Source organism: Lysinibacillus sp. 54212 (assembly GCF_036662795.1).
Taxonomy (GTDB): Bacteria; Bacillota; Bacilli; order Bacillales_A; family Planococcaceae; genus Lysinibacillus_B.
The window spans coordinates 1-46,632 of record NZ_JBAFWZ010000026.1; the positions used below are offsets into that span (position 1 = coordinate 1).

General features: G+C 37.3%; 44 protein-coding genes and 1 pseudogene. 35 read left to right on the top strand and 10 right to left on the bottom strand.

Annotated features, from left to right (window positions below; translation table 11 throughout):
• Nucleotides 1-509: 509 nt before the first annotated feature.
• The 7 genes from V4T18_RS15100 to dnaA all read right to left on the bottom strand — a co-directional run bounded on the left by V4T18_RS15100 (nt 510) and on the right by dnaA (nt 10,398).
• A complete protein-coding gene (locus V4T18_RS15100) occupies nt 510-1,604 on the bottom strand; it encodes an HD-GYP domain-containing protein (protein WP_332650737.1) in 1,095 nt (364 codons plus the stop codon).
• 130 nt (nt 1,605-1,734) lie between these two features.
• Nucleotides 1,735-4,209 carry a DNA gyrase subunit A gene (gene gyrA / locus V4T18_RS15105; protein ID WP_332650740.1) on the bottom strand — a complete coding sequence of 825 codons (2,475 nt, stop codon included), beginning with the start codon at nt 4,207-4,209 and terminating at the stop codon, nt 1,735-1,737.
• Between the two features lie 24 nt (nt 4,210-4,233).
• Nucleotides 4,234-6,171 (bottom strand): DNA topoisomerase (ATP-hydrolyzing) subunit B, encoded by a 1,938-nt coding sequence (gene gyrB, locus V4T18_RS15110; protein WP_442916949.1) that lies wholly within the window; start codon nt 6,169-6,171, stop codon nt 4,234-4,236.
• 73 nt (nt 6,172-6,244) lie between these two features.
• Nucleotides 6,245-7,360 carry a DNA replication/repair protein RecF gene (recF, locus tag V4T18_RS15115; RefSeq protein ID WP_332650745.1) on the bottom strand — a complete coding sequence of 372 codons (1,116 nt, stop codon included), beginning with the start codon at nt 7,358-7,360 and terminating at the stop codon, nt 6,245-6,247.
• Nucleotides 7,360-7,587, bottom strand: a complete 228-nt coding sequence (gene yaaA / locus V4T18_RS15120) for a S4 domain-containing protein YaaA (RefSeq protein WP_332650748.1) — start codon at nt 7,585-7,587, stop codon at nt 7,360-7,362. The genes recF and yaaA overlap by 1 nt, the downstream gene beginning before the upstream one ends.
• Before the next feature lie 143 nt (nt 7,588-7,730).
• Nucleotides 7,731-8,867, bottom strand: a complete 1,137-nt coding sequence (dnaN, locus tag V4T18_RS15125) for a DNA polymerase III subunit beta (RefSeq protein WP_332650751.1) — start codon at nt 8,865-8,867, stop codon at nt 7,731-7,733.
• Nucleotides 8,868-9,036: 169 nt separating this feature from the next.
• Nucleotides 9,037-10,398 (bottom strand): chromosomal replication initiator protein DnaA, encoded by a 1,362-nt coding sequence (gene dnaA, locus V4T18_RS15130; RefSeq protein ID WP_442916950.1) that lies wholly within the window; start codon nt 10,396-10,398, stop codon nt 9,037-9,039.
• 614 nt (nt 10,399-11,012) lie between these two features.
• On the opposite strand from dnaA, the gene rpmH reads away from it, so the two are divergent.
• From rpmH to V4T18_RS15185, 11 genes are all read left to right on the top strand, one after another.
• The gene (rpmH, locus tag V4T18_RS15135; protein ID WP_004233310.1) at nt 11,013-11,147 is read left to right on the top strand and encodes a 50S ribosomal protein L34; all 135 of its coding nucleotides are present in this window, start codon (nt 11,013-11,015) and stop codon (nt 11,145-11,147) included.
• A 74-nt stretch (nt 11,148-11,221) separates the two neighbouring features.
• On the top strand, nt 11,222-11,572 hold the full coding sequence (gene rnpA, locus V4T18_RS15140) for a ribonuclease P protein component (RefSeq protein ID WP_332650834.1): 351 nt from the start codon (nt 11,222-11,224) through the stop codon (nt 11,570-11,572).
• A 154-nt stretch (nt 11,573-11,726) separates the two neighbouring features.
• Complete coding sequence (gene yidC, locus V4T18_RS15145; RefSeq protein ID WP_332650755.1) at nt 11,727-12,497, top strand: membrane protein insertase YidC; 771 nt, start codon at nt 11,727-11,729, stop codon at nt 12,495-12,497.
• Entirely contained in the window at nt 12,497-13,312 is an 816-nt protein-coding gene (gene jag / locus V4T18_RS15150; RefSeq protein WP_332650758.1) for an RNA-binding cell elongation regulator Jag/EloR, read from the top strand. Before yidC ends, jag begins: the two co-directional genes overlap by 1 nt.
• A gap of 291 nt (nt 13,313-13,603) precedes the next feature.
• Nucleotides 13,604-14,989 (top strand): tRNA uridine-5-carboxymethylaminomethyl(34) synthesis GTPase MnmE, encoded by a 1,386-nt coding sequence (gene mnmE, locus V4T18_RS15155; protein ID WP_332650759.1) that lies wholly within the window; start codon nt 13,604-13,606, stop codon nt 14,987-14,989.
• Nucleotides 14,990-15,077: 88 nt separating this feature from the next.
• Nucleotides 15,078-16,976 (top strand): tRNA uridine-5-carboxymethylaminomethyl(34) synthesis enzyme MnmG, encoded by a 1,899-nt coding sequence (mnmG, locus tag V4T18_RS15160; protein ID WP_332650761.1) that lies wholly within the window; start codon nt 15,078-15,080, stop codon nt 16,974-16,976.
• A gap of 60 nt (nt 16,977-17,036) precedes the next feature.
• A complete protein-coding gene (rsmG, locus tag V4T18_RS15165) occupies nt 17,037-17,753 on the top strand; it encodes a 16S rRNA (guanine(527)-N(7))-methyltransferase RsmG (RefSeq protein WP_332650763.1) in 717 nt (238 codons plus the stop codon).
• Nucleotides 17,754-17,904: 151 nt separating this feature from the next.
• Nucleotides 17,905-18,789 carry a nucleoid occlusion protein gene (noc, locus tag V4T18_RS15170; protein ID WP_332650765.1) on the top strand — a complete coding sequence of 295 codons (885 nt, stop codon included), beginning with the start codon at nt 17,905-17,907 and terminating at the stop codon, nt 18,787-18,789.
• A gap of 217 nt (nt 18,790-19,006) precedes the next feature.
• Entirely contained in the window at nt 19,007-19,768 is a 762-nt protein-coding gene (locus V4T18_RS15175; protein ID WP_332650836.1) for a ParA family protein, read from the top strand.
• Nucleotides 19,761-20,609: a ParB/RepB/Spo0J family partition protein gene (locus tag V4T18_RS15180; protein WP_332650767.1), complete on the top strand. Its 849-nt coding sequence runs from the start codon at nt 19,761-19,763 to the stop codon at nt 20,607-20,609. Before V4T18_RS15175 ends, V4T18_RS15180 begins: the two co-directional genes overlap by 8 nt.
• A gap of 253 nt (nt 20,610-20,862) precedes the next feature.
• Complete coding sequence (locus V4T18_RS15185; protein ID WP_332650770.1) at nt 20,863-21,579, top strand: DUF554 domain-containing protein; 717 nt, start codon at nt 20,863-20,865, stop codon at nt 21,577-21,579.
• Here V4T18_RS15185 and yyaC read toward each other — a convergent pair.
• Nucleotides 21,499-22,125, bottom strand: a complete 627-nt coding sequence (gene yyaC / locus V4T18_RS15190; protein ID WP_332650773.1) for a spore protease YyaC — start codon at nt 22,123-22,125, stop codon at nt 21,499-21,501. The genes V4T18_RS15185 and yyaC overlap by 81 nt on opposite strands.
• A 165-nt stretch (nt 22,126-22,290) precedes the next feature.
• Between yyaC and V4T18_RS15195 the strand changes: the two genes are divergently transcribed.
• From V4T18_RS15195 to ychF, 3 genes are all read left to right on the top strand, one after another.
• Entirely contained in the window at nt 22,291-23,157 is an 867-nt protein-coding gene (locus tag V4T18_RS15195) for a mechanosensitive ion channel family protein (protein ID WP_332650839.1), read from the top strand.
• A 1-nt stretch (nt 23,158) separates the two neighbouring features.
• Complete coding sequence (locus tag V4T18_RS15200) at nt 23,159-23,359, top strand: DUF951 domain-containing protein (protein ID WP_332650775.1); 201 nt, start codon at nt 23,159-23,161, stop codon at nt 23,357-23,359.
• A gap of 99 nt (nt 23,360-23,458) precedes the next feature.
• Nucleotides 23,459-24,559, top strand: a complete 1,101-nt coding sequence (ychF, locus tag V4T18_RS15205; RefSeq protein ID WP_332650778.1) for a redox-regulated ATPase YchF — start codon at nt 23,459-23,461, stop codon at nt 24,557-24,559.
• A 68-nt stretch (nt 24,560-24,627) separates the two neighbouring features.
• Here ychF and V4T18_RS15210 read toward each other — a convergent pair whose 3' ends face one another.
• Nucleotides 24,628-25,164, bottom strand: a complete 537-nt coding sequence (locus tag V4T18_RS15210; RefSeq protein WP_332650781.1) for a DUF3267 domain-containing protein — start codon at nt 25,162-25,164, stop codon at nt 24,628-24,630.
• 323 nt (nt 25,165-25,487) lie between these two features.
• Between V4T18_RS15210 and rpsF the strand changes: the two genes are divergently transcribed.
• From rpsF to V4T18_RS15305, 19 genes are all read left to right on the top strand, one after another.
• Complete coding sequence (gene rpsF, locus V4T18_RS15215) at nt 25,488-25,778, top strand: 30S ribosomal protein S6 (protein WP_332650784.1); 291 nt, start codon at nt 25,488-25,490, stop codon at nt 25,776-25,778.
• A gap of 37 nt (nt 25,779-25,815) precedes the next feature.
• Entirely contained in the window at nt 25,816-26,388 is a 573-nt protein-coding gene (ssb, locus tag V4T18_RS15220; protein WP_332650787.1) for a single-stranded DNA-binding protein, read from the top strand.
• Nucleotides 26,389-26,425: 37 nt separating this feature from the next.
• The gene (rpsR, locus tag V4T18_RS15225; protein ID WP_172954456.1) at nt 26,426-26,665 is read left to right on the top strand and encodes a 30S ribosomal protein S18; all 240 of its coding nucleotides are present in this window, start codon (nt 26,426-26,428) and stop codon (nt 26,663-26,665) included.
• 160 nt (nt 26,666-26,825) lie between these two features.
• A complete protein-coding gene (locus tag V4T18_RS15230; protein WP_332650790.1) occupies nt 26,826-27,764 on the top strand; it encodes a YybS family protein in 939 nt (312 codons plus the stop codon).
• 14 nt (nt 27,765-27,778) lie between these two features.
• Nucleotides 27,779-29,752 carry a DHH family phosphoesterase gene (locus V4T18_RS15235; protein WP_332650793.1) on the top strand — a complete coding sequence of 658 codons (1,974 nt, stop codon included), beginning with the start codon at nt 27,779-27,781 and terminating at the stop codon, nt 29,750-29,752.
• Complete coding sequence (gene rplI, locus V4T18_RS15240) at nt 29,749-30,195, top strand: 50S ribosomal protein L9 (RefSeq protein ID WP_332650796.1); 447 nt, start codon at nt 29,749-29,751, stop codon at nt 30,193-30,195. Before V4T18_RS15235 ends, rplI begins: the two co-directional genes overlap by 4 nt.
• Before the next feature lie 12 nt (nt 30,196-30,207).
• Nucleotides 30,208-31,569, top strand: a complete 1,362-nt coding sequence (dnaB, locus tag V4T18_RS15245; protein ID WP_332650798.1) for a replicative DNA helicase — start codon at nt 30,208-30,210, stop codon at nt 31,567-31,569.
• Between the two features lie 143 nt (nt 31,570-31,712).
• On the top strand, nt 31,713-32,999 hold the full coding sequence (locus V4T18_RS15250; protein ID WP_332650801.1) for an adenylosuccinate synthase: 1,287 nt from the start codon (nt 31,713-31,715) through the stop codon (nt 32,997-32,999).
• Between the two features lie 564 nt (nt 33,000-33,563).
• Nucleotides 33,564-35,030 (top strand): M23 family metallopeptidase, encoded by a 1,467-nt coding sequence (locus tag V4T18_RS15255; protein WP_332650804.1) that lies wholly within the window; start codon nt 33,564-33,566, stop codon nt 35,028-35,030.
• A gap of 230 nt (nt 35,031-35,260) precedes the next feature.
• Nucleotides 35,261-35,971 (top strand): response regulator YycF, encoded by a 711-nt coding sequence (gene yycF / locus V4T18_RS15260; protein WP_332650807.1) that lies wholly within the window; start codon nt 35,261-35,263, stop codon nt 35,969-35,971.
• A 6-nt stretch (nt 35,972-35,977) separates the two neighbouring features.
• On the top strand, nt 35,978-37,813 hold the full coding sequence (gene walK, locus V4T18_RS15265; protein ID WP_332650810.1) for a cell wall metabolism sensor histidine kinase WalK: 1,836 nt from the start codon (nt 35,978-35,980) through the stop codon (nt 37,811-37,813).
• Nucleotides 37,810-39,147, top strand: a complete 1,338-nt coding sequence (locus V4T18_RS15270) for a YycH family regulatory protein (RefSeq protein ID WP_332650813.1) — start codon at nt 37,810-37,812, stop codon at nt 39,145-39,147. Before walK ends, V4T18_RS15270 begins: the two co-directional genes overlap by 4 nt.
• A complete protein-coding gene (locus V4T18_RS15275) occupies nt 39,134-40,012 on the top strand; it encodes a two-component system regulatory protein YycI (protein ID WP_332650816.1) in 879 nt (292 codons plus the stop codon). The genes V4T18_RS15270 and V4T18_RS15275 overlap by 14 nt, the downstream gene beginning before the upstream one ends.
• A 12-nt stretch (nt 40,013-40,024) precedes the next feature.
• Entirely contained in the window at nt 40,025-40,813 is a 789-nt protein-coding gene (locus tag V4T18_RS15280) for an MBL fold metallo-hydrolase (RefSeq protein ID WP_332650819.1), read from the top strand.
• A 122-nt stretch (nt 40,814-40,935) separates the two neighbouring features.
• Nucleotides 40,936-42,258 (top strand): S1C family serine protease, encoded by a 1,323-nt coding sequence (locus tag V4T18_RS15285; RefSeq protein ID WP_332650822.1) that lies wholly within the window; start codon nt 40,936-40,938, stop codon nt 42,256-42,258.
• Between the two features lie 165 nt (nt 42,259-42,423).
• On the top strand, nt 42,424-42,588 hold the full coding sequence (locus tag V4T18_RS15290; protein ID WP_332650824.1) for a CxxH/CxxC protein: 165 nt from the start codon (nt 42,424-42,426) through the stop codon (nt 42,586-42,588).
• A gap of 90 nt (nt 42,589-42,678) precedes the next feature.
• Entirely contained in the window at nt 42,679-43,158 is a 480-nt protein-coding gene (gene rlmH, locus V4T18_RS15295; RefSeq protein ID WP_332650826.1) for a 23S rRNA (pseudouridine(1915)-N(3))-methyltransferase RlmH, read from the top strand.
• Between the two features lie 147 nt (nt 43,159-43,305).
• On the top strand, nt 43,306-44,082 hold the full coding sequence (locus tag V4T18_RS15300; protein ID WP_332650828.1) for a MerR family transcriptional regulator: 777 nt from the start codon (nt 43,306-43,308) through the stop codon (nt 44,080-44,082).
• Between the two features lie 9 nt (nt 44,083-44,091).
• Nucleotides 44,092-45,108 carry a C45 family peptidase gene (locus tag V4T18_RS15305; RefSeq protein WP_332650842.1) on the top strand — a complete coding sequence of 339 codons (1,017 nt, stop codon included), beginning with the start codon at nt 44,092-44,094 and terminating at the stop codon, nt 45,106-45,108.
• 201 nt (nt 45,109-45,309) lie between these two features.
• Here V4T18_RS15305 and V4T18_RS15310 read toward each other — a convergent pair whose 3' ends face one another.
• On the bottom strand, nt 45,310-45,624 hold the full coding sequence (locus tag V4T18_RS15310; protein WP_332650830.1) for a MazG-like family protein: 315 nt from the start codon (nt 45,622-45,624) through the stop codon (nt 45,310-45,312).
• A gap of 52 nt (nt 45,625-45,676) precedes the next feature.
• Between V4T18_RS15310 and V4T18_RS15315 the strand changes: the two genes are divergently transcribed.
• Both V4T18_RS15315 and V4T18_RS15320 read left to right on the top strand, forming a co-directional pair.
• Entirely contained in the window at nt 45,677-46,237 is a 561-nt protein-coding gene (locus V4T18_RS15315; RefSeq protein WP_332650832.1) for a TIGR00730 family Rossman fold protein, read from the top strand.
• A 289-nt stretch (nt 46,238-46,526) separates the two neighbouring features.
• Nucleotides 46,527-46,632 (top strand): annotated as a pseudogene (locus V4T18_RS15320) (hypothetical protein); the annotation flags it as partial.

Below are 46,632 nucleotides of genomic sequence, written 5' to 3' on the forward strand. Positions count from 1 at the left end.
AAAAACATTTGCTGGCATCAATTTTGATGTCCAAAATTTTTGTTTCATGGTTTAACATGAAACTTTATTGTTAACGTTTTGCTTGTTCAGTTTTCAAGGTTCATTTTGTCGCCGCTTCAAGCAGCAACTTTTATATCTTAACACTTACCGAAGTTCGTGTCAACAACTATTTTAAAAAAGTATTGAATCTTTTCATTTTTCGCGTCACATCTAAGCGACTTACTTATAATATCAATTATTCTATTAGCCGTCAATATATTTTATTAAAAAAATATTACCTTCTATTTTAAATTACTATTTTCTATTACAACGTAGATTTAAACTTAAAGGAAACCTAACCTTTCTAGATGAAATCAACTAGTAACTAATGATTCCTACTCTATCACAACCAACCATTCCATGTTGAAATTATGATAGCAATAAATACTGGAATACTAATCGTTTACATGTTTTTGCTCTACAAATAAAAAGTAGAGCTATCGTTTCATCCGATAGCCCCTTCACTTAATTTAATATTCTTTTGTTATAACGCGGGCAATGTGGAAGCTACGAATAGTCGCTAAATCTATTATCTCACCCGTATTTAATAACTTTATCAATGGTCTTGTTGGTGCATATTGATTAATAAACATCACTTCACCTTGTTCCAAGTTTGATAATTCAACCTTCGTACCAATTGGAAGGTCAGCTACAATATCTATTAATGCTTGTACCACTTTAATATCAAATTTTCCAAACTCTGATTCCTTAATCATTTCAATGACTTTAAATGGTGATTGCTTTGTTCTATATAAACGTTCACTTGTCATTGCATGGAATACATCAGCAACTGCAATGATTTGAGAGTAAAAGGAAACATTTGATCCGCGATCTCCTTTTGGATATCCACTGCCATCTAAGCGCTCGTGGTGCTGGAAAATAGCTACTTTCATATCCGATTTTAAAGCTGTTAAATCTTTTACCATTTGATAGCTATAAATAGGATGTTTACGAATTTCTAAAAATTCATCTTGTGTTAATGTCGTTTTTTTATCTCTTATTCGAATTGGTATTTTCGCCATGCCACAGTCTGCTAACATACCTGCAAGGGCCATTTGAATAGCAATTCCTCGTTCATATCCAAGTTTTTGCGTAATAACACCTGAGATTAACCCTGTCGCGATACAATGATGATATAAATAATCTCTCGGATTAGAATAACTATTCAGATCAAAAATGTATGAACGATCCTCTAATACTCCTTCAATTAACGGAAGCATCATCCCACGTACTTTAGTAATATCTATTTTTGCACCAGCCTGCCAATTCGTAAATTCTTTTTTCACCTGTGCAATTGCATCCTCATAATGACGTTCGAAAGGGGTAACCTCTGGAATAGGTACCTCTACAGTAACTTCATTCTTTTCTTTTTCTGAAGAAGCAGGAGCACTTGCTTCTTTAAATACAAGCACATTTGAAATATTAAATGCATTAAAAATATGTAAATGCTCATGCGATACTTTTGTGTTCCTGAAAATGATTGGATATTGTGTATTTGCAAAAATATCTTCAGCTACAACTCTACCTAATCTAAGCTCAGAAACATTAATATACGTAGCTTCCAACTTCGTAACCACCTTTAAACGAAACTTTTCTTCCATTGTAACGGAGTATGTAAGTAAATGTAAGAATTATTTTAAATTTTAATAATATTAAAAAAGAAGTAGCTGATTGAAAATCAACTACTTCATATAATTATTCAGACTCTACTTCAGCAGATTCATTTAGTTCCTCATCTGCTTCTTCTTTTTCAACCTTAGCAACAGTAGCAACTAGCTCATCATCAGCTAACCGAATTAAACGAACCCCTTGCGTGCTACGGCCAATTACAGATATATCATTAACATCCATACGAATCAACATACCGTTAATAGTGATTAGCATAATATCTTCTGTACTATCAACTGTTTTGACAGCACACATTGGTCCGTTTTTGTCAGTAATGTGGATTGTTTTAATCCCGACACCACCACGACTTTGGAGACGGTATTCAGCTTCAGCTGTTCGCTTACCATACCCTTTCTCCGTTACGACTAAAATCTCTTGACCTTCTTCTAAAATTTCCATTCCGACAACAAAGTCACCGTCACGTAATTTAATACCACGTACACCGGCAGCTGTTCTACCCATTGAACGAATATCATCTTCTTTGAAACGAACAAGCATACCATCACGTGTGCCGATAATGACTTGTTTCTTACCATCAGTTAGGCGTACTGATATTAATTCATCATCTTCCCTTAAACCTATAGCTATTAAGCCGTTCGTACGAATATTAGCAAAATGATTCACTGGTGTACGTTTTGTTACCCCTGTTTTTGTTGTAAAGATAAAATATGCATCCTCATCAAATGATTCTACTCGAATCATTGCTGTAACATTTTCATCTTTTTCAATATTTAATAGATTAACGATCGGTAAACCTTTCGCTGTACGGCCGTATTCTGGAATTTCATATCCTTTTGCACGGAATACTTTGCCTTTCGACGTAAAGAATAGAATCGTATCATGCGTAGAAGTGGAAAGAAGGTGCTCTACGAAATCATCTTCATTCGTGCCCATTCCTTGAACGCCACGGCCTCCACGTTTTTGACTACGATAGGTATTCGCAGCTAAACGTTTAATATAACCATTATGTGTTAAAGTCACAACAGAATTTTCACGTGGAATTAAATCTTCATCTTCAATCATCTCTAAACCACCTGAAACAATTTCTGTTCGGCGATTATCATTGAAGCGCTCTTTAATTTCTGTCATTTCACGACGAATAATATCAAGTATTTTGCCTTCATCAGCTAGGATCGCTTTTAACTCAGCAATTAGCGTTTGAAGCTCCTGATACTCATTTTCAATCTTCTCTCGTTCCAGACCACTTAATCGAACTAAACGCATATCTAAAATCGCCTGTGCTTGGCGTTCTGATAAGGTAAAGCGTTCCATTAAAATCGGTCTCGCTTCATCCCCGCTACGTGAACCTCGAATGATAGCTATAATTTCATCGATATGGTCTAGTGCAATACGTAAACCTTCTAAAATATGTGCACGGTCTTCAGCCTTACGTAATTCGAATTTTGTACGACGGGTAATAACAACCTTTTGATGCTCTAAATAATAGTGGAGCATCTCCTTTAGCGATAATACTTTAGGTTGACCGTCAACAAGTGCAAGCATATTTACACCAAACGTAGATTGCATAGCTGTTTGTTTATATAAGTTATTTAAAACCACATTGGCATTCGCATCACGACGAATTTCAATAACTACGCGCATTCCACGACGATCTGATTCATCGCGTAAATTTGAAATACCATCAATTTTTTTGTCGCGTACAAGCTCGGCAATCTTTTCAATAAGCTTTGCCTTATTTACTTGATACGGTAGTTCATGAATTAAAATCGTCTCTTTCCCATTTGATTTTTGTTCAATCTCTACTTTGGCACGAATCGTAATCGAACCACGCCCCGTTTCATATGCACGGCGAATACCCGAGCGTCCTAAAATTAGCCCTCCTGTAGGGAAATCTGGACCTGGAATAACTTCCATCAGCTCTTCAGTCGTAATCGCTGGATTTTCCGAAAGAGCTAATACAGCGTCAATTGTTTCACCTAATTGATGTGGCGGAATGTTTGTTGCCATTCCTACTGCAATCCCTGCTTGTCCGTTTACAAGTAAATTCGGATAGCGGGCCGGTAAAACAACCGGCTCTTTTTCACTACCGTCATAGTTATCTATAAAATCGATTGTATCTTTGTTAATATCGCGGAGCATTTCCATTGCAATTTTAGACATACGAGATTCTGTATAACGCATTGCCGCTGCACCGTCACCATCGACAGAACCGAAGTTCCCGTGCCCATCCACTAGCATATAACGATAACTAAAATCTTGCGCCATACGTACCATCGCTTCATAAATTGAAGAGTCACCATGCGGGTGGAATTTCCCCATTACATCCCCTACAATACGCGCGCTTTTTTTATAGGGCTTGTCTGCTGTATTTCCAAGCTCTTGCATCCCATATAAAATACGACGATGTACTGGTTTTAAACCATCACGAACATCAGGTAAGGCACGTGAAACAATTACACTCATCGCGTAACTTAAAAATGAAGATTTGATTTCGGTAGTAATATTTCTTGATTCAATTTTCCCATTTTGAATATCAGACAATGTTTAAACCTCCTTCCGACCATTTTAAATATCTAAGTCTTCTACATAGACTGCATTATCTTCGATGAAATCACGACGTGGACCTACTTCATCTCCCATTAGCTGGTCGAAAATTCTATCTGCTTCAATGGCATCATCTAATTCTACTCGAACTAATGTACGTTTTTCAGGATCCATTGTTGTATCCCAAAGCTGTTCTGCATTCATTTCTCCAAGTCCTTTGTAACGTTGTACATTAGGCTTTGGTAATTTTGGTAAACGATCTAGAATTTCTTGTAATTCCTCATTTGAATAACAATATTCTAAATACTTCCCTTGTTTTACTTGATACAGTGGTGGCTTAGCTGCATAGACATAACCCGCTTCGATTAATGGACGCATAAAACGGAAAAAGAATGTTAACAGTAATACACGTATATGTGCTCCATCAACATCGGCATCTGTCATAATAACAATTTTATGGTAACGAGCTTTTTCTAAATTAAATTCTTCACCAATACCTGTACCAAACGCCGTAATCATCGCTCGAATCTCAGCGTTTGATAAAATCTTGTCTAAACGAGCCTTTTCAACGTTTAAAATTTTCCCGCGCAGTGGCAAAATCGCTTGGAAATGACGATCACGACCAGATTTAGCAGATCCACCTGCCGAGTCACCCTCTACAATGTAAATTTCACATTCTGAAGGATTTGTTGAGGAACAGTCTGCTAATTTACCTGGTAGGCTCGACACCTCTAAAGCTGATTTACGTCGAGTAAATTCACGGGCTTTTTTTGCTGCTACACGAGCGCGCGCAGCCATCGTTCCTTTTTCAACAACTTGACGTGCTACAGATGGGTTTTCAAGCATAAATCGCTCAAAACCTTCTGAGAATAAAGCATTCGTAATTTGGCTGACTTCAGAGTTTCCTAGCTTTGTTTTTGTTTGTCCCTCAAATTGAGGATCTGGGTGCTTAATAGAAACAATGGCAGTTAGTCCTTCACGAACATCTTCTCCAGTTAAATTTGCATCTGCGTCTTTAATTAAATTATTTTTTCGTGCGTAATCGTTGATAACACGTGTTAAAGCTGTTTTAAAGCCAGACTCGTGTGTACCCCCTTCATACGTATTAATGTTGTTAGCAAATGACATAATTGTAGAAGCGAATCCTGCATTATATTGCATGGCAATTTCCACTGCGATGCCATCACGCTCACCGTTCACATCAATTGGCTCATGAATCGGCTCTTTATTGCTATTTAAATGCTCAACATAAGAACGAATACCGCCCTCGTAATGGAACGTATTTGAACGAATTTCTTCTTCTCGTTCATCCTGAATTGTAATGCGAATGCCGCGATTCAAATAAGCTAACTCACGACAGCGTGTTGCTAGAATATCGTATTCGTAAACTGTTGTTTCACGGAAAATTTCACTATCAGCTTTAAAACGAGTCGTTGTTCCGCTATCATTTGATTCGCCAATTACTGTTAATGGTTGTACAGTTTGACCACGCTCAAATTTAATAGAGTGAATGTGACCATCTCGCTTTACATACACTTCTGTAGAAATCGATAGCGCATTTACTACGGATGCCCCTACACCATGGAGACCGCCTGATACTTTATAACCGCCACCGCCGAATTTACCACCTGCGTGTAGAACTGTCATAATAACTTCTACAGCTGGTAAACCCATTTTTTCTTGCGTGCTTACCGGAATACCACGACCGTTATCTTCTACACGAATCCAGTTATCCTTTTCAATCGCAACAGTAATATCCGTACAAAAGCCAGCTAAAGCTTCATCAATACTATTATCAACGATTTCCCATACAAGATGGTGCAACCCTTTTGAACTAGTTGACCCGATGTACATCCCCGGGCGTTTACGTACTGCTTCTAAGCCTTCTAATACTTGTATTTGATTTGCATCATATTCCTGCTGCTGAATCTCTTTTTCTTCTAAAGCCACCTTGTTCACCTACTCTTTCGTAACCTCAGTATGTGTCTTTATTAAGACGAACTTTCATTCATAAAAGGAGCTCTCTCCTTCATTATCCTTCAATTGTCCCTTGTTTCACGTGGAACATTTTCGCGTTCTCAATTGTTTCATGGTGAATACCGTCTACACTTGTTGTTGTTACAAATGTTTGGACTTCACCTTGAATTGTATTTAATAAATGTGATTGTCGGTAGTCATCTAACTCCGAAAGCACATCGTCTAATAATAAAATAGGTGCTTCCTTCGTTTCTTGCTTAATCAATTCAATTTCAGCAAGCTTCAATGATAGCGCCGTTGTTCGTTGCTGCCCTTGCGACCCATATGTCTGTACATCATAATCATTGACAAAGAGTTGCAAATCATCACGATGAGGCCCAATAAGTGTCACTCCTCGTTCAATTTCACGTTGCTTTATTTCTGACAGCTTTTGTTCTAAGAAAGTAGCCATTTCATCAACAGACCAGTTAGGAGATATGCCTGAAACCGGTCGGTATTTAATAACTAGCTTTTCTTTTCCTTGTGAAATCCCTGAGTGAATTGGCTCTGCCCATTCTTGCAATAACTCCATAAACTCAAAGCGTTTACGAATAATTTTAATCGCAGCCTGAATATATTGCTCTGTATATACATCAAACATGACATCATTTTGTAATGATGCACGGCCTTGATTGCTTTTTAACAAATGATTTCGTTGTTTTAAAATTTTTTGGAAGGTCAATAAATCATGTAAATAAACAGGTGAAATTTGCCCTATTTCCATATCGATAAAGCGACGCCTAATTTGTGGACTCCCCTTTACAACATTCAAATCTTCAGGTGCAAACATAACGACATTCATTTGTCCTATATAGTTACTCAACCTCGTTTGTTCTAAATGATTTATTTTCCCCTTTTTCCCTTTTTTCGATACCATCAACTCTATTGGAAGACTACCGTAACGTTTTTGTACAACACCCTCTATTTTACCATAGTCTGCTTCCCAACGTATTAATTCTTTATCGTTCGCTGTACGATGAGATTTGGCCATCGCTAAAACGTAAATGGATTCCATCACATTCGTTTTCCCTTGAGCATTCTCTCCGATAAACACGTTAATTTTAGGTGAAAAATCAAGGGTTAGCGATTCATAGTTTCGGTAATTAGTTAGCTGCAAACGTTCAATATTCATTACTCCGCTCCGATCCTACTGACAATACGGAAGCGTCCAACACCTGGAATATTAATAACATCTCCATCTCGTAATTTTCGCCCGCGACGGTCATCTATTTCTCCGTTCACATACACATCATTTTCATGTAAAAACCATTTGGCCATTCCACCAGAACTAATTGCATCTGTCATTTTTAGTAATTGTCCTAGGGTTACAAATTCTGCATCAATTACAATGTCATTCAAAATACTTCATCCTCCGATAATTAAAGATCTATCCTTCTATCATACCAAAAAAACGCAGTAGAAGTAAAAAAGGAGTTGCTTCAAAAATAAATTTGAAACAACTCTCCTTAATAACCTTGTTTAACACTGTTTTTGGGGACTAATTAATATGTGCGTACTGGTAAAATTAATTGCAAAATAGAGTCGTCCAAAACAGAACGTAAAATGAATGGACGCATTGCTCCTGTAAATTGGATTATGACATCCTGGCCATCAATTGCCTTTAATGCTTCCATCATGTATTTAGCACTAAAAGAAATTTTCAATGCTTCCCCATCCAATGCTTCTACTTGAATTTGCTCTTGTACTTTTCCGATTTCCGGAGAATTTGAGGAAATTTCAACTGCGTTCTCTTCTAATGTTTCAAATCGTACAACATTATTACGATCTTCACGAGCTAATAGAGATGCACGATCAATTGCTTGTAATAAAGCTTTACCGTTAATTGTTACGTTTGTTTTGAAATCTTCTGGAATTAAACGGGAAGTATCAGGATAGTTCCCTTCTAATAAACGAGAAAAGAATAGTACATCCTCTGTTTTAAACAATACTTGTTGATTTGTCATAACGATTTGTACTGGATTTGTTGAGTCTTCTAAAATTTTATTTAACTCATTTAAGCTTTTTCCCGGTATTACTACGCTCGATACCCCTATAGGTAAATGCTCTAATTTCGTTTTTCGACTTGCTAAACGATGACTATCGGTTGCAACGCATATTAATTCATCCTCTTGTATTTTCCAATTAACCCCTGTTAGCACAGGGCGACTTTCAGAAGCTGATACAGCAAAAACCGTTTCCCGAATAATTGATTTTAATAAATCCGTTGGAATAGAAAATTGCTGCTCGGCAGATACTTCAGGTAACAGTGGATATTCACTTGCATCTAAGCCGATTAAATGGAATTCTGACTTACCAGAACGAATGTCTGTAGCAAAGCCATTTGTTACTTCAATTTCTACATCATTTGTTGGCAGCTTTCGAACGATTTCATTGAACATACGTGCTTGTAACACAATTGATCCAGTCGTTGTAATGTTCATAATTTGTTCGCCATTTTCTTCTGCTGGTATAAATTTTTGGATTGTTATATCAGCATCACTACCAGTTAAATTTAAACCTTCATTTGTTACATCAAGCTTAATACCCGTTAAAATCGGGATTGTCGTTTTGGAGCTTACTGCCTTCATGACATCATTTAACCCTGCAAGTAAATGGTCTCGCATAATATCAAATTTCATAGGATTACCTCACTTATATAATTATTTATTATTAAAAGATATTAATAGATATAGTAATAGGGGCTGTGGATTTGTGGATAACTATAGTTTATCCGCATAAAAGCAGTCTATCCACATGTAGATAGACTGTGCATAACTTTGTACAAAAAAGGCTCTCTTATCCACAACATTATTTACCTAGCATGCTACGAATATGTTTGATATCTTGTTGCAGTTGTTGATCTTGTTTTAGTAAAGATGAAATTTTTTCGTGTGCATGAATAACGGTTGTATGGTCTCGTCCACCAAATTCTTCCCCTATTTTAGGTAAAGAGTGATCAGTTAGTTCGCGAGATAAATACATGGCAACTTGACGTGGAAAAGCGATTGATTTTGTACGCTTTTTAGCCGAGAAATCTTCAAGTCGAATGTGAAAATGCTCTCCGACTGCATTTTGAATATCTAAAATAGATATCATACGTGGTTTCGAATTAGGCATAATATCCTTTAATGCTGTAGCTGCTAATTCAGGCGTTACATCTTCATTTACTAGTGAAGAATAGGCTACTACACGAATTAATGCACCTTCTAGCTCACGAATATTTGTATCTACTTGATTGGCAATGTATAGCATCACTTCATTTGGAATATCTAGGCCATCTGCTTTCGCCTTTTTTCGTAGAATTGCGATACGTGTTTCTAAATCCGGTGGCGCAATATCCGTAATTAGCCCCCATTCAAAGCGTGAACGTAAACGATCCTCCAGTGTTGGAATTTCTTTTGGTGGCCGGTCACTTGAGATAACAATTTGCTTTGATTCCTCATGTAATGTGTTAAAAGTATGGAAAAATTCCTCTTGCGTCGATTCCTTACCTGCTAAAAACTGAATATCATCAATAAGTAGGACATCTACATTTCGATATTTATTACGAAAATCGATGGCTTTATTGTCACGAATTGAATTAATAAATTCATTTGTAAATTTTTCAGAGGATAAATAGACAACCTTAGCATTTGGATTATGCTCAAGCACATAGTGACCAATTGCATGCATTAAATGGGTTTTTCCTAGTCCTACTCCTCCATAAATAAAGAATGGATTATATGCCTTTGCAGGTGCTTCAGCGACAGCTAATGATGCAGCGTGTGCAAAACGATTCCCAGACCCAATAACAAACGTATCGAATGTATATTTAGGGTTTAACATACCTGGTGAAATCTCATGATGATCCTGATTTTTCGCCTGAATTTTTGGCGCTGGTAAATCAAAGTCGTCTGCATCCTGATCTTTTTGAACAACAAATTTAATAAGTAAGTCTTCTCCAGTTAACTCAGTTAAAATGCCAGTAATTAAATGAACATAGTGGTTTTCTAGCCAATCACGTGCAAAAGAGTTTGGTGCAGCTATCGTTACGTTTGTCCCCTTATAGGACAATAACTTTGTCGATTTTAGCCATGTTTCGAAGCTTGGTTTTGAAATTTTTTGTTCAACTTGTGCAAGGACGTTATTCCATAATTCTTCTAAATGTTCCAAGCTTTTTCGTCCCTTCATGTGTTTTCTTTTTATAAGGCCCTGCTAAAATCATACTGATGAATTTTGCACTAGTTGTACCTTCCCCTACTAGTTGATTTTCTGCAAATTAGTAACAATATGATTAGGCATAGCCTTATTAAAAAATGAATTGATTGTATTTATTTTTTATAAATTATAACATGCATTCACATAATCACAGCTTGTGGATAAATAATATCCCAAAACAGTGTAAAATTCTGTCCACAGATTATTAACAACTGTGGATAATATATTTCCCAAGAAACTAGTCCACAAAAGAAAACATAGTTATCGTATCAAAAAAAACAAGTAATTTCAATACTTTAAGTAACTTATCCACATAGTAATCCGATATCCACTTTTTAGTTGTCCACAGGCTATTAGTTTGTGAAAAAGTTGTCAGTAAGGGGTGTGGATAATTTTTGATTCGGAAAAATATATCCACATTCAAATAAAAAGAAATTCGTTATAATTGTGGATAAATAAAAAAGGCTGTAGGATTCATAAAAACATAGTTGTTATAAAGCATTGACAAATAGACGGATTTTTATATATAATGTTCAGGTCTGTATGCAAAGGATATAAGAACTCTTATTATAGGAGGTGTAATATACATGAAACGCACATACCAACCAAAAAAACGTAAGCACAGCAAAGTACACGGTTTCCGCGCACGCATGAGCACAAAAAACGGTCGTAAAGTTTTAGCAGCTCGTCGTCGTAAAGGTCGTAAAGTTTTATCAGCATAAGTCCACTGAGCCACATCAGTGGTCTTTTTTTTCGTTAATTTTCATTTATATTGAAAAGATGGAGCTGGTGAATGGTGAATAAACGCCAACGTATAAAAAAAAATGAGGATTTTCAAAAGGTGTTTAAAAAAGGTAAGTCATTTGCGAATCGCCAGTTTGTCGTATACTGTATGCGGAAGGAAGATCAGCAGGCGTTTCGTATTGGCTTATCGGTGAGCAAGAAAATAGGGAATGCAGTGACTCGAAATCAAATAAAACGATACATTCGCCAAACTTTTCTTGAGTTGAAGGATGAAGTAAGGCAGGATATGGATTATGTTATTATCGCCCGACATCAGGCGGCCACATTAGATTTCCACGAAACAAAGAAAAGTTTGGAACATGTTTTGAAGATAGCAAAGATAATAAAGAAAAAAGAGAAGTAATATTATCTGATATAGAAGGATAACTGTTTCTAGTTTGACGAAATTAAAGGAGAAACGGTTAGAATATCGAAACAATTAGTAGAGTGAAAGCAACCTTGCATGGTAAAATAATTTTTATAAATAAAATTGAATAGTTGCTCTAGGAGGAAGAAGGTTGAAGAAAAGACTTTGGGTTATTCTGTCACTTGTTTCAGTAGCACTACTGTTATCAGGATGTACAGAGTTCGACAAACCAATTTCATCTGAAAGTAAAGGCTTTTGGAATGAATTTATTGTTTGGCCACTAGTATCGTTCATTAAGTATTTTGCAGATCTTTTAGGGACTTATGCGTTGGGGATTATTGTTGTAACGATTATTATTCGTTTAGCAATTTTACCGTTAACAATTAAGCAAATTAAAAGCTCAAAGAAAATGCAAGAAATCCAACCGAAGATGAAGGAGCTGCAAGCAAAGTATAGCTCTAAAGATGCGGTTACTCAGCAAAAGTATCAACAAGAAATGATGGCATTAATGCAATCTTCAGGCGTTAATCCGCTGGCAGGTTGTTTACCAATCTTAGTTCAAATGCCGATTTTAATTGGTTTCTACCATGCAATCAGCCGTATGAATGCAACACCAGAATTATTCCCTTTAGGAACATTCCTTTCAATCCCATTAGCAGAACCAAGTATTTTACTTGCAGTGGTTGCGGGGTTAATTCAGTTTGTTGTATTAATGACAGGTCCAGCAATTGATAATCCGCAAATGAAAATTATGATGTATATCATGCCGTTGATGATTATCGGTTTCGGTATTATATTACCGGCTGCATTATCTCTATACTGGGTAGTCGGAAATATTGTTTCTGTATTACAAAACCTTGCAATTTATAAACCTTGGAACAAAAAGAAAACGGAAGCTACTACTACAGGAGGAGCGAAATAGTGAAACCAATTACGCAAATAGGCGCAACAGTCGATGAAGCGATCTCATTAGCGTTACAAAAGCTTGGCAAAACCCGTGAACAAGTAGATGTAGAAGTTTTACAAAAAGGTAAAAAAGGATTTTTAGGTTTTGGTGCGCGTGCTGCTGAAGTACGTGTCACAGTAAAAGAAGTTGTTCTTGCAGTTGAGGCTGAGGAAGAAGCAAAATCGGCACCACAGCAGGAAGAAGTTGCTCAAGGAAATGATACAGTGCCAAATCAGGACATTCCTAATGAGGTAGAAGATTCAGGACCACGCAATGAACGTTACGGGGAAGAACAAGTTCAAGTAATGAATGAAGATCAACCTGTTCAACAACAAGAACAAAATCCTATTGAAGAAGCAAAGGCTTATTTACTAAGCATAGCGAATGAAATGGGTGTTACAGATTTACAAATTCACACGATTACTGAAGGAAAGTACACATCATTTAAGCTAGAAAGTGAAAAGGCGGCGCTGCTAATAGGAAAGCGCGGTCAAACGTTGAATGCCTTACAGCAGTTAACTCAGCTTGTACTAAATAAAAGTGCTAAATCATTTATGCTGGTGAAATTAGATGTGGAAGATTACCGTGAGCGTCGTCAGGCATCTCTTGAGCAGTTAGCAGAGCGTATGGCGGATAAAGCCATACGAACAGGCAAGAAGGTAGAATTTGAGCCTATGCCATCGTACGAACGTAAAATTATTCATAACGCACTTGCGAATCGTTTAGATATTGAAACGTATTCCGAGGGTGTAGAGCCAAATCGTTATTTAGTAATCGAATCAATAAAATAAATACGCTCATACAGACAAATAGAAACGGTCTATTGCATTATGCGAATAGGCCGTTTTGTTGTTAGAAACGACGAGTGAATAACTGAATATTTGCATATGAAAAACACATCTTTGCCTTAAATTGGGCTCGGATGTGTTTTTCTAGCTGTTAATAGTCGAAATTACCAATGTAAATGGAAACGGCAATACTTTAGATTTTATTAAAAATATGTTAGTCTAAATTGTTAGTAATAATTGTTCGGTTTAAAAAGTTATCCACATGTGGATAAAGCTAAATCAGGAGGATGCAACATGGAATTTGATACTATCGCTGCGATATCCACACCAATGGGCGAAGGAGCTATTGCGATCGTTCGATTAAGTGGGGATGAAGCGATTCCCATTGCAGATAAAATATTTAAAGCACCAAATGGCAAACGCCTAACAGAGGTAGCAACACATACAATTCATTATGGACATTTAATCGATCCAAAAACGAATGAAGTAGTAGAGGAAGTTATGCTTTCGTTAATGCGTGGACCAAAAACATTTACACGTGAGGATGTAATCGAAATTAACTGTCACGGCGGACTTGTGTCAGTTAACCGCGTTTTGCAACTCGTTTTACGAAGTGGAGCAAGACTAGCAGAGCCTGGTGAATTTACAAAACGTGCATTTTTAAATGGACGAATCGATTTATCGCAGGCAGAGGCAGTAATGGATTTAATCCGAGCTAAAACAGACCGTGCAATGAACGTGGCGTTAGGTCAAATGGATGGGAAACTGTCTCGACTCATTCATTCACTTCGTCAGGCACTGCTGGAAACATTGGCGCAAGTCGAAGTAAATATTGATTACCCTGAGTATGATGACGTTGAAGAAATGACTGTACCTGTGTTAATTGAAAAGTGTACGTGGGTACGTGACGAAATTATGAAGCTATTGCAAACGTCATCGCAAGGGAAAATTTTACGTGAAGGACTGTCAACCGTTATTTTAGGTCGTCCAAACGTTGGGAAATCATCATTATTAAATAGCTTAGTTCATGAGAATAAAGCAATTGTTACTGATATTGCAGGGACAACTCGTGATATTATAGAGGAATACGTCAATGTGCGCGGGGTACCGCTTCGTCTTGTGGACACAGCGGGCATTCGCGAAACAGAGGATATTGTTGAACGAATTGGAGTAGAGCGTTCTCGTGAGGCACTAAAAGGAGCAGATTTAATACTTCTCGTGCTAAATTACGGTGAAGCGTTAACGCCAGAAGATGAACGTCTATTCCAAACGATTCAGAGTATGGACTTTATCGTTGTCGTAAATAAAACAGATATCCCTCAAAAAATTGATTTAAACCGTGTGAAGGAGCTTGCAGGTACTCGTCGTATCGTAACTACTTCTCTTTTAAAAGAGGAAGGAGTCATCGAGCTAGAGGAGGCTATTGCAGCATTATTCTTTGAGGGACAAATCGAAACGGGCGATTTAACATACGTATCAAATGCACGCCATATCGCCTTGTTGCACCAAGCTCATGCTACAGTGGAAGATGCACTGGCAGCAGCCCAGGCAGGAGTGCCGGTAGATATGGTTCAAATTGATGTAACGCGTACGTGGGAGTTATTAGGGGAAATTGTCGGTGATACTGTGCAGGAAAGCTTAATTAATCAGCTCTTCTCACAATTTTGTTTAGGAAAATAGAATGCGCTTATAATTGGTTTAGTCTACTGGACCACAAGTAATCGCATTTCACTTAGATTGATTTTATAAATAGAAAGGAAGATACGGCATGCCAACACAATATGAGGCAGGCACGTTTGATGTCATAGTAGTAGGTGCAGGTCACGCTGGTGCCGAGGCAGCTTATGCAGCTGCAAAAGCTGGTGCTAAGACACTAATGCTTACAATTAACGTAGATATGATTGCATTTATGCCATGTAATCCTTCTGTAGGCGGCCCAGCAAAAGGAATTGTCGTGCGCGAAATCGATGCACTTGGCGGGGCAATGGGAAGAGTAATTGATAAAACACATATCCAAATGCGTATGTTAAATACAGGTAAGGGACCTGCTGTACGTGCATTACGTGCACAGGCTGATAAAGTACTGTATCAGCAAGAAATGAAACGAATTTTAGAGGAAGAACAAAACTTACAAATTCATCAGGCAATGGTAGATGAACTAATTATCGAAGAAGGAGAAGTACGTGGCGTAATTACACAAATAGGTGCGATTTATCGTGCAAAGGCTGTAATTATTACAACAGGTACATTCCTACGTGGTGAAATTATTATCGGGGACTTGAAATATTCATCAGGCCCGAACAATCAGCAGCCGTCCATTAAGCTGGCAGATAATTTAAAGGAAATTGGCTTTGATTTAGTGCGTTTTAAAACGGGGACACCACCTCGTGTGAATAGCCGTACGATTGACTATTCAAAAACAGAAATTCAGCCAGGGGATGATGTGCCTCGTGCATTTAGTTTTGAAACAACGGAATATATTATGGATCAGCTGCCATGCTGGTTAACATATACAAGTGAGGAAACGCATCAAATCATTGAAAACAACCTGCACTTATCTCCAATGTATTCAGGAATGATCAAAGGAACAGGACCACGTTATTGTCCTTCCATTGAGGATAAGGTTGTTCGCTTTAACGATAAACCACGTCATCAAATTTTCTTAGAGCCAGAAGGACGTAATACACGTGAGGTATATGTACAGGGCTTATCAACAAGCTTACCTGAACATGTTCAAAAGAAAATGATTGCGTCGGTTCCAGGGTTAGAAAAAGCTGAAATGATGCGTGCGGGCTATGCGATTGAGTATGATGCAATTGTGCCAACACAATTATGGCCAACACTTGAAACAAAGCAGATTAAAAATCTATATACAGCGGGTCAAATTAACGGAACATCTGGCTATGAAGAGGCAGCAGCACAGGGTTTAATGGCAGGGATAAATGCGGCTGCGAAAGTACTTGGTAAAGAAGAAGTTATTTTAAGTCGTTCAGATGCGTATATCGGTGTCCTAATTGATGATTTAGTAACAAAGGGGACGAATGAGCCGTATCGATTACTAACATCTCGTGCGGAATATCGTTTATTACTCCGCCATGATAATGCTGATCTTCGTCTGTTGGATATCGGCTATAAAATGGGCATGATTTCTGAAGAACGATATGCACGATTTAATGAAAAACGCACACAGATCGAGTCAGAGCTTGCTCGTCTTCGTGATATTATTGTAAAGCCGAATGAAAAAACACAGGAAACAATTCGTTCTGTGGGTGGTACAGAGCTAAAGGATGGTATCCGAGCGTCAGATTTAGTAAAGCGTACGGAAATGAACTATGATTTAGTAGCGGGGTTAATTGAGCCTCTTGAAGTTGAACTTTCAGAAGAAGTACGAGAGCAAATTGAAATTCAGCTAAAATATGAAGGATACATTCAAAAGGCTCTGCAGCAAGTAGATAAATTAAAAAAGATGGAAGATAAAAAAATTCCAGAAAATATCGATTATGACGCAATTTCAGGATTGGCGACAGAAGCTCGTCACAAGCTTAAAAATGTGCGTCCATTATCTATTGCCCAGGCTTCCCGTATTTCAGGTGTAAACCCTGCAGATATTTCAATTTTACTTGTTTATATTGAGCAAGGGAAAATTGCTCGTATAGCAAACGATTAATGACGATGAGCGTTCGAGGATTCGGACGCTCTCTTTAACATGTAAATAAAGGAGATTGCCATGAACGAACAACAATTTATTGAAGCTCTTCGTGAAAAAGGGATTGAGCTTACGGAGACTCAAATTGCACAGTTTAAAAAGTATTTCGAGCTGTTAGTTGAATGGAATGAAAAAATGAACTTAACGGCCATTACAGATTTAGAGGGCGTCTATTTAAAGCATTTTTATGACTCTATTAGCCCGTCGTTTTATTTTGATTTTACAAAGGTAGTGTCTGTTTGTGATGTTGGAGCAGGTGCAGGATTTCCAAGTATACCTATAAAAATCTGTTTCCCACACTTACATGTAACAATTGTCGATTCATTAAATAAACGAATTACATTTTTAAATCATTTAAGTGAAGAATTAGGATTGGAAAATGTTGCATTTGTTCATGCTCGTGCAGAGGAATTTGGTCAAAATGCGAAATACCGCGAACAGTTTGATGTGGTAACAGCTCGCGCGGTTGCCCGTTTATCGGTGCTATCTGAGCTTTGTATCCCATTAGCAAAGCAAGGTGGCTCTTTTGTAGCCTTAAAGGCCGCAGCTGGTGCAGAGGAATTAAAGGATGCTAAAAAGGCAATCACAACCCTTGGAGCGACTTTAAAAGAGGAATTTAAGTTTCTATTACCAGTTGAGGAAAGCGAGCGTTCACTATTTGTTTTTGATAAAGTGAAGCAAACACCTAAAAAGTATCCTCGTAAACCAGGTGTACCAAATAAAACACCTATTCAATAAAAGAGGTATAATTTGCTTTTTTTAAGCATATACATTTATATTTATGAAATTTTGAATGAAATAAACATGCAATGAACTATGTACATTTCTGCTAGAATAAGAAATAATAATTATAATAAGCAAGATAGTTTCATAAAGGTGGTGCCATTGGATGAAGAGTCCTTTTTCACGTTTTTTCGGAGGCGGAGTAAAGTCTGAGCCAGAAGTAAAAAGTGAAGTAGAAGCGGTAAATACAGCGGCAGAAGAAGTAGTGAAAATTCCAATTGAAAATATCATTCCTAACCGTTACCAACCTCGAACTGTTTTTGATGACGAAAAGATTGAAGAGTTATCTAGAACAATTCATACACACGGTGTGATTCAGCCGATAGTTGTGCGTCCGAGTGAGGGTGGTGACGGAACGTATGAAATCATTGCAGGTGAACGCAGATACCGTGCAATGAAAAAATTAGAATGGACAGAAGTGCCAGCAATTGTCCGTGTATTAAGCGATAAAGAAACGGCTTCTATTGCATTAATTGAAAACCTTCAGCGTGAAGAGTTAACTGCAATAGAGGAAGCTTTAGCGTATCAGCAATTGCTTGAGCTTCATTCACTGACACAGGAAGCGCTTGCTCAGCGTCTAGGAAAAGGGCAGTCTACAGTGGCCAATAAACTACGTTTACTGAAGCTACCCCAATTTGTACAAGAAGCTATTTTAAAGCGTGAAATAACGGAGCGACATGCACGAGCGTTAATCGCTATTAAGGACGAGCAGCTTCAAATGCAACTAATCGCAGCAGTCTTGGAATATGATTGGAATGTTCGACAGCTTGAGGAGCAAATCCAGCTGCTGTTGCATCCAGAAGAGGATGAGACTCCTGAGAAGACGGCACGACCTAAGCGTAAAGCGATTAGTAAGGATGTACGGATCGCGTTGAATACAATTAAGCAGTCACTATCGATGGTAAGCAAAAGTGGTATAAAGTTAAAAACGGAAGAAGAAGATACTGAAGAGTATTATCAAATCACTGTGAAAATCCCGAAAAAAAAATAACACTCTCTCCCGAATAACGCTATATTCGGGAGTTTTTATTTGCCGATAATAAGCGGGGAATATTATTTGATGAATATTTTGACGATTCTATGGAGTTTTTTGTTAGAATGATAAGTAATTAGTTTAGAGAATTCTGTGTTTCAAAGATAGCTATTTAACAAAAATGAAAATCGAGTTACAGCAGTAACGAATTTGAATGTTGAAAGCAGGTGCACAAATGGGAAGAACTATTGCAATCGCTAACCAAAAGGGTGGCGTAGGGAAAACGACTACAGCTGTAAATTTAAGTGCTTGTCTAGCTTATTTAGGAAAGAAAACATTGTTTATTGACATTGATCCACAGGGAAATGCATCAAGTGGAATTGGTATTAATAAAGGGGATGTAGACAGCTGTATATATGATGTGTTAATTGAAGAGGAAGATGTAATATCTGTGATTCAGCAGACAAAAGTTGAAAATTTATATATAGTGCCCGCTACAATTTCTTTAGCAGGTGCTGAAATTGAACTTGTATCAACAATATCCCGTGAAGTGCGCCTAAAAAAGGCTTTGCAGGATGTGAAGCCTATGTATGATTATATTATTATTGATTGTCCGCCTTCACTGGGGCTTTTAACGATTAATGCATTAACTGCCTCTGATGCAGTAATTATTCCAGTACAATGTGAGTATTATGCGCTTGAAGGGCTCAGTCAGTTACTATCAACTGTTCGCCTTGTGCAAAAACATTTGAATAAGGAATTAAGAATCGATGGTGTATTGCTAACGATGCTTGATGCAAGAACAAATTTAGGACTACAAGTAATTGAAGAAGTAAAGAAATATTTTCAAGATAAAGTATACAAATCAATTATCCCGCGAAATGTTCGCCTAAGCGAGGCACCAAGTCACGGTGAACCAATTATTTTATATGATGCAAAATCACGTGGATCGGAAAATTATCTAGAGCTTGCAAGGGAAGTGATCAAAAATGGCTAAAGGATTAGGAAAAGGAATCGGAGCGTTTTTTCCGGAAGAAACGTTACATAAAGACAATGAAATCGAAAGTGTATCTGTAAGTCAACTTGTCGTAAATCCATTCCAACCAAGGAAAATTTTTAATGATGATGTGTTAGAGGAGCTTGCTCAGTCGATTAAAGAGCATGGAATTATTCAGCCAATTGTTGTGCGAAAAAAGGGCAAGAAATATGAAATTGTTGTTGGTGAACGACGTTTCCGCGCGGCTAAATTGGCAGGTTTAAATGAAATACCTGCTATTGTGAAAGAAATGACTGAACAGCAAATGATGGAGGTTGCAATTCTAGAAAACCTACAACGGGAGGATTTAACCCCGATTGAAGAAGCCGAGGCATACAGTAGCTTAATCGAAAAATTAGATTTTACACAGGAAGATTTAGCGAAGCGTTTAGGAAAGAGCAGACCCCATATTGCCAATCATATTCGCTTATTACAGCTGCCAGAAGAAGTACGTTCATTAGTGAATAATGGTCAGCTCTCTATGGGACATGGTCGTGCTCTTCTAGGGCTAAAAAATAAGCGCCGAATTCCAGATGTGGCTCAAAAGGTATTACATCAATCTCTAAATGTCCGTCAGCTTGAGACGCTTGTGCAAAATATAAACGAATATGTTTCACGTGAAACGGAAAAGGCCGTTAATAAGGATGTGTTCGTAGTGGCCACTGAAACACAGTTACGTGATTACTTCGGTACGAATGTCCAAATTAAAAAGCAAAAGGACAAAGGGAAAATTGAAATTGAGTTTTATTCAGAGGAAGATTTAGAGCGTATTTTAGAAATTCTGAATGTAGAATTAGATTAATTTAAATGCGCCCTGTAAAGGTGTTCTATTTTAAAGAGTGTCTAAGCATTCGCGCTGCACGTTCGAGGTCGCGTTCTGTTCTCACGGGTGAAAGTAGAGGAGCGTGTACTTTCGCTTCGGGCTCGCAAGCAGCTGTCGCGTGCAAAAGGGCTCTTTTCTTAATAGCTAAAAATATAGTATTTGTATAGAAAAACATCATCCCGTCCTTCTTTTAGGGCGAGAGGTGTTTTTCTACTTGTTAAGGAGCAGCGAGATGGTTTTATTAGGTTCATTTTTAAATGCTTTGTTTATTATCATTGGTGCTTTAATTGGTCGTGTATTTCAACATATTCCTGAAAAAACAAAGGAAACAGCTCTATCGATTATTGGGCTAGCTGTTGCCGTACTAGGAATTCAAATGGGGTTTAAAAGCGAGAATTTTGTAATCGTTATTATTAGCCTAGTAATGGGAGCAATAGTTGGAGAATGGCTTGATTTAGATACATTGTTTAACCGCTTCGGACTCTGGGTCGAATCAATTTTAAATAAAGGGAAGGCGAAAGGGGCTGGCAACGGTCAAATTGCAGAGGGCTTCGTGACAGCATCCCTTATTTTTGTTATTGGATCTATGGCTATAATCGGTGCGCTTGATAGTGGACTTAGAAATGATCATGATGTACTGATTACAAAGGGGATTATTGACGGATTTACGTCCATTATTTTAGCATCTACCCTAGGATTAGGTGTACTGTTATCAGCATTCCCTGTTTTTATTTATCAAGGTGGAATTACACTTTTTGCTGGTATCATCAGTTCCTATATTCCAGAAGAGGCACTCAATATGTTTATTAGAGAAATGACTGCTACTGGTGGGGTTATGATTATGGCTATTGGTCTAAATATAGCTGGGCTAACGAAAATTCGAGTAGCCAATTTGCTGCCGGCTATTTTGATTGTAGGGATTATCGTTGCTATATTGTTTGTTTTTTAATAAATATCGTTGCCATGATAAGGTTAGCGCACGTGCGATTGTATTACTGATACAATTCGTGACATGCAATCGTGTATTTTGAAGTACCATCGTTTCCATAAAGCCACCAACGTTGACGACGCCCTTGATGGATAAATCGCCGATTGGTGGTAGTTCTTTTTTTACAGCACGTCCGGGATAGAGAGCCCCATCCTTCACAATGATTGTCCCAACTGACTGTTCTTCACCGAGACAGGCATCGATGGCAACGATAAAAGGACGGGGATTTTGTGTTTCAAGTTCAACTTGTGTTTCAAGTAAATTTAATGCATGAACGGGTTTTTCAAGCGTTCCTAGAACCGGAAATGGAAAAGCATAATCAGTTAACAACTGACTGCCAACTAGTGGTCCAAGTGCATCACCCGTAGACCGATCAGTACCGATACAACAAAATGTTAGCTGTGGAAGATGAAATGGAATATGCTGCAAGAAAATTTCACTTAGTTGCCAAACGGCACCGGATTTTTCATAATGGATAGCATAATGCAAATAAGAGGGTTGTTGCATAAAATGACCTCACTTTCAAATTTGAATGGGTTGTTCATGTTTCATTTAGGTATCCTTTATATTTAGGCAGTATATTCAAAATGTTAGATTGTTATACAAGAGGTGGAAAATTTGGAAATTACACAAGCGAATGAAGAAACTAAAGAGTTAAAAGGCTTCGAAAAAATGATGCAAAATCTATGGGATTTTGTAACGGATCCAGATTTATGGGATTTTATTATGATTGCTTTCATAAAAATTATCGCGATTTTTATTATTTCTTATTTGGTCGTAGCTATTGGAAAAAAGGTGATAGCCAATATTTTTACGTTACGCATTAAATCTCCATTAAATCATTCAGAGCGTCGTCAAAAAACAATACTAAAGCTATTGCAAAGTGTACTTTCGTATTTAGTTTATTTTTCAGCTATTATAGGGAGTTTGTCTGTTTTAGATATCAATGTAGCTGGTTTATTAGCTGGGGCTGGGATTGCAGGTCTAGCGATTGGTTTTGGTGCACAAAGTTTAGTAAAAGATGTGATTACAGGTTTTTTCATTATTTTCGAGGATCAGTTTGGTGTTGGTGATTATATTCGGGTAAATATAGCGGAAGGAACCGTTGTGGAAATTGGGCTACGTACAACAAAAATTAAGGGAATTACAGGAGAACAGTTTATTATTCCAAATGGCTCTATCACGGATGTTATTAACTATTCTATTAATAACTCTAAAGCGATGATCGATATGCAGCTCGCTTTTGATGCAGATATTGAAAAAGCAGAAAAAGTGATTAATGAATATTTAAAAACATTACCTGAAATTCACCCGGAATTAGCTTCACCGCCTACTTTTCTAGGTGTGCAAAATATTGCCGGAACCGAGGTAACGATTCGTATTATGGCAGAAACATTGCCGCTCCAGCAGTATGCAGTAGCGCGTACGATTCGTAGAGATGTAAAGGATATATTAGAGAAAAATGGTATTCCGATTCCGTATCCGAAAATGATGCTATATGATCGAGTTATGGGAAGAGAAGTTGAAGGAGGACAATAAGATGGAGCCGAAGCAATTTGAATTACAGGATGTTGTAGAGATGAAAAAGCAGCATCCTTGTGGAACAAATGCATGGAAAATTATTCGAGTAGGTGCCGATATTCGCATTAAATGTGAAGGTTGCGGGCATAGTGTAATGATCCCTCGCCGTGAATTTGAAAAGAAAATGAAAAAAGTTATAAGGAAAGCAAGTGATGCGTAAGTTTCATGCATATTAGACTTTTCTCTAGCGAATCAATATAATAGATAAGGTTATTGAAGAGAAAAAATTGAACTGAACATAGAAAGGTTGTGTCTATTCATGGCATTAACAGCTGGTATTGTAGGCTTACCGAACGTAGGGAAATCTACTTTATTTAACGCAATTACAAAGGCAGGAGCTCTAGCGGCAAACTATCCATTCGCAACAATCGATCCGAATGTGGGCATTGTAGAAGTGCCAGATGCGCGTCTCCAAAAGTTAACGGAGCTTGTAACACCGAAGAAAACTGTCCCAACGTCATTTGAATTCACAGATATCGCCGGGATTGTTAAAGGAGCTTCTCAAGGGGAAGGTCTAGGAAATAAATTCCTTTCACATATTCGTGAAGTAGATGCGATTTGTCAGGTGGTTCGTTGTTTTGAAGACGAAAATATTACGCATGTATCGGGTACAGTAAATCCGATTGATGATATTGAAGTAATCAATTTAGAATTAATTTTGGCTGACTTAGAGTCTGTTGATAAACGCCTTCAAAAGGTAAGTAAAATGGCGAAACAAAAGGATAAAGAGGCATTAATCGAAGAGCCTATCTTAACAAAAATTAAAGATGCATTAGAATCTGATCAACCAGCTCGTTCAGTAGAGCTTTCAGATGATGAATTAAAAGTAATTAAAGGTCTACATCTTTTAACAATTAAGCCAATGCTTTATGTAGCGAACGTATCAGAAGACGAGGTAGCTGATGCAGATAATAATAAATATGTACAAATTGTGCGTGAATTTGCAGCAAAAGAAGGCTCTCATGTAATTACGATTTGTGCAAAAGTGGAAGAAGAAATTTCAGAGCTTGATGATGAAGAAAAGGCGATGTTCTTAGAGGAGTTAGGTATTAAAGAGTCTGGTTTAGATCAATTAATCCGTGCTTCTTACGATCTACTTGGTTTAGCTACTTATTTCACTGCAGGTGTACAAGAAGTACGTGCTTGGACGTTCCGTAAAGGGATGAAAGCGCCACAATGTGCAGGTGTTATCCACTCTGATTTCGAGCGCGGCTTTATTCGCGCAGAGACAGTTGCGTATGATGACTTAGTAGAAGCTGGTTCACACGCAGCAGCAAAAGAGGCAGGAAAAGTACGCTCAGAAGGTAAAGAATACATCGTTCAAGACGGCGACGTTATGTTATTCCGCTTTAACGTTTAATTGAAAAACGAGACTACTACGTAAGTAGCGGTCTCGTTTTTATTTATGATGATGCAACTTTTTCCTCGCTAATCGTAAACATAAAGCTTTGGCTCTTTCGGATCATCTTGTACCTTTGCGTGCTTCGAAAATTTTCGAAGTTCCTTATACATTGCAATATCGCCTACAGCACCTGCTATTAAAAATGCACCAACGAGTATGACTGTATTATTATTGAGCCAAAATCCGATAAAGGTTGGGATGACACCAGTAACCCAAAATGGGAGTAAAAGCGCTTTTTTCATTGCATAGTTTGGAAGAGGCTGAGAGGTTGTTGCATAAGCCATCCCTTTTTCGAAATCAACGCCGTATGATAGTGAACGAAATGGAGTCTTTCCAAATAGGACAAAGCCAAGTAAATGACATGCCTCATGTAAAATAATCAGGACTACATATAAAACGACAAAGAAAATAACATTCCATATAATGGAACTGGCGGAAATGTGAATGGATTGTGGCTGCAAAAATAAATTAAGTAAGAGTAAGCCGATGCTTAAACCAATTGTCCATAGGATATTTTGCTTGGCAATTTTTTTAATGTCTAATTGGATTATGTGGGGTTGCATTATCTTTTCCTCCCTTTACTTTGTAATGTTATTTGAATAGTGACGTACTTTGACAGCAGAACTATAGGAAAATCCTTTAGTAGTTAATGTATTAAAAAACCAATCGTAACATCATTAAATGTAAAGAAGAAACTTGCTATTGTGAAGCTATATGGTAAAATAAGAACATAAGTTCCTTTTTAAAAAATACACGAACCTATATATTAAACTTGAATGTAAATATTAGTTATGTTACAATTCATTGATGTGAGTAATACTAGTTACTTACTCCTTGCTCCCTGTTCGACAGGAGAGCCCAAGTCCATAAGGAGGTGCAAAAGTAGATGAGAAAGTATGAATTAATGTACATCGTTCGCCCGAACATTGAAGAAGAAGCGAAGAAAGCTTTAGTAGAGCGTTTCAACGAAATCTTAACTTCAAACGGTGCTGAAATCATCGAAGCTAAAGATTGGGGTAAACGCCGCTTAGCTTACGAAATCAACGACTTCCGCGAAGGTTTCTACCAAATCGTGAAAGTAAACGCTGGTTCTCAAGCAATCGATGAGTACACTCGTTTAGCTAACATTAGCGAAGACATTATCCGTCATATCGCTGTTCGTGAAGAAGCAAAATAATTTTTAAACAAAATGCTGAAAAGGAGGTTGAATACTAATGATTAACCGTGTCGTAATTGTTGGAAGACTTACGAAGGATCCTGAGCTTCGTTATACACCGAGTGGAATTCCGATGGCTCGATTTACAGTTGCTGTAAATCGTACATTCTCGAATCAACAAGGCGAAAAGGAAGCTGACTTCATTGGTTGTATTGCTTGGCGAAAGCAAGCTGAAAACTTAGCAAATTTCATGAAAAAGGGAAGTTTGATTGGAGTTGAAGGCCGTATTCAAACAGGCAGCTTTGAAGGACAAGACGGGAAGCGTGTATATACTACGGATGTTGTTGCAGATTCAGTGCAGTTCTTAGAGCCGCGCAATGGTGGCAATGCTGCTCCGCAAGGTATGTCAACTAATCAATACGGTGGTGGACAAGGTTATGGTGGCGGTCAGCCGGCATATAATAATCCGCCTGCACCGCAGTTTGGTGGCGCTCCTGCACAGGATTCGTTTGGTTCATATCAACAAAATCAACCACCTCAGAATCAGCAAAATTATACACGTATGGATGAAGATCCGTTTGCAAATAGCAAGGGACCAATCGAAGTTTCTGAAGACGATTTACCGTTCTAAGAACTGTTCATCCAAAAATAATTAAAGGAGGACACCGATAATGGCACCACGTCGCGGAGGCCGCAAACGCCGTAAAGTTTGCTACTTCACTTCTAACAACATTACGCACATCGACTACAAAGATGTAGATCTTTTAAAGAAATTCATCTCTGAGCGCGGTAAAATTTTACCACGTCGCGTAACTGGCACAAGTGCAAAGTACCAACGTAAATTAACTTCTGCAATTAAAGTATCACGTATCATGGCTTTACTTCCATTCGTAGCAGAAGAGAAATAAGATGAGATCAAGTAGGCAAAGTTGAACATTCAACTCTGTCTACTTTTTTTTATTGGCAAAAGGCAAGCGTTTGTTCTATTTCGTTTTTTGTTTGCCGAATAAAAAAATGGTACAATAGATAGGTGAAAAGTTTTTTGATTTGAAAAAAGGAAGGTTTTCCATGCCGAATAATCGAACGAAAGCAATGGTACAAGGAGCAATAATACTTGGTATTTTTCTAATCCTACTTGTACTTGCTTTTTATGTACCATTAGTAAATTTAATAGCGTTTGTATTTGCACCACTGCCAATAGCTTGGTACAGTGCGACATATAAACGACAGCAAGCCATTTCCCTGTCACTACTTGCCGTATTCGCCAGCGTGCTAGTAGGTAATATTAGTATTTTGCCAATAGCGTTTGTCCTTGCTGTTATTGGTTTTGTGATTGGTGATGCGCTTCGTTTAAGAAAAAGTAAAGTATATTTACTATTATCAACAGGCTTAGCGTTATTGCTGACGTTAGCCATGCTGTTTTTAGTGTTAACACGTTTGTTAAACATCGACGTTAATGATGAAGGATTGAAAGTTTCACGTGAAACGTATGAGGAGTATATAGATAAATCGCCACAATTAATGGGACAGGAAGTACCAAAAGAACAGATGCTTCAAGTGTTTGATGCCATGCAATTATCGGTACCTGCAGCCATTACGATTTCGGTATTTATACTGGCAGTGATCATCATTGAGGTAAATTTACCTGTGTTAAAACGACTTCAAATACCTGTGCCAAAATATCCGCCGTTTAGTGAATTACGTTTACCACGGGCTGTACTTTGGTATTATTTAATTGTTTTATCAATTAATTTATTCTTTCCACCAGAAATAGGAACAACGCTATTTGTAATTGTCCTAAATATGTCGATCGTGCTCTGGGTGCTTTTAACCTTACAAGGAATTTCGTTCATTCATTATTGCATCGATGCATTCAGCTATCCGCGATTTTTAAAAGTGATCGCAACCATACTAGCCATCCCACTATATTCATTCATCATCCTATTAGGGATTATAGATTTAGGCTTTAACTTACGAGAGTTCATTAAAGGGAAGAGTCAAAAATAAGGAGCTGATTTTAGATGGGGATTTTCAGGAAACGTCCAATCCGATATCCACTATTGCTATTAACGTGTTTAGCAATTATTACAGCCTCTTTACTCATCTCTTGGAATATTTGGATTGGCTTGTTGTATACCGTTGTTAGCATAGCTACTCTGTATTATGGATGGAAAGTTGAAAGAACTACGTATATAGAAACAGAAAAACATATTAGCACACTTTCATTCCGAATGAAAAAAGTTGGCGAAGAAGCTTTTTTACAAATGCCATTTGGTATTTTGCTCGTGAATGATCAATATATAATTGAGTGGGCTAATCCTTATATGCTGCAATTAATGGATGCAGGGAGCTTAATGGGTGAAGAATTATTTAGTTTATCTGAAGGTTTGTTCAGTCTAGTTAAGCCTGAGGAAAAAAAGGAGCTAACGGTAACGATAAGAGATAGGAAGTACCGTGTGTATTATAAGCCCGAAGAAAAACTACTCTATTTCTTTGATATAACAGAGCAGGTAGAAATCGAGACACAGTATTTTGCAGATCGTACGGTACTCGCCATACTGTTTATTGATAACTATGATGAGCTTACTCAAGCGATGGATGACCAAGCAAGAAGCATTACTAATACGTCTGTAACTTCAATCGTAAATGAATGGGCTGCAGAGAATGGGATTTTTGTGAAACGGATATCATCTGATCGTTTTTTAGCTGTATTAAATGAGTCCATTCTTGCCCAGCTGGAGCAAAGGAAGTTTTCGATTTTAGATGATATTCGTGAGAAAACGCTACAAAAAAATCTCTCATTAACATTAAGTATCGGGGTTGGTGCAGGCTCACCATCCTTAACAGAGCTAGGCGAATTAGCACAATCGAGTCTTGATTTAGTATTGGGACGAGGTGGAGACCAAGTAGCGATAAAGCAGCCTGATGGAAAACTCCGCTTCTATGGTGGAAAGACCAACCCAGTAGAAAAACGGACGCGTGTAAGAGCGCGTGTCATTTCACATGCTTTACGTGACTTAATTCAAGATAGTGACCAAGTATTTGTGATGGGACATAAAAATCCAGATATGGACTCTATCGGTGCTGCAATTGGTGTACGTAAAATGGCAGAAATGAATAAGGTAGAAGGCTATGTTGTATTAAACTTCAATGAGTTAAACGGCAGTGTAAGTCGTTTAATGGAGGAAATAGAGGGCAAATCGGATTTTGCCGATCGCTTTATAACTCCGGATGAAGTGCTTTCAAAAATGACACATAAATCGCTTTTAGTTATTGTTGATACACATAAGCCAAGCTTAGTGATCGATGACCGTCTATTTAATAAAACGGATAAGGTGGTTGTGATTGACCATCATCGTCGCGGAGAGGAATTTATTTCGAATCCAACCCTTGTTTATATGGAGCCGTATGCCTCATCAACGGCAGAGCTTGTAACAGAATTATTAGAGTATCAGCCGAAACATACAAAAATTACGATGCTTGAAGCAACCGCGCTCCTTTCAGGTATCATTGTAGATACGAAAAGCTTTACACTTCGTACAGGGGCACGGACATTTGAGGCAGCCTCTTATTTGCGTACGAATGGGGCAGATACTATTCTTGTTCAGCGGTTATTGAAGGAAGATGTTGATACGTATATTGAGCGTTCAAAGCTGGTACAGACAGTGCGCTTTCTACGACCAGGGCTTGCCATTGCACATGGCGAGGATAACCGCGTTTATGATTCGGTTCTTATTGCACAAACAGCCGATATTTTACTAACGATGAAGGATGTATCGGCATCATTTGTCATTGCACATCGCCAGGATGGTTTAATTGGGATTAGTGCCCGTTCACTAGGGGATATCAATGTACAGCTTATTATGGAAAAGTTAGGCGGTGGAGGGCATTTAACAAATGCAGCAACACAAATGGAAGCCAACTCCATAGATGAGGTAAAACAATATTTAACGAATGCTATTATTGAAATACTAGAAGGGAGTAACGAGCAATGAAAGTAGTATTTTTAAAAGATGTAAAGGGTAAAGGGAAAAAGGGAGAAGTTAAAAACGTAGCAGATGGTTACGCACAAAACTTCCTTATTAAAAATGGCTATGCAGTAGAAGCAAATAATCAAGCAATGAGCCAGCTTGAGGGTCAAAAGAAGCTAGAGGAAAAAAATGCAGCGGCTGAACTACAAGCAGCGAAGGATTTAAAAGAGAAAATTGAACAATTAACAGTAGAGCTTAAAGCAAAATCAGGTGATGGAGGTCGTTTATTTGGATCTGTATCAACAAAGCAAATTGCAGAGGAGCTACAAAAGAAACACGGCATAAAAATTGATAAACGTAAAATGGAATGCAATGATGGTATCCGTGCATTAGGATACACAAACGTACCAGTTAAGCTTCACCAAGAGGTTAAAGCAACACTAAAAGTACATGTAATTGCAGAATAAGGAGCGACAACTATGAGCGAATCCATGATGGACCGCGTTCCGCCGCATAACCATGAAGCAGAGCAATCGGTTATCGGTGCTATTTTCCTTGAGCCACAAGCACTCATTACAGCGTCTGAAATTTTAATGCCAGAGGATTTCTATCGTACTGCCCATCAAAAGATTTTCCAGACGATGCTTATTTTAAGTGATCAAGGAAAAGCGATAGATGTTGTTACAGTCACAGAGGAGCTTTCGGCTAAAAAGGAGCTTGAGGATGTAGGTGGACTTTCCTATTTATCTGAGCTAGCAAACGCAGTACCAACTGCAGCAAATATTGCACACTATGCAAAAATCGTTGAGGAAAAAGCACTTCTAAGACGACTAATCCGTGTAGCAACTAAAATTGTAGAGGATGGCTATACACGTGAGGATGAAGTAGAGGCACTTTTATCAGAAGCTGAAAAGAAGATGATGGAAGTCGCAAATCGCAAAAATGCAGGGGACTTCAAGCACGTTAAGGATGTACTTGTACAAACGTACGATAATATTGAACAGCTGCAAACACGTGAAGGTGATGTAACCGGGATTCCGACAGGTTTCCGCGATTTAGACCGTATTACAGCCGGATTTCAGCGAAATGATTTAATCATTGTTGCGGCACGTCCATCTGTAGGGAAAACTGCCTTTGCACTAAACGTGGCGCAAAGTGTAGCGGTACAAGCTCGGGAAAATGTAGCAATCTTCTCCCTAGAGATGGGTGCAGATCAGCTTGTCATGCGTATGCTTTGTGCAGAAGGAAATATTGACGCACAGGTGTTACGTACAGGGGCACTAACAACAGAGGACTGGGGTAAGTTAACGATGGCAATGGGGAGCCTATCCAATTCAGGTATCTTTATTGATGATACTCCAGGGGTGCGTATTAATGAAATTCGTGCAAAATGCCGTCGCCTTGCACAAGAACAAGGTCTTGGGATGATTTTAATTGACTATTTACAATTAATTCAAGGTAGCGGTAAACCAGGAGAGAATCGTCAGCAAGAAGTATCAGAAATTTCCCGTTCACTAAAAGGGCTAGCCCGTGAGTTGAAGGTACCTGTTATCGCCTTATCTCAGCTTTCTCGTGGGGTAGAGCAACGACAAGATAAGCGACCAATGATGAGTGACTTACGTGAGTCTGGAAGTATTGAGCAGGATGCTGACATCGTCGCGTTCCTTTACCGTGATGACTATTATGATAAAGAATCTGAAAGTAAAAATATGATTGAAATCATCCTTGCTAAACAACGTAACGGTCCCACAGGTACAGTTACATTAGCCTTTAAGAAAGAATTTAACAAGTTTCTTAATGTTGATTGGTCACAGCATGAACCACCACCATCACGAGAATAATAAATTCATATAAACACGAACAATTAGAATTGGTAGCGGATTCTTTGTTCGTGTTTTTCGCTTTAATAGGTTGACTTTCTCTTTATAGGATTGATACAATTATTCTGCTTTATAAAATGGACGGATAATTTGGAGGTGCTGTTATGTCATCAATTGTTGTTGTAGGTACACAATGGGGAGACGAAGGGAAAGGTAAAATTACGGACTTCCTATCGAAAAAAGCAGATATTATTGCTCGTTTTGCAGGAGGCGATAATGCAGGTCATACTATTAAGTTTGAAGGCGAAACGTATAAGCTACACCTAATTCCATCAGGCATATTTTACAAAGACAAAATTTCTGTAATTGGGAATGGTCTAGTAGTAAATCCAAAATCTTTAGTAACAGAGCTCAAGGGCTTACAGGATCGCGGTATTGATACGTCAAATTTACGTATTTCAAATCGTGCACATGTGGTTTTACCGTATCATATACATCAAGATAAGGTAGAAGAAGAGGCTCGTGGAGAGAATAAAATAGGTACGACATGTAAAGGGATTGGCCCTTGTTATCAAGATAAGGTAGGGCGAATCGGTATTCGTATGGCAGATCTTTTAGATAAGGAGATTTTTGAAGAAAAATTACGCGCTAATTTAGAGCAAAAAAATCGTTTATTTGAAAAGTATTATGAAGTGGATGGCTTACTATTTGAAGATATTTTCGAGGAGTATTATGAATATGGTCAAGAGCTAGCCCATTATGTACAGGATACGTCCAAAATTTTAAATGATATTTTAGATGAAGGTGGTCGCGTATTATTTGAAGGTGCGCAAGGGATTATGCTGGATGTGGATCAAGGAACGTATCCATTCGTTACCTCATCGAACCCAGTAGCAGGTGGTGTTGCCATTGGTGCTGGTGTAGGGCCAAACAAAGTGTCCCGTGTCGTTGGTGTATGTAAAGCGTATACTTCACGTGTAGGTGATGGGCCGTTCCCAACTGAGTTACACGATGAAATTGGTCATCAAATACGTGAGGTAGGACGAGAATACGGAACAACAACAGGTCGCCCACGTCGTGTAGGCTGGTTTGATTCAGTTGTTGTACGTCACGCTCGTCGTGTATCAGGTATTACAGATTTAGCTTTAAACTCAATTGATGTATTATCAGGATTAAAAACTGTAAAAATTTGCACAGCTTATGATTATCATGGGGAAGTTATTACAGAATACCCAGCAAACCTTCACATTATTGAAGGGTGTAAGCCAATATATGAAGAGCTTCCAGGTTGGGATGAGGATGTTACAGAAGTACGTACGTTAGAGGAATTACCTGAGAATGCTCGTAACTATGTAGAGCGTGTTCAAGAATTAACGGGCATTAATCTAATGACTTTCTCAGTTGGACCAGCTCGTGAACAAACAAATGTAGTGAATTCTATTTGGGAGTAATACGGTATAAACGTGTGTGACTAATCTAATACGTAAATAACACCATTTTCTTTTAGAGATGGTGTTTTTTTACGCTGAAACGGTTTACGAGAAGACGATAACTATCTGCTGCTATTAAATCTCTTTACTATCTATTAATTGAAAATCAGAATAAGTATATTTCATAATTCGTTTTGCCGTGGAAAAACGAACACTTAAGAGGAGCAGAAGGCATCGCAAATAGCGAAATGATGCGACTAATAGTACTTGTTAGCTTTGCCTTATTTGTATTTGTGTATGGAATTATAAACTATAAAATTGATTTAAATTTCAAAAAATAGAAAAAATATGTATAAAATTCATGGTTTTTGAATATAAACTTTAAAAATAGATTATATTATCCGATTTCATTTACTATATTTGGTACTACATTCGACACTTTATTAGTAAATAATACAATTACATTACAAAACTCAATATTTGTTCAATCAAATTTTTAATTATGATACATTATAGAAGTGTGATTTTTCACATAAAAAAAATCCTATGTAAATTTATAGGATAGATTTTGGAAGGGGCTTTATCATGAGTTCGAAAGGAAATGCAAAAGTAGGCTATACAAAGAGTCTTATAAAACGTCATAAAGCAAAAGGTATTAAAGCAGCGTTTATTGCGATTTTACTATCAAGCGTTACGTTCAACTTAGCTTTCGCAAAAGAAACAGAAGATAAAGAAGAATTTAGTAAGGTTTACCATATATATAATGGTGAAGAATATATTGGAGCAGTGTCGGATCAAGAAGCTGTTCAACAATTATTAGGCGAAAAAGCGCAAGAGGCATCTCATAAGTATACAGATTTTACAGTTGATGTTGGATCCCAAGTAAAAGTAATTCCTGAGCAAGTATTCACAGTAGCTGTAAATAATGAAGAGACATTAGCTAAACTCAATGATACTTTAGTGGTTGAAGCGGCAGCACACGCTCTTGTAATTAATGAAAAACCAGTAGCATATTTAAAAAATGAAGCAGATTATGCAGAGACGATGAATCTATTGAAGCTTAAGTATGTTACCCAACAAGAATTAGATGCATTAAATGCGAGTAATACTACTGAACAAGCACCGCTTTCAGAAAATAATCAAACTCGTATTGTCGAAATCTCTTTAGCAGAAGAAGTTTCAGGAGAAGCAACGTCTATTAATCCAGATCAAATTATTACGCCAGCGCAGGCTGTAGAATTATTACAAACAGGTGCGCTAGAAAAGCAAGTGTATAAAGTTCAGGAAGGCGATGTATTAGGGTCTATTGCAAAGGCACATGGTCTAAAATTAGCCCAACTACTAGCATTAAACCCAAGTATTACAGAAACGACTGTATTAAAAATCGGTCAAGAAATTAATGTGACAGTTAATAAACCTTTAGTAACGGTTAGTGTCGTTAAAGAAGCATTCCGTGTTGAGGAAATTCCATTCCAAAAGATTACGCAAAAAGATGAATCAATGATGAAAGGCGAATCTAAGGTTACACAAGAAGGGAAAAACGGTCAGCGTGAGAAGCTTCATAAAATTACGACTATCAACGGTAAAGTAACGGATGATGAAGTAATAAGTGAAGTTATAACAGCAGAACCAGTAGATAATATTGAAGTAGTAGGAACAAAGGTAATACTATCACATGGGACAGGCTCATTTGCATGGCCAGCTGTTGGTGGATATATTTCAAGTAAAGTAGGTTCACGTTGGGGTAGACATCACAATGGAATCGATATTGCGCGTCCATCTGATTACACAATTAAAGCAACAGATAATGGTGTTGTCACATTTGCTGGATATGACGGTACTTTTGGTAATAAGGTTGTCATAAATCATAATAATGGTTATGAAACAATTTATGCACATCTTTCCTCTATTTCAGTTTCAGTAGGACAAGTAGTTGGTCAAGGTGCTAAACTTGGTGTAATGGGCTCAACTGGCCGTTCAACGGGTGTACATTTACACTTTGAAGTGTATAAAAATGGTTCATTGATAAACCCATTATCAGTATTGAATTAGTGCTATGAGGCAGTCCATATTTCGGGCTGCCCTTTTTTTATTTTTCTTTTTCAAATCAACTATAAAGTGAAGGTTTTTGCAGCCATTTAAAACTAGCAGATTATTATTTCCCACGAAATAATTTGGGCCTATTCGAGTTTAATGCATCTGAAGTCAAAGCATGTTAGAGTAAAAGATAGATGGATAAATCAATAAATAATGAAACTTAATTGCGAAAGGAAGATTTATATATGAATAAAACAATTTTAGTTGTGGATGATGAAAAGCCAATCGCAGATATTATACAATTTAACTTGATTAAAGAAGGATACAATGTGATATGTGCCTATGATGGAGATGAGGCACTTGAAAAAATAGAGGAACAGCAGCCGGATTTAATGCTATTAGATATTATGTTACCAAAGCGGGACGGTATGGAAGTTTGTCGAGAAGTACGAAAAAAGTATGATTTCCCTATTATTATGCTAACTGCCAAAGGGTCTGAAATTGATAAAGTATTAGGACTTGAGATGGGTGCAGACGATTATGTAACAAAACCTTTCAGCACACGTGAGTTGATTGCACGTGTAAAAGCCAATATGCGTCGATTAAATGTTGCAGCACAGGCGGAGGAAGCAATCGAGGAGACAAATAATATTGTTGTTGGTTCTTTAACAATTCAACCCGATGCTTATCTTGTGTTAAAGCGAGAAGAATCGATTGAGTTAACACACCGTGAATTTGAACTTTTACATTATTTAGCAAAGCATATTGGCCAAGTAATGACACGTGAGCACCTTCTGCAAACGGTATGGGGCTATGATTATTTTGGAGATGTCCGTACAGTAGATGTAACGATTCGTCGTTTACGTGAAAAAATAGAAGATAACCCGAGTCATCCAACTTGGATTGTGACAAGACGTGGTGTGGGGTATTACTTACGAAATCCTGAACAGGAGTAAAAGTACATGCAGAAAGTAAGCTTTTTTAAATCAATTCATGTAAAGCTTGTATTAATTTATATTTTATTAATTATTATTGCACTTCAAATCATCGGGCTTTATTTTTCTAAGAAGCTTGAAGAAAACTTAAAGGATAATTTCCAAAGTTCAATAACACAAAGTATGGATCTCGTACAATTTAGTATACGAGAGGAAATCTTAAAGGAACGGGATGATACGACATCACTTGAAACGAGCTTAAATGTTATTTTAAGTGAGTTTGCTACAGGTGAAGGTGCTATAAATGAAATTCGAGTAATTGATAAGCGAAACCGTGTACTTGCTACATCTGATTCGAGCAATCGTTCCATTATTGGACAAAAATCACCTGATGATATTGTACAAAAGGCCATGACTTCTGGCTATTATGAAAAGATTAAAATTGATGAGCAAACGCGTAATCGTGTCTGGCTATATGCAAAACCAATTGTAGATACGACAGGTCCTAATACAGAAATAATAGGGGCAATCTATATTGAAGCAGATATTGAGCAAGTGTTTAAGCAACTAAAGGATATTAACAGTATTTTTGCAGTTGGTACGGCGATGTCGCTTTTCATCACAATCATTCTGGGTATACTAATTGCCCGTACTATTACTCGCCCCATCTCGGATATGCGTAGACAAGCACAGGCTATGGCGAAAGGTAATTTTTCGAGAAAAGTACGCGTATATGGCACGGATGAAATCGGGCAGCTAGCGATTGCGTTTAATCATATGACGAATCGTCTACAGGAGGCTCAGTCAACAACAGAAGCAGAGCGTCGAAAGCTAGCATCTGTTTTAAGTAATATGACGGATGGTGTTATAGCAACAGATCGTAAAGGTCGAATTATTTTAATCAATGAGCCAGCACTCAGTCAGTTACATGTTACACGTGAAACAACGCTAAATCGCCCCATTGCATCAGTTTTGGGAATAGAGCAGGATTACAGCTTTGAGGATTTAATTCATTTGAAGGAAGCGGTCAATTTAAACTTTAGTACAGCAGACACACCTTATATTTTACGTGCGAATTTTTCTGTTATTCAAAAGGAAACGGGGTTTGTTAACGGGCTTATTACTGTGCTCCATGATATTACCGAGCAAGAAAAAATTGATATGGAGCGTCGGGAATTCGTTGCCAACGTTTCGCATGAGCTTCGTACACCACTAACTACGATGCGGAGCTATTTAGAGGCATTAGCTGATGGGGCCTGGCAGGATGAGAATATTGCACCGCAGTTTCTAAATGTGACACAAACAGAAACGGAGCGCATGATTCGTCTTGTGAATGATTTACTCCAATTATCAAAAATGGATAGTCAGGAATATGTGTTAAATACCGACTACGTTGAATTTAATAAATTTTTTGGTCGCATTATTGACCGATTTGAAATGTCTAAGTCACAAAATGTATCGTTTATTCGTCTATTGCCTGAGACAAGTTATTTTGTCGATATTGACACTGACAAACTTACACAGGTAATCGATAATATCATATCGAATGCACTGAAATATTCACCAGACGGTGGAAACATTCGCTTTGGCTTCACTGTGCATGCCAATATGTTAAAAGTAATGATTTCAGATGATGGAATGGGCATTCCAAAAGAAAATGTCGGCCGCATTTTTGATCGTTTTTATCGTGTCGACCGTGCACGAGCGCGATCAATGGGTGGAACGGGCTTAGGACTAGCGATTGCACGTGAAATGATTGAAGCACATGGGGGTAAGATTTGGGCTGAAAGTGAGGAAGGAATGGGCACAACAGTTTTCTTCACATTACCTTATGAGCTAGATGAAGCGGAGGATTGGGAATGAAATATATAGAGCCAATCAAATCGATTGTTTTATTGTTTCTTGTCCTATTAAGTATTTATTTGACTTTTTTAATTTGGAGTTATCGACCAGATTATAAACCAATTGAAGAACCTCAAATCGAACAAATAACAATTGGTGAGCAAAAGCACATTCAATCCGTATTGAAGCCATACAGAATGTTATTTAGATATGAAGATAAGTATACTGGGACGGTTTCATTAGAAGAGATTAATAGAATGATGTCGCTTTTATCTGAGGTGCAGGCAGAGGATCTGAATATTGAAAATACAAATTTACCTGTTTCAAAAGTCAATGAAATGACTCGGACAAATGAAAGAATGACGATGTTCTTTAAAACAGAAATTCCTATTAAAGCGTTTAGCAACGTGCTCACATTCAATGATACGGAGCTACCGGAGGCAACATTCAATCGCCTAATTATCGATTGGAGTGACGTTGAAGCTTCAAAAAGAGCACAAGTATTATTTGTTAGTTTGGGAAATGAAACAGTATATCGAACAGATATAACGATAAGAGATACGGCTAAGTTTAAAGAAATATTTTTAGAGCAACCCGCAAAGTATGTTGCCTATCAGGAAGTAGAACGAAGGAATGTATTCTCACTTTATGTAGCTGAGCATCAGCAAGCTGTAATGCAATACACATATTTAATTGAAGATAGTTCACATGAGCCATTTAAAGAGTTATTATTTCAAGATCCGGGGCTTGTTGAGAAAACAATAGAAGATTCATTTGTAAAATATACTGATTGGATGTCATTAATTACTTTCGATGAACATGCAAAAACAATGTACTATGTTAATCCGGTAGCAGAAAGTTTTGTCCCAATTTCAAGGTCGGATCTAGTACTCTACACGTATGATTTTATAAATGATCATGGAGGCTTTACAGCAGATTACCGCTTAACGGCAATGAACGTAAGAAAGCATGTAACGGAATATCAGATGTATATACAAGGACTACCTGTTTATAGCAGCACATCGACTTCAACACGTATTTCGACGACTTGGGGAGAAAATCAAATATTCAGTTACCGCCGGCCGCATTACACATTAGATAATGCAATTTATGAAACGTCCGTTGATGTGGTGCCGGGCACAGATATTATAAAGCAGCTTAAAAATCATCCAAAAATAGACTACGAAAAAATCGATGATATTGTACTAGGCTATTATTTAGATTATTCGAGAGAAGATCTTATGCAAAATACAAAGCTATTTGTTTTACAGCCTAGCTGGTTTGCAATTAGTGGGAATCAATGGACGCGAATAATGACAGAAGGAAATGAGGTGTATGGATATGGATTGGAATAAAACGAAATCTATATTCATTGCCGTATTTTTAATATTAAATGCATTTCTCTATTATCAATATTTAAGTAGTTATCAGGAGGATCAAAATAGGGAATATTTAACGAAAAATTCGATTGAAATGCTCCTCAAGGAAGATAATATAACCTTTGATTCTTTACCTAATGCAGTAGAAAATCTTCCATACATTTCTGCAAATGTTAAGAGCTACTCATATGGCGAATTACCAAAGAAAAATAACCTACAATATAATATTATAGGTGATAATGAGCTAATCGCTACTTTTAATGAGCCAATAAAAATTCAGGATACAGCTTCACCGGCTATTTTCAAAGAATTTTTGAATCGATATGTGTATGAGGGTGCGGCATTTGAGCTTTGGGAAATTGATGAGGAAGCAAGAACAGCGATTTTTTTCCAACGTGTAAATGATCATACACTCTACTACAATATTAATGCAAATGGTTACGGGTATGTTAAAATTTATTGGAATACAGATGACGAGGTCATTATGTATGAGCAGACAATGCTAGAAAATATTAAACCGTCTAAGAAAAAGGAAAATATAGATCAGCCGCTGCAAATATTACAGACATTATATGCAAATGATTTACTGAAAACCAATGATAAAATAACATCGATGAAGTTAGGCTATTCAACGCTTGTACAAATCACTCAAACACAAGTATTTGCCCCTACTTGGGAAGTGCGTATAAAATCGGTTGACGGTATTGAGGAGCAATACTTTGTAGTTGATGGTAAAGTAATCGATATGAAGCAGGAATTACAAAAAGAGGAAGATCCAATAGAAAATCAATTGAACAACGATCGAATTGACGATCAAATAGAAGAACCAGTAGAGGAATAGGGAGTTTAAACAATGCAATTTAGTGTTTTAGCCAGTGGGAGTACGGGAAATGCAGTATACGTAGAAAATGATGAGCATGCCTTCCTAGTGGATGTTGGCTTAAGCGGCAAAAAAATGGAGCAGCTTTTTGCGAAAATCGACCGAGATATGAAAAAACTGACTGGGTTACTCGTTACACATGAGCATAGTGACCATATTAAAGGGTTAGGGGTAGTTGCCAGAAAGTATAAAATTCCGGTTTATGCTAATGCTAAAACATGGACGGCGATGGATGGGCTAATTGGTGATATTCCGACAGATTTACGCTTTCAGTTTGATATGGAGACGACAAAATCATTCGGTTCACTATCTATTCAATCGTTTGCTGTTTCACATGATGCAGCGGATCCGATGTTTTATGTATTTCATGAAAATGAACGGAAGCTAGCAGTCATTACGGATACAGGCTATGTAAGTGATCGAATGAAGGGCTATATTCGCGGTGCCGATGCATTTGTCTTTGAAAGTAATCATGATGTTGGGATGCTACAAATGGGACGCTATCCTTGGAGTATTAAGCGTCGTATTTTAAGTGATGTTGGACACGTATCGAATGAGGATGCAGCCGTAGCAATGAGCGAGGTTGTATTTGAAAAGCCGACGCAAATTTATTTGTCCCACTTAAGTAAAGATAATAATATGAAGGAACTAGCACGAATGAGTGTTACACAAACCTTGCAATCTTGTGGTATTATCGCAGGCGAATTTGTCCATCTTCATGATACGGATGCAGAAGAACCTACAAAGCTTATTACAGTATAAATGTATGTGATGTCTCCATTTGGGGCATCACATTTTTTAATGGTGTTTTAAAAAATTTTCATCTAATTTTAATGTTTTTTGTGTATGGTATAAGTATAGACAAACAGGAGGGAATGAGACATATGAGTTATTACAATAATAATGATGAAAATCAACCCAATTTAAATACAGAGCTCACGCCACTACAGGAGCGACTAAAGCGTGAGGAAGAAGAGGCTAAAAAAAAGCGTGAGAAAAAACGAGCTGGAGGTAGCAAGGGAGGATACTTTATAAGTGGTTTATCCGGTGTCATTGTCGGTGCCTTGCTGATGTGGCTTCTTTTACCGTCACTCGTTGATCAGCTACCAGGAGGCGGAGTGGAAACGTCAGCTGGAGGGGGGGAATCTGGTGATACCGTTACCCAAAATATCTCCCTTGTGACGTCAGATGTAACATCTGCGGTGGAAAAAGTTTCGGATGCTGTAGTTGGTATTTCAAATTATCAAGAAGCAACGAATTCTCTAAATGGCTTTTGGTTTGGTCAAGGAACGCCATCTCAACAAAATGGAGAAGGCGAGCTAACAGAGGCAGGAACAGGCTCGGGAGTTATTTATAAAATTGAGAATAATGAGGCGTATATCGTCACAAATTATCATGTAATTGAGAATGCAGAAAAGCTAGAAATTACATTATCAGACGGCTCTAAGAAAGAAGCTACACTAATTGGTGGTGACATCTGGACAGACTTAGCAGTTATTAAAGTTAAAGCAGATGGCATTAAAACGATCGCTGAATTTGGTGATTCCGATACTTTAAAACAGGGTGAAACAGTTATTGCAATCGGAAATCCACTTGGCTTTGATTTTTACGGCTCTGTAACAACGGGAGTCATTTCTGGGAAGGATCGTGTCGTACCAGTTGACTTAGATGGTAATGGTACAGAGGATTGGCAATCAGAGGTACTACAAACGGATGCAGCGATTAATGGTGGTAATAGTGGCGGAGCATTAGTTAATATTAATGGGAATCTAATCGGAATCAATTCAATGAAAATCGCCGATGCAAATGTAGAAGGCTTAGGATTTGCAATTCCGATTAACACTGTAATTCCAATTATTAATCAGCTGGAGGAAAGTGGTCAGGTAAAACGTCCTGCAATGGGCATTTCACTAATGGACTTAACGGATATTCCGTCATTCTACCAAAAACAAACGCTACAATTACCTGGCGATATTACAACGGGGGTTGTCGTAGCTGAAGTTGTAAAAGGTTCTGCAGCAGCGGATGCAGGTATGGAGCAATATGACGTCATTGTTGAGATGGATGGTCAGCCAGTCGAAAGTGTGATTGATCTTCGTCAGCACCTATACACAAAAACGAAAATCGGTGACACATTAAAAGTGAAAGTTGTGAGAGCAGGAAAAACAGTCGATCTGCAGCTAGTGTTAAAAGAAAGTACAACATAGTTGTGGATAACTATGGATAAGTGAATAAGTCTGTGCACAACAAGTAGGGAATGAAATAGCTTTTCTTCCCTACTTGTTTTATGTTTGTTACAATGGGTTGTGGATAACATTCGTATATTTGTGTATAAGTTTGTGGGAATTTTTAAATTTTGGAGGATTGCAAAAATGAAAAAATTTAGCTGTGAAAACCATATAGATCACGCTTTAGACATGTTCGTGGCAGAGAAAGAGGAGTTCCCAATTATGGATAAGCTTTCGGATGAGGAGAAGTTATCCACAAAATGCTCATACTGTGAAGAGCAGGCAACATATATTGTATCAAGTAAATAACTTTACACAATATATAGAAAACACCTGTTGATATGTGGATAACTTTTGTGGATAATTTGTTTGTAAATGAATTGTAAAGGTGGATAAGTTGTGAATATTACCATCGTTTCTGTTGGAAAATTAAAAGAAAAGTATTTAAAGATGGGCATTGATGAATATGCAAAGCGTCTCGGTAGCTATGCCAAAATAGATTTTGTTGAAGTCTCAGACGAAAAAGCCCCCGAGCAGCTAAGCGATGCTGAAATGGAAATGGTGAAAAAGAAGGAAGGCGAGCGCATCCTAGCCAAAATAAGTGACGGCACCTATGTAATTGCGTTAGCGCTAGATGGCAAAATGAAAACATCTGAGGAAATGGCAGCCGATCTGGATTCGCTTATGACATACGGCAAAAGCAAGGTCGCCTTCATTATCGGCGGCTCACTTGGCTTACATAATGACGTATTACGACGCGCGGATGAAAAACTATGCTTCGGTAAAATGACCCTCCCTCACCAACTAATGAAGCTCGTATTAGTCGAGCAAATTTATCGAAGCTTTCGAATTATTAAGGGAGAACCGTACCATAAGTAAGTGCGGTTAATAACCATAAAACAGAAAACTTCAAAAATACTTTACATTAAAATGACTTACCTGTGTGGTGAGTCATTTTTTTATCTAATTCTTCTTTACATTCAAGTTACTTTAATGTTTAACATTAGATTTAAGGGGTGTGGTAATTTGACTAAGGAAATGAATATACAAGAGTTTTCTGAAAGAACGGGTATTTCTAAAAGTGCATTAAGGTATTATGAGCAAAAAAATTTACTTTTACCGAAGGCAAGAGGTGCAAATGATTACCGCATATATTCTGAGGATCAAATACCAACAGTGAAATTAATTTCAAGTTTACGCCTAGCTGATGTACCTATAAAAGAAATAAAAGATTATTTAATGGAAAATGATGAGATAAATCGGCAGCAAATGCTAGGGAGTTGGATTGACAATATAAAAAAGACACGAGACCTATTAAATGCAAGTTTACGCTATTTAAAAAGTGATTTTTCTAGCAAAGATATTTATCTAATGGAAAAAAGTGCGGAACAAATTATTTGGTATACTGCTGAATCTAAAAAAGGTGAATTTAAAGATCATTTTGTAAAAAGAGGAAGTGAGCTTCAAAAGTTAAATATTCCATTAAAAAATTGTTACTTGAAATATCTATCTGGTAAAGATTTTATAAAAGTCCAAATTGGCTTTGGAGTACCAATTGATTTAAATATAAGTGATTTACCGGATGATGTTTTAATAGAACGGATACCGCAATGTTTATGTATCGCATTGTCTTATAAAGAATCTATATATACTATTCAAAAGGGTTATGAAAAACTTTTAACCTATGCACTTGAACATAAATGGAAGCTAATATCTCCCGTAATAGAATGGTATTATGGTGCGAATTATACGGAATTAGATTTGTTACTGCCTGTTACTCAATTTGAAAAAAGAGGAGAATGATGATTGGACGTGCTAGTAGTAAGGATTGTTGAGTTACAAGGGAATAACTTTGCTTTTGGTTTACAACAAAGTGAAGAAATAATACACACACACCTTATAAAACAACATGGCTTTCTAAAAAATTTATCAGCACATTCAAATGTGAAAAAAGCTAAAGCATTATTACAAGTTCATTCACCCAATATTTTAGAAGAACTTGGAGGGCTAGCAAAAGGATTAGATATGGAGTTAGGCACGATTATTAGGCTTTACAGTGGTTATGATGTAGATTTTCCAACAATGGGATGTACTGCATATATAAATAATGACTACTATGTACGCAATTATGATTTTAGTCCAGAGCTGTATGATGCAAGACTTGTCTTTTCGAATCCAATCAATGGTTACGCAAGTGTTGGCTTTAGTCAACAAGTTATTGGAAGGCTTGATGGGATGAATGAAAAGGGACTCGTTGTGGGATTACATTTTGTTAATAATGAGCACAAGGGTGAAGGTTTTCTTGCGACGACGATTGTTAGAATATTGCTGGAACAGTGTTGCAGTATAAAAGAGGCAATTGAATTAATTTCAACGATTCCCCATGGATTTTGCTACAATTATTCGATCACAGATTTAAGTGGAGAAGGTGTAGTTGTGGAAGCGACACCTGAGAAACAGGTTGTTCATTTTAACAATCCACTAATTTGTACAAATCATTTTGAAGCAGAAGTTTTACAGAGAAAAAATAGGGAAGACGTACAAGGGTCAATAAAACGGAAAGAATATTTAGGGAGCATATTAACAGAGAAAATATCACCAATAACTGCATATCAACACTTTAATGATGGAAACTCCCCATTATTTTTTAAGTACTATAAAGAGTATTTTGGCACGCTGCATACAGTTGTTTATTTACCAAAAGAGTTAAGTGTTATCATCGGTGTGGGTGAAAATTGTAAACCAATAAAGCTTTCCTTAAGAAAATACTTGGATGGAACTAATAATCTTCCTAAAGTTATAAAGGGGAGAATTAATCAAAAAGTTTAAATGGTTTAACTCATGGTATAAGAAATAGCTTCAAAAATAAATGAAACATAAACCGCACGTATTCTTATTACGGAGAACCGTACCACAAGCAAGTGCGGTTTTTAAAAAGTACCATCTAGAACGTTGTCATATCAACGTTCTAGATGATTTAGTTATTATTAACCTCTTTATTTAGGGGATTATTACAGGTTAGTTGTATTTTTATAGATATCGTTTTGTTAGTTTATCTTTGTGACTTAACATAATTTCAGTTAAATCAATGTCGTACTTATCAGCTAAAATAAATAAATTATCAAGAACATCACCTAGTTCTTCTTTTAAATTCTCAATTTGGATTTCTTTTGATAGAGTTATCTCATCTGGACGATCACGACCAATTTCAATCGTTCGAATTGCTTTGGAAACCTCTCCAACCTCTTCTGTTAAAAAATTTACACGAATAAAGGCGTTTAAGTCATACCACCCTCGTTTTTTATAAAATTCTGTTATCCACTTTTGATATTCAAAAATATTCAATGAAAACCACTCCTTTTACTTCTATAATGATAGCATAGAGGAGGATTAAAATATGAATATTTCAGTTTATTGTGGGGCGAGTTTAGGTAATAAAGAAGTATATGTAGAAGCAGCAAAATCACTTGGAAAATGGATAGCCGATAATGGTCATACATTAGTTTATGGCGGAGGAAAAGCGGGTCTAATGGGCGTCATAGCAGATGAAGTTTTAGTACATAATGGTGAAGTAATCGGTATTATTCCAACATTTTTAGCCGACAGAGAGCTCAGTCATCCCAATATAACTCGTTTAGAAGTTGTGCATTCCATGTCTGAACGTAAAAATAGAATGATTGAGTTAGGAAACTGCTATATTGCACTACCTGGGGGACCTGGAACTTTAGAAGAAATTTCTGAGGTCATTTCATGGGCAAGAATTGGACAACACCAAAACCCATGTATTTTATTCAATATAGATAGCTACTATGACAAATTAAAAGAGTTTTATGAGGATATGGTAACGAATGGTTTTTTAACTGAAGCCGATAATGAAGGAATCTTGTTTACTAACTCTTTTCATGAAATTGAACAACATATTACAAGCTATGTTCCACCCTTGGTACGAACATATTAATTTTAGATGGAAATTTATATAAAATAGATTGGATAATGGATTAAAAAGTTGACTAGTTCTAATAAAACAGCACTTAAGTTAGCTACCGTTCACCGTAGCTAGCTTAAGTGCGATTTTTACTAAGTTTATATTGAATGATTTGGACCGAGAATCTGCTAATGTTGACTAGTTTATGCTTGATATTTCTTGTTAATAATAAATACTATAAGTAGACCATAAATTAAAATAGAAAAAAATCGATTAAAAACATGGTTTAACAATAATATGAAGATATTAAGGATAGAATCAAATGAACTTTAAGGAATTAAAAGAAACGCCACATATAAAGCCAAACGGAGTCGAAATAGCTGAAACTATACTTTTGCCAGGAGATCCACTTCGTGCAAAGTTTATAG

Coding starts and splice junctions, on each gene's coding strand:
- rplI (WP_332650796.1), top strand. CDS start 29,749: ATGAAAGTAGTATTTTTAAAAGATGTAAAGGGTAAAGGGAAAAAGGGA.
- V4T18_RS15250 (WP_332650801.1), top strand. CDS start 31,713: ATGTCATCAATTGTTGTTGTAGGTACACAATGGGGAGACGAAGGGAAA.
- rsmG (WP_332650763.1), top strand. CDS start 17,037: ATGAACGAACAACAATTTATTGAAGCTCTTCGTGAAAAAGGGATTGAG.
- V4T18_RS15290 (WP_332650824.1), top strand. CDS start 42,424: ATGAAAAAATTTAGCTGTGAAAACCATATAGATCACGCTTTAGACATG.
- rpmH (WP_004233310.1), top strand. CDS start 11,013: ATGAAACGCACATACCAACCAAAAAAACGTAAGCACAGCAAAGTACAC.
- yycF (WP_332650807.1), top strand. CDS start 35,261: ATGAATAAAACAATTTTAGTTGTGGATGATGAAAAGCCAATCGCAGAT.
- V4T18_RS15210 (WP_332650781.1), bottom strand. CDS start 25,164: ATGCAACCCCACATAATCCAATTAGACATTAAAAAAATTGCCAAGCAA.
- V4T18_RS15175 (WP_332650836.1), top strand. CDS start 19,007: ATGGGAAGAACTATTGCAATCGCTAACCAAAAGGGTGGCGTAGGGAAA.
- walK (WP_332650810.1), top strand. CDS start 35,978: ATGCAGAAAGTAAGCTTTTTTAAATCAATTCATGTAAAGCTTGTATTA.
- rpsF (WP_332650784.1), top strand. CDS start 25,488: ATGAGAAAGTATGAATTAATGTACATCGTTCGCCCGAACATTGAAGAA.
- recF (WP_332650745.1), bottom strand. CDS start 7,360: ATGAATATTGAACGTTTGCAGCTAACTAATTACCGAAACTATGAATCG.
- yyaC (WP_332650773.1), bottom strand. CDS start 22,125: ATGCAACAACCCTCTTATTTGCATTATGCTATCCATTATGAAAAATCC.
- mnmE (WP_332650759.1), top strand. CDS start 13,604: ATGGAATTTGATACTATCGCTGCGATATCCACACCAATGGGCGAAGGA.
- dnaB (WP_332650798.1), top strand. CDS start 30,208: ATGAGCGAATCCATGATGGACCGCGTTCCGCCGCATAACCATGAAGCA.
- V4T18_RS15270 (WP_332650813.1), top strand. CDS start 37,810: ATGAAATATATAGAGCCAATCAAATCGATTGTTTTATTGTTTCTTGTC.
- V4T18_RS15275 (WP_332650816.1), top strand. CDS start 39,134: ATGGATTGGAATAAAACGAAATCTATATTCATTGCCGTATTTTTAATA.
- V4T18_RS15235 (WP_332650793.1), top strand. CDS start 27,779: ATGGGGATTTTCAGGAAACGTCCAATCCGATATCCACTATTGCTATTA.
- V4T18_RS15200 (WP_332650775.1), top strand. CDS start 23,159: ATGGAGCCGAAGCAATTTGAATTACAGGATGTTGTAGAGATGAAAAAG.
- noc (WP_332650765.1), top strand. CDS start 17,905: ATGAAGAGTCCTTTTTCACGTTTTTTCGGAGGCGGAGTAAAGTCTGAG.
- mnmG (WP_332650761.1), top strand. CDS start 15,078: ATGCCAACACAATATGAGGCAGGCACGTTTGATGTCATAGTAGTAGGT.
- V4T18_RS15255 (WP_332650804.1), top strand. CDS start 33,564: ATGAGTTCGAAAGGAAATGCAAAAGTAGGCTATACAAAGAGTCTTATA.
- ychF (WP_332650778.1), top strand. CDS start 23,459: ATGGCATTAACAGCTGGTATTGTAGGCTTACCGAACGTAGGGAAATCT.
- V4T18_RS15185 (WP_332650770.1), top strand. CDS start 20,863: ATGGTTTTATTAGGTTCATTTTTAAATGCTTTGTTTATTATCATTGGT.
- dnaN (WP_332650751.1), bottom strand. CDS start 8,867: ATGAAATTTGATATTATGCGAGACCATTTACTTGCAGGGTTAAATGAT.
- V4T18_RS15195 (WP_332650839.1), top strand. CDS start 22,291: ATGATGCAAAATCTATGGGATTTTGTAACGGATCCAGATTTATGGGAT.
- ssb (WP_332650787.1), top strand. CDS start 25,816: ATGATTAACCGTGTCGTAATTGTTGGAAGACTTACGAAGGATCCTGAG.
- V4T18_RS15180 (WP_332650767.1), top strand. CDS start 19,761: ATGGCTAAAGGATTAGGAAAAGGAATCGGAGCGTTTTTTCCGGAAGAA.
- V4T18_RS15315 (WP_332650832.1), top strand. CDS start 45,677: ATGAATATTTCAGTTTATTGTGGGGCGAGTTTAGGTAATAAAGAAGTA.
- V4T18_RS15280 (WP_332650819.1), top strand. CDS start 40,025: ATGCAATTTAGTGTTTTAGCCAGTGGGAGTACGGGAAATGCAGTATAC.
- V4T18_RS15285 (WP_332650822.1), top strand. CDS start 40,936: ATGAGTTATTACAATAATAATGATGAAAATCAACCCAATTTAAATACA.
- V4T18_RS15230 (WP_332650790.1), top strand. CDS start 26,826: ATGCCGAATAATCGAACGAAAGCAATGGTACAAGGAGCAATAATACTT.
- dnaA (WP_442916950.1), bottom strand. CDS start 10,398: ATGAAGGGACGAAAAAGCTTGGAACATTTAGAAGAATTATGGAATAAC.